41 protein-coding genes and 1 tRNA gene (1 of these 42 only partly in view) are annotated in these 57671 nt (G+C 62.0%); 14 read left to right on the top strand and 28 right to left on the bottom strand.

Annotated elements, in window-relative coordinates; all coding sequences use genetic code 11:
- The 4 genes from F8N66_RS05000 to F8N66_RS04980 form a co-directional block, all read right to left on the bottom strand.
- A protein-coding gene (locus F8N66_RS05000; protein ID WP_150769115.1) for an aldehyde dehydrogenase (NADP(+)) crosses the window boundary here: on the bottom strand, window positions 1-990 show its 5' portion. It extends 615 nt beyond the left edge of the window; the window shows 990 of its 1605 coding nt (coding positions 1-990); it begins with the start codon at window positions 988-990; its stop codon lies off the left edge, out of view.
- 36 nt (window positions 991-1026) lie between these two features.
- Window positions 1027-2574 carry a UxaA family hydrolase gene (locus tag F8N66_RS04995; RefSeq protein WP_150769114.1) on the bottom strand — a complete coding sequence of 516 codons (1548 nt, stop codon included), beginning with the start codon at window positions 2572-2574 and terminating at the stop codon, window positions 1027-1029.
- A gap of 164 nt (window positions 2575-2738) precedes the next feature.
- Window positions 2739-3701 carry a LysR family transcriptional regulator gene (locus F8N66_RS04990; RefSeq protein WP_150769113.1) on the bottom strand — a complete coding sequence of 321 codons (963 nt, stop codon included), beginning with the start codon at window positions 3699-3701 and terminating at the stop codon, window positions 2739-2741.
- A 1044-nt stretch (window positions 3702-4745) separates the two neighbouring features.
- A complete protein-coding gene (locus F8N66_RS04980) occupies window positions 4746-5699 on the bottom strand; it encodes a LysR family transcriptional regulator (RefSeq protein ID WP_150769112.1) in 954 nt (317 codons plus the stop codon).
- Between the two features lie 101 nt (window positions 5700-5800).
- On the opposite strand from F8N66_RS04980, the gene F8N66_RS04975 reads away from it, so the two are divergent.
- Window positions 5801-7114, top strand: a complete 1314-nt coding sequence (locus F8N66_RS04975; protein WP_150769111.1) for an L-fuconate dehydratase — start codon at window positions 5801-5803, stop codon at window positions 7112-7114.
- Window positions 7115-7296: 182 nt separating this feature from the next.
- Window positions 7297-7944 carry an MliC family protein gene (locus F8N66_RS04970; protein WP_150769110.1) on the top strand — a complete coding sequence of 216 codons (648 nt, stop codon included), beginning with the start codon at window positions 7297-7299 and terminating at the stop codon, window positions 7942-7944.
- 35 nt (window positions 7945-7979) lie between these two features.
- Here the strand turns inward: F8N66_RS04970 and F8N66_RS04965 are convergent, their stop codons facing one another.
- The 4 genes from F8N66_RS04965 to F8N66_RS04950 all read right to left on the bottom strand — a co-directional run bounded on the left by F8N66_RS04965 (window position 7980) and on the right by F8N66_RS04950 (window position 11963).
- On the bottom strand, window positions 7980-9068 hold the full coding sequence (locus F8N66_RS04965) for an AI-2E family transporter (protein ID WP_150769109.1): 1089 nt from the start codon (window positions 9066-9068) through the stop codon (window positions 7980-7982).
- A gap of 186 nt (window positions 9069-9254) precedes the next feature.
- Window positions 9255-10643, bottom strand: coding sequence for an ArnT family glycosyltransferase (locus tag F8N66_RS04960; protein WP_150769108.1), 1389 nt, complete (start codon window positions 10641-10643; stop codon window positions 9255-9257).
- A complete protein-coding gene (locus F8N66_RS04955; protein WP_150769107.1) occupies window positions 10640-11602 on the bottom strand; it encodes a glycosyltransferase family 2 protein in 963 nt (320 codons plus the stop codon). Before F8N66_RS04955 ends, F8N66_RS04960 begins: the two co-directional genes overlap by 4 nt.
- The gene (locus tag F8N66_RS04950; protein WP_150769106.1) at window positions 11580-11963 is read right to left on the bottom strand and encodes a GtrA family protein; all 384 of its coding nucleotides are present in this window, start codon (window positions 11961-11963) and stop codon (window positions 11580-11582) included. The genes F8N66_RS04955 and F8N66_RS04950 overlap by 23 nt, the downstream gene beginning before the upstream one ends.
- A 120-nt stretch (window positions 11964-12083) precedes the next feature.
- On the opposite strand from F8N66_RS04950, the gene F8N66_RS04945 reads away from it, so the two are divergent.
- The gene (locus F8N66_RS04945; RefSeq protein ID WP_191622899.1) at window positions 12084-12749 is read left to right on the top strand and encodes a response regulator transcription factor; all 666 of its coding nucleotides are present in this window, start codon (window positions 12084-12086) and stop codon (window positions 12747-12749) included.
- Entirely contained in the window at window positions 12715-13929 is a 1215-nt protein-coding gene (locus F8N66_RS04940; protein ID WP_150769104.1) for a sensor histidine kinase, read from the top strand. Before F8N66_RS04945 ends, F8N66_RS04940 begins: the two co-directional genes overlap by 35 nt.
- 31 nt (window positions 13930-13960) lie before the next feature.
- Here F8N66_RS04940 and F8N66_RS04935 read toward each other — a convergent pair.
- From F8N66_RS04935 to fdnG, 7 genes are all read right to left on the bottom strand, one after another.
- Window positions 13961-14056 (bottom strand) — tRNA-Sec (locus F8N66_RS04935).
- Window positions 14057-14063: 7 nt separating this feature from the next.
- A complete protein-coding gene (gene selB / locus F8N66_RS04930; protein WP_150769103.1) occupies window positions 14064-15971 on the bottom strand; it encodes a selenocysteine-specific translation elongation factor in 1908 nt (635 codons plus the stop codon).
- The gene (gene selA / locus F8N66_RS04925; protein ID WP_150769102.1) at window positions 15968-17389 is read right to left on the bottom strand and encodes an L-seryl-tRNA(Sec) selenium transferase; all 1422 of its coding nucleotides are present in this window, start codon (window positions 17387-17389) and stop codon (window positions 15968-15970) included. Before selA ends, selB begins: the two co-directional genes overlap by 4 nt.
- A gap of 195 nt (window positions 17390-17584) precedes the next feature.
- On the bottom strand, window positions 17585-18511 hold the full coding sequence (fdhE, locus tag F8N66_RS04920) for a formate dehydrogenase accessory protein FdhE (RefSeq protein ID WP_150769101.1): 927 nt from the start codon (window positions 18509-18511) through the stop codon (window positions 17585-17587).
- 1 nt (window position 18512) lies between these two features.
- Window positions 18513-19169, bottom strand: a complete 657-nt coding sequence (locus tag F8N66_RS04915) for a formate dehydrogenase subunit gamma (RefSeq protein WP_150769100.1) — start codon at window positions 19167-19169, stop codon at window positions 18513-18515.
- Complete coding sequence (fdxH, locus tag F8N66_RS04910) at window positions 19166-20101, bottom strand: formate dehydrogenase subunit beta (protein WP_150769099.1); 936 nt, start codon at window positions 20099-20101, stop codon at window positions 19166-19168. The genes F8N66_RS04915 and fdxH overlap by 4 nt, the downstream gene beginning before the upstream one ends.
- Window positions 20102-23167, bottom strand: coding sequence for a formate dehydrogenase-N subunit alpha (gene fdnG / locus F8N66_RS04905; RefSeq protein ID WP_150769098.1), 3066 nt, complete (start codon window positions 23165-23167; stop codon window positions 20102-20104).
- Window positions 23168-23513: 346 nt separating this feature from the next.
- Here fdnG and F8N66_RS04900 point away from each other — a divergent pair, with 346 nt between their 5' ends.
- Together F8N66_RS04900 and F8N66_RS04895 are read left to right on the top strand one after the other, a co-directional pair.
- Window positions 23514-24668 (top strand): MalY/PatB family protein, encoded by a 1155-nt coding sequence (locus tag F8N66_RS04900; RefSeq protein WP_150769097.1) that lies wholly within the window; start codon window positions 23514-23516, stop codon window positions 24666-24668.
- Between the two features lie 229 nt (window positions 24669-24897).
- Window positions 24898-26247: a cation:proton antiporter gene (locus F8N66_RS04895; RefSeq protein ID WP_150769096.1), complete on the top strand. Its 1350-nt coding sequence runs from the start codon at window positions 24898-24900 to the stop codon at window positions 26245-26247.
- On the opposite strand, the gene F8N66_RS04890 is transcribed toward F8N66_RS04895, so the two are convergent.
- Genes F8N66_RS04890 through F8N66_RS04880 form a run of 3 tightly spaced genes read right to left on the bottom strand, consistent with a single transcriptional unit; the run spans window position 26225 to window position 32160 of the window.
- Window positions 26225-28147: a PAS domain-containing sensor histidine kinase gene (locus tag F8N66_RS04890; protein ID WP_150769095.1), complete on the bottom strand. Its 1923-nt coding sequence runs from the start codon at window positions 28145-28147 to the stop codon at window positions 26225-26227. The two genes, F8N66_RS04895 and F8N66_RS04890, sit on opposite strands and share 23 nt — an antisense overlap.
- 12 nt (window positions 28148-28159) lie before the next feature.
- The gene (locus F8N66_RS04885; RefSeq protein ID WP_150769094.1) at window positions 28160-30511 is read right to left on the bottom strand and encodes an ATP-dependent DNA helicase; all 2352 of its coding nucleotides are present in this window, start codon (window positions 30509-30511) and stop codon (window positions 28160-28162) included.
- A complete protein-coding gene (locus F8N66_RS04880; RefSeq protein WP_412070711.1) occupies window positions 30508-32160 on the bottom strand; it encodes a VRR-NUC domain-containing protein in 1653 nt (550 codons plus the stop codon). The genes F8N66_RS04885 and F8N66_RS04880 overlap by 4 nt, the downstream gene beginning before the upstream one ends.
- A gap of 210 nt (window positions 32161-32370) precedes the next feature.
- On the opposite strand from F8N66_RS04880, the gene F8N66_RS04875 reads away from it, so the two are divergent.
- Window positions 32371-32595: a YgdI/YgdR family lipoprotein gene (locus F8N66_RS04875; protein ID WP_150769093.1), complete on the top strand. Its 225-nt coding sequence runs from the start codon at window positions 32371-32373 to the stop codon at window positions 32593-32595.
- 183 nt (window positions 32596-32778) lie between these two features.
- Here the strand turns inward: F8N66_RS04875 and F8N66_RS04870 are convergent, their stop codons facing one another.
- Window positions 32779-34185: an NAD(P)/FAD-dependent oxidoreductase gene (locus tag F8N66_RS04870; protein WP_150769092.1), complete on the bottom strand. Its 1407-nt coding sequence runs from the start codon at window positions 34183-34185 to the stop codon at window positions 32779-32781.
- A 50-nt stretch (window positions 34186-34235) separates the two neighbouring features.
- On the bottom strand, window positions 34236-35051 hold the full coding sequence (locus F8N66_RS04865; protein ID WP_150769091.1) for a helix-turn-helix domain-containing protein: 816 nt from the start codon (window positions 35049-35051) through the stop codon (window positions 34236-34238).
- Window positions 35052-35301: 250 nt separating this feature from the next.
- Here F8N66_RS04865 and F8N66_RS04860 point away from each other — a divergent pair, with 250 nt between their 5' ends.
- Window positions 35302-35574 (top strand): DUF1652 domain-containing protein, encoded by a 273-nt coding sequence (locus F8N66_RS04860; RefSeq protein ID WP_033054957.1) that lies wholly within the window; start codon window positions 35302-35304, stop codon window positions 35572-35574.
- Window positions 35575-35743: 169 nt separating this feature from the next.
- Here F8N66_RS04860 and F8N66_RS04855 read toward each other — a convergent pair whose 3' ends face one another.
- Entirely contained in the window at window positions 35744-38212 is a 2469-nt protein-coding gene (locus F8N66_RS04855) for a UvrD-helicase domain-containing protein (protein ID WP_150769090.1), read from the bottom strand.
- Between the two features lie 277 nt (window positions 38213-38489).
- Here F8N66_RS04855 and F8N66_RS04850 point away from each other — a divergent pair, with 277 nt between their 5' ends.
- The gene (locus F8N66_RS04850) at window positions 38490-39185 is read left to right on the top strand and encodes a pirin family protein (protein ID WP_150769089.1); all 696 of its coding nucleotides are present in this window, start codon (window positions 38490-38492) and stop codon (window positions 39183-39185) included.
- 92 nt (window positions 39186-39277) lie between these two features.
- Here F8N66_RS04850 and pgm read toward each other — a convergent pair whose 3' ends face one another.
- The 4 genes from pgm to F8N66_RS04830 form a co-directional block, all read right to left on the bottom strand.
- Entirely contained in the window at window positions 39278-40924 is a 1647-nt protein-coding gene (gene pgm, locus F8N66_RS04845) for a phosphoglucomutase (alpha-D-glucose-1,6-bisphosphate-dependent) (protein ID WP_150769088.1), read from the bottom strand.
- Window positions 40925-41034: 110 nt separating this feature from the next.
- Window positions 41035-42435 (bottom strand): PLP-dependent aminotransferase family protein, encoded by a 1401-nt coding sequence (locus F8N66_RS04840; protein WP_150769087.1) that lies wholly within the window; start codon window positions 42433-42435, stop codon window positions 41035-41037.
- Between the two features lie 67 nt (window positions 42436-42502).
- A complete protein-coding gene (locus F8N66_RS04835; RefSeq protein ID WP_150769086.1) occupies window positions 42503-43984 on the bottom strand; it encodes a hypothetical protein in 1482 nt (493 codons plus the stop codon).
- 555 nt (window positions 43985-44539) lie between these two features.
- Entirely contained in the window at window positions 44540-45562 is a 1023-nt protein-coding gene (locus F8N66_RS04830; RefSeq protein WP_150769085.1) for a zinc-dependent alcohol dehydrogenase family protein, read from the bottom strand.
- A gap of 269 nt (window positions 45563-45831) precedes the next feature.
- Between F8N66_RS04830 and F8N66_RS04825 the strand changes: the two genes are divergently transcribed.
- The 4 genes from F8N66_RS04825 to F8N66_RS04810 all read left to right on the top strand — a co-directional run bounded on the left by F8N66_RS04825 (window position 45832) and on the right by F8N66_RS04810 (window position 52937).
- Entirely contained in the window at window positions 45832-46749 is a 918-nt protein-coding gene (locus tag F8N66_RS04825) for a LysR family transcriptional regulator (RefSeq protein ID WP_150769084.1), read from the top strand.
- Window positions 46750-47058: 309 nt separating this feature from the next.
- The gene (gene mexE / locus F8N66_RS04820) at window positions 47059-48312 is read left to right on the top strand and encodes a multidrug efflux RND transporter periplasmic adaptor subunit MexE (RefSeq protein ID WP_150769083.1); all 1254 of its coding nucleotides are present in this window, start codon (window positions 47059-47061) and stop codon (window positions 48310-48312) included.
- A 15-nt stretch (window positions 48313-48327) separates the two neighbouring features.
- The gene (locus tag F8N66_RS04815; RefSeq protein WP_150769082.1) at window positions 48328-51516 is read left to right on the top strand and encodes an efflux RND transporter permease subunit; all 3189 of its coding nucleotides are present in this window, start codon (window positions 48328-48330) and stop codon (window positions 51514-51516) included.
- Entirely contained in the window at window positions 51516-52937 is a 1422-nt protein-coding gene (locus F8N66_RS04810) for an efflux transporter outer membrane subunit (protein WP_150769081.1), read from the top strand. The genes F8N66_RS04815 and F8N66_RS04810 overlap by 1 nt, the downstream gene beginning before the upstream one ends.
- 185 nt (window positions 52938-53122) lie before the next feature.
- Here the strand turns inward: F8N66_RS04810 and F8N66_RS04805 are convergent, their stop codons facing one another.
- Genes F8N66_RS04805 through F8N66_RS04795 form a run of 3 tightly spaced genes read right to left on the bottom strand, consistent with a single transcriptional unit; the run spans window position 53123 to window position 56409 of the window.
- Window positions 53123-54079, bottom strand: coding sequence for an HlyD family secretion protein (locus tag F8N66_RS04805; protein ID WP_150769080.1), 957 nt, complete (start codon window positions 54077-54079; stop codon window positions 53123-53125).
- A 4-nt stretch (window positions 54080-54083) separates the two neighbouring features.
- Window positions 54084-54284 (bottom strand): DUF1656 domain-containing protein, encoded by a 201-nt coding sequence (locus F8N66_RS04800; RefSeq protein ID WP_150769079.1) that lies wholly within the window; start codon window positions 54282-54284, stop codon window positions 54084-54086.
- Window positions 54274-56409 carry an FUSC family protein gene (locus tag F8N66_RS04795; RefSeq protein WP_150769078.1) on the bottom strand — a complete coding sequence of 712 codons (2136 nt, stop codon included), beginning with the start codon at window positions 56407-56409 and terminating at the stop codon, window positions 54274-54276. Before F8N66_RS04795 ends, F8N66_RS04800 begins: the two co-directional genes overlap by 11 nt.
- A 140-nt stretch (window positions 56410-56549) precedes the next feature.
- Here F8N66_RS04795 and F8N66_RS04790 point away from each other — a divergent pair, with 140 nt between their 5' ends.
- Complete coding sequence (locus F8N66_RS04790; RefSeq protein WP_150769077.1) at window positions 56550-57605, top strand: tetratricopeptide repeat protein; 1056 nt, start codon at window positions 56550-56552, stop codon at window positions 57603-57605.
- Window positions 57606-57671: the final 66 nt, after the last annotated feature.

The following is a 57671-nucleotide window of genomic DNA, read 5'->3' as shown; positions in this document are numbered from 1 at the left end:
CGGCGCCTGCTCGGCCATGTGGCCGGTCAGGCGCTCGATGAAGCTGCTGAACGCCGGCGAACGAATCCCCAGCACCAGACCGGGGTTGGTGCAGAACTGGCCACAACCCTGGACCACCGAGGCGGTCAATTCCTTGGCCAGCTGGGCGCCGCGGTTGGCCAGGGCCTGTGGCAGGACCAGCACCGGGTTGATGCTCGACATCTCGGCGAACACCGGAATCGGTTGTGGCCGGGCGGCCGCCATGTCGCACAACGCGCGGCCGCCCTTGAGCGAACCGGTAAAGCCCACCGCCTGGATGCCCGGGTGCTTGACCAGCGCCTCGCCAACCCCGGCACCGAAAATCATGTTGAACACGCCGGCCGGCATGCCGGTGCGCCCGGCGGCGCGGACCAGCGCTTCGGCGACCCGCTCGGCCGTGGCCATGTGGCCGCTGTGGGCCTTGAACACCACCGGGCAGCCGGCAGCCAGTGCGGCGGCGGTATCACCACCGGCGGTGGAGAATGCCAGCGGGAAGTTGCTGGCGCCGAACACTGCCACCGGGCCGACACCGATGCGGTATTGGCGCAGGTCGGGGCGCGGCAGCGGCATACGGTCCGGCAGCGCCTGGTCGATGCGCGCACCATAGAAGTCGCCACGACGCAGCACTTGGGCGAACAGGCGCATCTGGCCGCTGGTGCGGCCGCGTTCACCCTGGATACGGGCACTCGGCAGCGCCGTCTCGCGGCAGGTCAAGGCGATGAAATCCTCGCCCAGGGCGTCAAGCTCGTCGGCGATGGCTTCCAGGAATTCGGCCCGGCGTACCGCCGCCAGGTTGCGAAACAGCGGGAACGCCGCGCTGGCCGCTGCCACCGCCGCATCGACTTCCGCCAGGGTGGCCTGATGAAAAGCGCCTGGCAGGCGTTCGCCGGTATGGGCGTCGACGCTGTAGACCAGGGTGTCGCCCAGCGCGCTGCGCTGGCCCGCGACAAAGTTGTGTCCGGAAACTTGCATGTTTTTTTCGCCTTATGAATGTTGCGGGGCTGTCAGTCAGGTCACGGCACCGATCTGCCAGGGCACGAACTCGTTCTGCCCATAGCCGTGTTGTTCGCTCTTGCTGCGTTCGCCCGAAGCGATGCGCAGCATCTGTTCGAAGATGTAGGCGCCGCGCTCTTCAATGCTGGTGGAACCGTCGGCGATGCCGCCGCAGTTCACGTCCATGTCCTCTTCCTGGTGCTCGAACACCCGGTTGTTGGTGGCCAGCTTGATCGAAGGGGCCGGCGCGCAACCGTAGGCCGAGCCCCGGCCGGTGGTGAAGGCGATGAGGTTGGCGCCGCCTGCCACCTGGCCGGTGGCCGAGACCGGGTCGTAGCCCGGGGTATCCATGAACACCAGGCCCTTGGCCCGCACCGCCTCGGCGTACTGGTAGACCTCCACCAGGTTGCTGGAGCCGGCCTTGGCCACCGCACCCAAAGACTTTTCGAGGATGGTGGTCAGGCCACCGGCCTTGTTGCCGGCCGAGGGGTTGTTGTTCAGTTCGGCGTTCATGCGCTGGCAGTAGTCTTCCCACCAGTGGATGCGCGCAATGAGTTTCTCCCCCACCTCGCGGCTCACCGCGCGGCGTGTCAGCAAGTGCTCGGCGCCGTAGATCTCCGGGGTTTCCGAAAGGATCGCGGTGCCACCGGCCGCCACCAGCCGATCGACGGCATTGCCCAGCGCCGGGTTGGCGGTGATGCCCGAGTAGCCGTCCGAACCGCCGCATTGCAAGCCGACGACCAGGTGGCGCGCACTGACCGGCTCGCGCCGTACCTGATTGGCCTGGGGCAGCAAGGCCTTGACCTGCTCGATGCCGCTGGCGATGGTTTTCGAGGTGCCGCCCACCCCCTGAATGGTGAAGGCGCGCAGTTGATCGCTGGCCTTGAGCCCCTGGGTTTCGAGCAGGCTCTCGATCTGGTTGGTTTCACAGCCCAGGCCGATGATCAGCACCGCGGCGAAATTAGGGTGTACGGCGTAGCCACCCAGCGTGCGGCGCAACAACCCCAGGGCCTCGCCACTGGGGTCCACGGCGCAACCGGCGCCGTGGGTCAGCGCCACCACGCCGTCGATGTTCGGGAAGTCGGCCAGCGCCTGGGGGTGGATGTCGCGGCGAAAGTGGTCGGCCACGGCCCGGGCCACGGTTGCCGAACAGTTGACCGAGGTGAGAATGCCGACGTAGTTGCGGGTCGCGACGCGGCCATCGCTGCGCACGATGCCCTGGAACACGGCTTCGGCGCTTGGCGTGGCGTGGGCATCGACACCGAAGGCGTAGTCACGGGCGAAGTCGCCCATCTCCACGTTGTGCACATGCACGTGCTCGCCCGCTTCGATGGGCTGTGAGGCAAAACCGATGATCTGTCCGTAGCGGCGCAGGGGCTGGCCTTGCTCCACATGCCGGGTGGCGACTTTGTGCCCGGAGGGGATCGGCTGGCGCACGGTGATCGCTTCGGCTTCCAGGCTCAGCCCCTCAGGCAGGGCCTGCCGTGCAATCACTACGTTGTCCAGGGGATTGAGGCGGATCACGGCAGGGTCGCCGGTCCGTGTTCTGGCAATCAGTTGCATGGGACCTCTCAGGGCAGAACGGCTGTCTTCTTGTTATGGCGTCGTCCGTTTCGTGACGGGCGAATCTGCGATAACTGTAAGGAGCCAGCCTCCACATTCCCAATGAGATGATCCGATCAATCGATAACCTGGCGTTATCAAATTGCCTGATCGAGCGGGTTTAATTAATCACTCGCCGCGCCTTCCTCCCGGCGCTGGCGCGCGAATGCCAGCAGGATGTCGACGAACTCCCGGGCCGAACCGGTCAGCGGCTCGTCCTTGCGGCTGATGATGCCGTACTCCAGCGGCGCCAGGTGCAGGGGCGTCTGCAGCTCCTTGAGCTGGCCGCTGTTGAGCTGCGCGGCCACCATCGAGCGGGGCAACATGGCGATGGCCGATCCCGATTGCAGCAATTGCAGGAACATCTGCATGGAAATGGTATCGACGCTGTCGGCGGGCGACGGGATGCCGGCCGCCTTGAAGGCCAGCTCCAGGCGATCGCGAATCGGGGTCCCGACCGGGTACAGCACCCACGGCCACTGGCCCAGGGCTTCGAGCGGCGTACAGTCCAGTTCGTTGAGCGGATGACTGCTGTTGACCACCAGGCTGAAAGGCTCGGGCTCCAGTGGCTCGAAGTCGAACAGCTGGCTGTAACGCTCTTCGGTAAAGCGGCCGATCATCAGGTCCAGCTTGTTTTGTTCGAGCATCGCCAGCAGGTGGTCGCTGGACTGCTCCACCACTTCGATCGACAACAACGGACTGCGCGCCTTGATCGCGACAATGGCCTCGGGCAGCACCACCGAGGTGGCGGCAAAAATCCCCCCCACCTTGAGAAAGCCATGCCCGCCTTTACGCAGCCGGTTGACCTGGTCGACGAACTTGTGCGAGTCGGCCAGCGCCCCCTGGGCATAACGCACCACATACTCGCCCAGCTCCGTGGGCGGCATGCTGCGTGGCAGGCGTTCGAACAGGGCAAAGCCAAATTGCTCCTCCAGGTCGCGCAGCATCTTGCTCAAGGCGGGCTGGCTGAGGTTCATCCGAATGGCGGTGGCGTGCATATTGCGCGTGCGCGCCAGGGTGTCGATCAGCACCAGGTGCTTGAAGCGTACCCAGTTGCAAAAGCTGGAGTGGGTAATGTCCGACGGCATCGGGGGGTAGTGCCTCGTCTTTGTGGTGGGGTTCGTGATCCAAGGGGACAGTGTACATATCCGTTGCTTCGGTAACGGCGGCTTATGGTTCCGCTCTTACAGCGGGTTACTTGGCGCTTCTCCAAGTAACTCGCCGTAAGGGCGAAACCGCCAACCGCCGTTACCGCAGTAATGGATATGTACTCAGTCAACAAAGACAGATCGCCTGTCGAACCGATGTGGGGCTGGATCTGGCTGCGCATAGTGAGCGGGCTTATAACCATTGATTGCTGGTTGTCGGGGCAGATCCGTTGCTGCGGTTACGGCGACTATTGGTTCCGCTCTTACAGCGGGTCACTTGGAAAAGCGCCAAGTAACCAAGCGCTCTTGCCCCACCACTCGGTGCCTCGCTCTGGCTCGGCATGCCCTCTCTCCGGCATTGCTCCGTGGGTCGCCGCGATGGGCCATCCCTGGCCCAGCGCGGCTAAACCGGCGTCCTGCCGGTTTACCCACTGCGCAATGCCTGCGTTCGGCCAGCGTGGTTTAACGGGGCGCCCCAGATCAAAATCAAAATCGAGGCGGCCTGACAGCCGACCTGACGTTGGCTGGTGTACGCAATCCCCTGTAGGAGCGAGCCTGCTCGCGATGGCCGTCAACGATAACGCTGGCTGTCTGGATTAACGCGGTGTCTGGGCGTTTTTCGCGAGCAGGCTCGCTCCCACAAGGCGGGGGGCGTACGGAGCAAAAAGCAGGTCGGCTATCAGGCCGCCTCGCTTTGGCTCTTGCGGTGTACGCCCCCTCGTGAGGCCGAGTGGAGGTTCTGCGCAGTGGGTAAACCGGCAGGACGCCGGTTTAGCCGCGCTGGGCCAGGGATGGCCCATCGCGGCGACCCACGGAGCAGGACCGGAGCAAGGGCATGCCGAGCATTAGCGAGGCACCGAACGACAGGGGCAAGAGCGCTTGGTTACTTGGCGCTTTTCCAAGTAACTCGCCGTAAGGGCGAAACCCTAAGCCGCCGTTACCGCAGCAACGGATATGCCCCCCCATGACAGCCCACCCAAACATTCAAAACGACTGCTCACGCAAATACCGCAACAACGTTTCCAGCGCCACCGACCTCGGCCGGGAACGCAAGGTCAGCAAGCCAAGGTTGACCATGGAAACCGGCAGTTCCACCGGCAGGACAGCGACCATGCCATAGCCCGCATAATGCTCGGCCACGTCATTGGGCACCACCGCGATCATGTCCGAGGCTTCGAGCATCGCCGTGGTCGCCAGGATCGAGGCGGTTTCGACAATGTCCAGCGCCTGCACCATGCCGCCGGCCTGCAGGGCACTCTCCACCCGGCGGCGCATGGGGCTGCCGATGGGGTGCAGGATCCAGGTCAGCGTGACCAGGTCGGCCAGTTGCAAGGGCGCGGCGCCCGCCAACGGGTGTCCGGCCCGGCCAATCACGCGCATCTGCTCGCCGTTGTCGAACAGTTCGATGTCCAGGTCCTGGCTGTCGCCCTGGTCCGGCAGGCGTCCCAACACCACATCCAGATCGCCGCGCTGCAAGGCCGGCAGCAAGGTGTCGCTGGTACCGACTTCGATGGAAATCCGCACCTTGGGATGATCGCGCTTGTACGCCAGCACCGCCGTGGTCAGCAACCGGGGCACCGGCCCCATCACGCTGCCGACCCGCACCAGACCCATCGCGCCGCGTGCCAGTTCGGCAATCTGCGCCTGGGCATGCTCAAACTCATGCAACGCGCCCTGGGCGTAGCGGATCATGACCTCGCCATACAGGGTCGGCTGCATGCCCCGGGGCAAGCGTTCGAACAGGCGCACGCCGAGGCGCTCTTCCAGTTGCTGCAGCAGCAGGCTGGCCGCCGGTTGCGTGGTGTGCATCGCCGTGGCGGCCCGCCGCAGGTTGCCGAACTCGCCCAGGGCATTGAGCAAGGTGATCTGCCGGCTGGAGATTTTCAGGGCGCCGAGATGACGTGGCGTGGGCGGAACGGCTTCGGGCGTGCCAGACATATCGAATCCGATATCACTGATTAGGAATTCGCGATTATGCCTGTATCGGTCGACGACCTAAAGTCGAGTCTCCCTGTGGTCACCGAGAACAAGCATTCGCCATGAGTATTCGAATTACACACCTGAGCGTTCGCGACATCCGTTTCCCCACCTCCCTGTCACTGGACGGCTCCGATGCGATGAACAGCGCACCGGATTATTCCGCGTCTTACGTCGTGCTGCACACCGACGCCGTCGACCTGCAAGGCCACGGCCTGACGTTCACCATCGGCCGCGGCAACGAGATTTGCGTGGCGGCGGTGCAATCCCTGGCCCCCATGGTGGTCGGCCTGAGCCTGGAGGACATCGTCGCCGACATGGGCGCCTTCTGGCACAAGATCACCGTGGGCGACAGTCAATTGCGCTGGCTGGGGCCGGAAAAAGGCGTGATCCACCTGGCCACCGCAGCCATCGTCAACGCCGTCTGGGACCTGTGGGCCAAGCACGAAGGCAAGCCGGTGTGGAAACTGCTGGCCGACATGACGCCGGAACAATTGGTGCGTTGCCTGGACTTCAGCTACGTCACCGATGTGCTCACCCCCGAGGAAGCCATCGCCCTGCTGCGTCGCCAGGTGCCCGGCAAGGCCCGGCGCGAGGCGCAGATGCTCGAAGAAGGCTATCCCGGCTACACCACCGCGCCGGGCTGGCTCGGCTACAGCGAAGAAAAAATGCGCCAGCTGGCCCGCGAGGCGGTCGCGGATGGCTGGACCCACATCAAGCAGAAAATCGGCGCCAACCTCGAAGACGACATCCGTCGGGCGACCATCTTGCGCGAGGAAATCGGTTGGGACCGCACCCTGATGATGGACGCCAACCAGGTCTGGGGCGTCGATGAATCGGTCGCCAACATGCGCCGCCTGGCGGCGTTCGAACCCTTGTGGATCGAGGAACCGACCAGCCCCGACGACATCCTCGGCCATGCCAGCATTCGCCAGCGCATCGCGCCGATTGGTGTCGCCACCGGTGAGCACTGCCACAACCGGGTGATGTTCAAGCAGATGTTCCAGGCCGGTGCACTGGACTTCTGCCAGCTCGACGCGGCACGCCTGGGCGGCCTCAACGAGGTTCTGATCGTATTGCTGATGGCGGCGAAGTTCGACGTACCGGTCTGCCCCCATGGCGGTGGCGTCGGGTTGTGCGAGTACGTGCAGAACATTGCCCTGTTCGACTACATCGCCGTCTCGGCTTCGCTGCACAACCGGGTGCTGGAATACGTCGACCATTTGCACGAGCACTTCCTGGACCCGGTGGTGATCCGTCGCGGCCGCTACATGCCACCGCAGCGCCCTGGCTACAGCATCGAAATGCACGCCGAAACCCTGGAACGCTATCGATACCCTGATGGCCCGGTGTGGCTCGACCTGCCTCGCTCCTGATCGCCACCCCGGCGTGGCTGCATCGACCGCCATTGTTCAGCGCTCAACCCAGCCGTCAGGCGGTGTGGCAAGTTTCGAGCGCTGACTTACACTGCCTACACCCAACGCGAATGAATGTCCGTTCAACGGATCGATAGTTCCACGTCGATCCGGTATCACGTAATGACCTGGGTGAAGCCAACATGAAAACGGTCACCGCCCTTTTCACCTGCGTGCTCGGTGCCAGCCTGTGGCTGGCGGCGTGCACCTGCGCCCAAGCGGCATCCTTCACCACCAGTTTCGACTGCGCCAAGGCCACCGCCTCCATCGAAAAACTGATCTGCCGCGATTCGCAACTGGCGCAGATGGATCTCGAACTCATGCGCCTTTATCGCCTGGCGCTCACGGATGAACACTCGGTCCCGCGTCCCGACAAAATCGTGATCGACCAGAAATTCTGGCTGCTCGACCGTGATCAGTGTGCCTCTCAGGCCGATCCCAGGGCCTGCACGATCAGCCGTTATGCCGAACGCGCGCACCAGTTGCGCCAGGGTTCGGCCATTGTCAGGACCAAGGATCCGGACCGGCTCACCGAAGGGCCCCAGGCGTTTCGATGCGCAGGGCTGAACGCGCTGCTGGCGGCGACCTACTACACCACGCAGCCGGGCGTCCTGTACCTGAAATGGGCGAACACCTCGATGACCCTGAACCAGGTGCCGAGCGAGACCGGAAACGAATACGTGGGCAAGGATTTCCAGGGAACCTACAGCTTCCGGCAAAACGGCAACGCCGTGTTTTTCCAGAAGCCGGGCGCCCGGGAAATGAGCTGTACGGCTGAACCTGTGCGCTGACGACAATCCGTGCCGGACATTCGGCAATTGATCGGTCAGGGCGCACCCTCCTCCGGCGGTCGATCCTGCACCCACTGCCAGAACAGTTGATAGCCGAGGGCAAGCACCACGGGGCCTATGAACAGGCCAATGATGCCGCTCGTGACCATGCCGCCCAGGGCGCCGATGAGCACGACGGGCATCGGCACGTCGACCCCTCGCCCCAGCAGCAAGGGCTTGAGCACGTTGTCCACCAGGCCGGCCACGAACACGTAGACCGCAAACACGATGGTCGTCGTACTCGCGCCCTCGGTGGCGAAGACATAGGCGATCACCGGCAAGGTGATCAGCGTCACCGGCAGTTGCATGATGCCCAGCAACAGCACCGCCAGCGCGAGCAGGCCGGCGCCGGGTATGCCCTTGAAGACGAACCCCAGGCCCACCAGCAGCATCTGGATAAAGGCGATGCCGACCACCCCGAGGGCGACCGCGCGGATGGTTGCGGTGCAGAGTTCGGCGATTTTCGGCCCCTTGGCCGGGCCGCTGACCCGCGAAGCGATCTGCACCGCGGCGCGACTGCCGGCTTCACCGTGGGCCATGAAGATCCCGGCGATGATCAACGCGAAGATAAAGGTCAGGAATCCCATGCCGACGCCGGCCAGCTTGCCCAGCAGCGTCAGGCTGACGCCTTTGATCTGCGGGATGTACTTGGCGGTCAGGCCGGGAAGATCGGTGGCGGCCTGCAGCCAGATCGCCGATATGGGCTTGCCGATCAACGGCCACCCGGCCACGGCGTCGGACGGTGGGGGAATATGAAAGCCTTCGTTCCTGACGACCGTCATGGCCGTTTCCACCGAGTCGGCAATCGAGGTCCCCAACAGGTAGATCGGCACCATGAGAATCACGATGGACACCAGCACGATCAAGGTGGCGATACGCCCTTCCCTTTGCCCAAGCGGGCCCATGAGCTTTTTCTGCAACGGATACAGGGTAATGGCGAGGATCACGGACCACAGCATCAGGTCGCGGAAGGGACTGAATATTTCGAAGCAGAACAACACCAGCACCACAATCAGGCCGGCGCGGATCAGGACATCGAGCAGCCCGCGAGACCAGGTCTTCTCTGTGAGTGGAATGGGCACCATGGGGGGGCTCCTGGCAGTTCATTGCAAAGATGGGAGTCGGTTTGCCCAGCATAGACGCTGATTTCGATCAAGACGGGGCGAGAGGGTGTACAGAGCCGTTGCCTGGCCAGCAGCTCACCCGCAGGCGCGAGCTCGCGCCTACGGATGCCCTGTCGAAAAGGCGCAATGGACAGGCATTATCCGGGGCTAACTGCGACCACACTTGAGCAACAAACTCGCATTGGCCTGACCCACTGCCTGACAGTCCAGCGCCTCCAGCAGCCCCTCGGAAATGCTGCTCAAACGCAGTGAAAGGTAAAACCTGCCATCGCCAGGCAAGGCTTCAATGTTTTCGACTCGCCGGGCCCTGCCGGCACTGTAAAATTCTGCCGAATACGATCTTCTGGCCAGGTAAACCAACTCTCCGGGTGCATCTGCATCGTGCGCTTTCCACAGGGCCACGATGTCGCGCTGGTTTTGCGCCCTTTCACCGAGCGAGCCGTGCAGTACCAGGGTCCCGCCCATGACTGGAAGGCAAGCGGCCAGCACGTAGACGACTGTTCGACGCTTGTACATGGAAAGGCTCTCGGCCAGCAAAATGGCCCAGGCCGGTAATGCAGGCAACACGTAGGTCCAGAGAATATTGCCGGCCAGCGTGAAGAACAGCGGCGTTGCCAGTGCCCAGCCCCAGAGGAAAATGTAGAAATCGGCATTCCAGCTGTAGCGTTTGCGCGCCTTGTGCAGCGTCCACAGGCAGAGTGTCCATGGAAACAGGCTACCGATCAGGTAAATCCAGATCGTCCCTAATGTTTGCGCATGCGCACTGCCATAGAGATCACCCTGCCATTTCGAAATGACGTATCGACTCCAATGCTCCCCGACAAAGAAGTAGTTCAGGAAGCCAGGGGTCTTGTTTTCGGCCAGGTAGTACCAAGGCACGCACACCACAGCCACTAACATCAACCCGGACAACCAGGGTAAACGAAGGAACCGCTTCCAGTTCCGGGTCGAGGCAGCCCACACCGTAACCAGCATGCCCACGAGCACAATGGATAATGGACCTTTGGCCAGCATGCCAAGGCCCAGGCCGATAAACCCGATTCTGGCCCACGTCACGTCGCCATGGGAAACGCCTCTCCACAAACCATAGGACGCAAGCACGATGGCGAAACTCAGCGCGGGATCCGTCAACACCACCCCACTCGACACAAATCCAAGCGCGCAGCTGGAATAGATGATCGAAGCGATCAGGCCGGTCTTCAGGTCACGTTCTTCACGGCAGAATTTTATGATCACGGCACAAATGGCGACATGGATAAGCCATGCAGGGAAACGGCTGGAAAACTCACTAATGCCCAACACTTTCATGCTGAGCGCCTGCGTCCAGAACGACAGCGGCGGTTTACCCCAGAATGGCACACCATGATCGAACATCGGGGTGATCCAGTCATTCAGGACCACCATCTTGCGCGCGACCTCGGCATATCGCGCCTCCGACGTATCCATCAATGGATAAAAGGCCAATCCCGCAAGCCTCGCCAGGCATATCGCAATCAAAATCAACCAGAGCAGGCGGTTCTGATCAGTCTGAGTCATGCCGGCCGCTCCAGCGATCCATTTTCCGGGGCCCTGGAAGTCGGCTTTCTCAGAAAATAGTGCGGCCTGCCCTTGGCTTCCACTTTCAAGATGCCCACGTACTCTCCCAGCAAGGCGATCCCGCACGTCATGAACGCCAGAACCACCAGTATGAAATTCTCATAACCTAACTCGCCCACGATCAGGGCAACGACGAAGGCGATAATGGAGACCAGCATGACCAGGGCGGCGCAATAGCTGAACCAGCGCAGCGGACTGTGTGAAAAAGAGAGTGACGAATCAATGGCAAGGCCCAGGAGATTTGGCATGTTCCACTTTGTCTTGCCGGCCTCCCTGCCCTCGCGATCGTATTCCAGGCAAATGCTCTTGAAGCCGATCCAGCCGGCCAGCCCCTTCAGTACGCGCGACCTTTCCGTGAGCTCGTTGAGTGCTGCCAGCGGCGCGCTGCCCAGCAACCTGAAATCGCTGACCTGCGAAGGGAACGAGAAATCCTTCACAAGCACACTCATGATCCGATAGTACGCAGTAGCCGTTGTTCGCTTGAGCCAGGAGTCGCTGTGGCGCATCCGGCGCTGCATGTTGACCACGTCGTAACCTGCGACCCAATGCACGATCATTGACGGTATGAGTTCCGGAGGATCCTGCAGGTCGGCATCTATGAACACGATGGCACGGGCCTCTGCGTGTTCCATCCCGGCCCACATGGCGGCCTCCTTTCCAAAGTTCCTGCTCAGATGCAAACAACGCACATCCACTTCTCGCGCAAACTCATCCAGCAGGTCAGCGGTGCTGTCCGTGCTTCCATCATTGACATACAGCAGCCCGATTCGCATGTTCAATCCACGTACGACGTCAGTGATGCGCTTGTGAAACATGGGCAGTACATCTTCCTCATCGAAACAAGGAATAATAACTGTCAAGTCATAACAAGGCGGACTACCCGAGTTTTGTTTCTGCATGTTTGAATACCAAGTTATTAGAAATTGTGAAATTAAAGATCATCACCAAACCAGAAGAAACCACCTGGGCTGGTAATGCGCTCACGCCCAGTTTTAAGATCGCGGCCATAAACAGCGTGTTGAAAAAAACACTCAACGCACACAACGCAACGTAATTGCCGGGTTGGGCTGTTCTATGTCGAAAAACCCAAAGTTTGAGAATCCAATAGTTCGCGACAGCACCCGCTATCGCGCCGACGGCGCTGCTGGATAGCCAGCCGATACGGGGTGCCAAAAAGACCAGCAGCGCAAAGTGCACAGCGGTCGCCGTGACACCCGACACCACATAGCGGGGAAGTAATCGGTTGAGTAATGTGTTCATCGGCCAGACTGTACAAAAACAGGTGTGAACCGATTGTCACCTTAATGTTGCGTTCATCTCAGTTCACTCAAGATGCCCGCCGAACATCCTCCGAGAGCCTTTCCTGTGCATGAAATATTATTGGTTGAAGACGACATCGCATTGGCGGGCACGTTATATGACTATCTTTCAGAGTTTGAACTCGACATTGATCATGCCTGCGATGGACGAACCTGCCTCGAACTGCTGAAGTCCAATCATTACGACGTCATCATTCTGGATGTCACGATGCCGCGCCTGAATGGAATCGACACCTGCAGGCTGATCAGGCACCAAGGCAACACCGTCCCCATCCTGTTCCTGACCGCCCGCGACACCCTGGCAGATAAACGCGAAGGCTTCGGGGCTGGTGCTGACGACTACCTGGTAAAGCCCTTTGAACCTGAAGAACTCAGGCACAGGATCAACGCTCTATTACGGCGTAATCGCCCACATGCACCTTCGACTTCCCTGTCGTGTGGAGATCTTGAGTTGAATGAAGCAACGTGCATGGCCACTCGTGGAGAACTTCGCATCCAGCTGCCGGATATCCAGTTCCGAATAATGAAGATGCTTGTCGAGGCCGCCCCCGGCCCCCTCGGCAGACGACAGATTGAACTCGCCATCTGGCCTGACTCAGAAATACCCGAGAGCGATCCACTGCGCACTCATATCTATCGCCTTCGACGGTTGCTGGCCAAATTACAACTGGGTAACTCACTGGTTACCCTTCATGGAAAAGGGTACAGACTTGCTATCCCCCACTAACTCCTTTTTTATTCGGATCCTCTACATACTGATCCCCTTTTCGACTCTCGTTGCAATCATTTACAGCGTGTTGATCTGGGCATCGGTTTCGATGACAGAGGACTACATCGTCAAATATTACCTGAAGCGTGAATTCGAGGAGTTTGAACGCGAGTACGCGCAAGATGGAAGTTCAACACTGATGCCCAATACCAGTTACCTGCACACTTTCTGGAGCGACCACCCTGAACTGCCCGGGTTTGTCTCGTCACTGGCCGAAGGACTGCACGAGATCGGTGATACGCATGTACTCATCAAGAACATCCCGGGTGCACACAACAAAATTTACATGATACTTGACGAGTCCAGGATGAGTTCCCTGGACAGCTTTGCGCCCCTCACGATAAGTCTGCTCTGGACATTGGCCGGGCTGATAATAATTGCGGGCGCAGTGGTTTCGATTTTCATGGCGCGAATCATCTCCGGGCCGGTTGTCCAGCTCGCCAGGGATCTGTCCCGACATCCCCTCAGAACCCGACAGCTCAAAAGTAATCATCGCAAGGATGAAGTAGGCGTACTAAGCCGGGTCATCAGTGGAGCACTGGAACGCCTGGAAAACGCACTCGATAGAGAGTCAGCCTTCACCCGGCATGTGAGCCATGAATTAAGAACGCCACTGAGCATCATCAGAAACTCCCTGGCCGTCATTAAGCTTCCTCACTGCGATGAGACGAAAAAAGCCCGAAACATCGAGCGCCTCCAGCAAGCCTCAAAGGACATGGAAGCGTTGATTGAGCTATTCCTTCGTCTAAGCCGCGAAAAGGTCGCTCCCAAACGAGTCGACGTCGGTTTATCTGATCTGCTGAAGGGCGCACTGCTGCGACACAAACCCAGGATCGACACGCTTCACGTTCGACTGCACGTTGCACAAGGCCTGATGATCAGTGCCGATCCAATACTGTTGAACAGCTTGATTCACAACCTGATCAACAACGCCATTCAACACGGCGGGCAGCGCCTGCTGATTGCCGCCAATCCGGACAGCCTGGTTATTTCCAATACGCTGACGCAAGCCCAATCGGTCGAAGGCTATGGCTTTGGCCTGGAAATCGTTTCGAGAATATGCCGATATGCCGGCTGGCATTTACACATACGGTCTACCTCAACAACCTTCTGCGCCAGAATCAGCCAACTTGGCTAGCGCACCGTCCCTGGGCACTGTCGGATAAAACTGGCGGAAGGTAGCCGGAGTCGAACCTGCCCGGGAACGGATGCCGTCCCCCACCGGATTTGAAGCCCGGCCGCGCCACCGGGCGCGATTACCTTCCTGAAAAATCAGCGATCCGTGCGCCGCGCCAGCGCATTGTCCGGCCGGATCTGACGCTTGTCGCCCAACCGCCGTGTCAGCCCGAGCCGGTCGAAGTATTCGAGAATCTGCACGCTGCGCTTGCGCCCCAACCCCAGCGCATCGCGAAACGCCGCCACCTGAATCACCGGGTGATCGTCGGCCAATTGCAACAGCATAGTCGCCAGGCAACGAATCATCGTGTCGGTGTAGAACAGATCCCTGACCACCTGGTGCAGCAACCCCAACCGGGCCATTTTGCGCAGCAGCGCGCGCACCCTGGCTTCGTCATGCCCCAATTGCCGCACCCACGGCGGATCGAACCCGGCCGCCTCGAACAACGGTTGCAACTGCTGCCACAGTGCTTCGTCCGCTTCATTGAGGCGTACGTGATGATCGGGCAAATGCAACCAGGGCCCGCTGGCGGTGACGGCACCGCAGGCCAGCAATTCGTCGAGCAGGCTGATGAAACGCGGGCGGTCCAGGGCCGTGCCGGCGAAACGGCGCAGACGATCACGGTCCGGGCCCATCTGATCCGGCTCCTGCTCATGAAAGCGCGCCAGGTGATGCAGTAATTCGGCCTTCAAGGCTTGCCAGCGGCCAGCGTCGAACAACACCGGCCCAAGCCGCGTTTCGATCAATAGCACGTCCTCCGGCAACACCCAGGTTGCCCGTGGATGATTGAACTGGCGCTCCAACTGTTGCGGATCGAGCCCGCTGTCGCTGTGGGCCAGCAACACCGGCAGCAGGGTTTCCAAACGCGTGGCGCTGGCCAATGCCTTCAACTGTGACAATCGTTCGGGACTGCGGCGGTGCCGGGCCGGCGCGAACGGGTCGAGCACCCGCCCACCGCCAAGGGTGCGTTGAGCGCTCTGGTCGCGCAGGATCAACGGATCGCCGTTCACAACCTGCACCGGAGCATTGAGCAGCAGTTGCGCAAACATCCGCTCACCCGGCCCCAGGCTCGCGCCCTCCAGCAAGGCCACTCGGCCAGTGACGTCCTGAGTGCCGACATGCACGTGCACCGGCTGAAAATGCTCGAAGGCGCGGGGCTCGCTCGCCAGCACTTGCAGATCGATGTCCACGCGCTGGGTCGCTGCATACAGCCACTCGGCCACCAGCCACTGACCGCGATGAATCTGCTCCAGCGCCAGGCGTTCGCCACTGAGGTTCAAGGCGACCCGCTGCCCGGCCACGGCGGTTTCGGCGGCTTGATTCTGCGCATGCAGGCCGCGCACGCGCACCCGTTTGTCGAGGGGGCCGAGCACCAATGTATCGCCCACTGCCACCTCTCCCGACAGGGCCGTGCCGGTGACCACGATGCCCGCGCCCGCCACGCTGAAGGCCCGGTCGATCCACAGGCGAAAGCCCCCGTCGAGGCGGCGTTGCCGCACGTCACGCTGGGCATCCAGCAAGGCTTGCCGCAGGGTTTCGATGCCCTCCCCGGTCACGCTCGACAACGCCACCAACGGCGCATCGGCGTATGGGCCTGGCGCCAACAACTGAGTGATCTGCGCCCGTACGGCTTGCACCCGGGCCGGCTCGACGCGGTCGCATTTGCTGATGGCCACCAGTGCCCGGGCAATCCCCAGCAACTCGACGATGGCCAGGTGTTCCCGGGTCTGGGGCATCACACCGTCATCGGCAGCGACGACCAGCAGCACCAGATCGATGCCCTGGGCGCCGGCGAGCATGTTATGGGTGAAGCGCTCATGACCGGGCACGTCGATGAAACCGGTCAGGGGCGCGCCGGGTTCCAGTGCCGCGTAGAGGTAGCCCAGGTCGATCGTCATGCCCCGCTCGCGCTCTTCCCGGCGTCGGTCACCGGCCTGCCCGGTCAAGGCCTGGAGCAACGCCGTCTTGCCGTGATCGATGTGCCCCGCGGTGCCGACAATCAACCCGGCACCTGCAATTGATCGAGCTGCGCCAGCCACGCCGCCTCGTCGTCCAGTTGCCGCAAATCGAGCCACAAGGCGTCGTCGTCGATACGCCCGAGCACCGGAATCGGCAAGCCGCGCAGCGCGGCCTCCAGCCCATGCAGGCAACGCCCGCGCAGACGCTTTGAGCTGAGTGGGCGCAGGCACAGCGCGGCACTCGGCAAGCGCGCCACCGGTTGGCTACCGCTGCCGATCATGCCCAGCGCGGGCACTGCACTGACGGACCAGCTGTCACCCAAGACCCGCGCCAGTGACGGTTGCAAACGTTGAGCCTGGCCGAGGATGTCGGCCCGGGTACGCGTGAGCAGGCGCAGACTCGGTAGCCGTTCGGCCAGTCGATCCGGGTTGCGGTACAGGCCCAGGACCGCTTCGAGGGCGGCCAGGGTCAGCTTGTCGACCCGCAGCGCGCGCTTGAGCGGGTTTTTCTTGATCCGCGCAATCAAGTCCTCGCGCCCGACAATCAACCCCGCCTGCGGGCCACCGAGCAGTTTATCGCCGCTGAAGGTGACGATGTCGGCGCCATCGAGCAAGGCCTGGCGTACCGTGGGTTCGGCGGGCAGGCCCCAGCGCGTGAGGTCCAGCAGGCTGCCGCTGCCCAGGTCTTCGAGCAGCGGCAAACCGTGTCGGTGCGCCAATTGCGCCAGTTCCGCGGTCGGCACGCGGGCGGTGAAACCCTGGATGTCATAGTTGCTCGCGTGCACGCGCATCACCAGGCCGCTGCGCGGGCCGATGGCGGCCTCGTAGTCGCGGGCATGGGTGCGGTTGGTGGTGCCGACTTCGTGCAGCTTCACCCCGGCACGAGCCATGATGTCGGGAATGCGAAACGCGCCGCCGATTTCGATCAGCTCGCCCCGGGAAATGATCCCCTCCTTGCGCGCCCCCAGGCTGTTGAGGGTCAGCAGCACCGCGGCGGCGTTGTTATTGACCACAGTGACCGCTTCGGCACCGGTCAGCTCGCGGATCAGGCCTTCGATCAGATCGTCGCGGTCGCCGCGCTTGCCGCTGTGAAGGTCGAACTCCAGGTTAAGCGGATAACGCGCGGCCATTTGCACCGCAAAGATGGCTTCCTGCGGCAGCAACGCCCGCCCGAGATTGGTGTGCAGAACGGTCCCGGTGAGGTTGAACACCCGGCGTACGTGACTGCGGTGCTGATTGGCCAGGCGCTCCGCTACCCGCCCCGCCAGTACCTCGGCGCTGACCTCCACCGCTTCGACCTGGCTCAGCCGCACGCTGTCGCGCAGCTCATCGAGCAACTGTCGCAAGGCCGCCAGCAAGGCATCGCGCCCATAACGCTCGGTCAAGGGTTGGCACGCCGGGTGGCGCAGCAAGCTGTCGATGGAAGGCAGGCGCGGCGTTGGGCTGGCGGGACTTGCGGGCATCAGGCGCTCCGGAATACCAAGGAATTGGCAGTGACTGTCCCGGCGTTTCCCTGTAGGAGCGAGCATGCTCGCGATGGTCGTGAACGATAACGCAACCAGTCAGAAAGAACGCGGCGCTCGGACCACCATCGCGAGCATGCTCGCTCCTACAGGGGATCGGGCAAGGACCGTTGCGCCAGAGTGTAGACCCTGTGCTCACTCGTCTCCCGGTGCCAGCAACAGATTGGGGGCCAGCCGTTGATAGCCGTCCTGGGCCAGGCGCATGTCCAGCATCAGGCTGCCCAGGTCGGCCGAGAGTGCTTCGGCGTGGGCATCGTTCTCCAGGTAGAGCAGCTTCAGATAACTGTTGCAGCCCGGACAGACCTCGGCCCGCAACGGCGCCTGGCTGGCGGCGTGGCGATCATCCGCAAGGCTCAGGTATTCAAGGCCCTTGCTCTGCTCGCAGTACACGCATTTGACCCGCACCACGTGCCATTCGCAGGCGCATAAAGAACAGACCAGATAACGCAAACCATTGTGCTTGCCGCGATTGCGAATCACCCCGGCCATCGCCGGCGAACCGCAAGCCGGGCATTGGCTGAGGCCGGGGCCTTGGGCCAGATTCAGATTCGCCGTGCTCAGCAACCAATGGCTCCAGGCCGTTTGCAAGGCTGCGCCGAGGAACGGCACCAGGGCCGGCGGCACCAGCGAATACTGGCCACTGACCAGCGCCACCGCCCAGGCGCGGCGTTGTCCGGGGTCGGCTGCATGCAAGGTGTCCAGCGCCTGCGTCACGGCCGGTTGCTCGGGGGCGGCATAGCGTCTCAACAAGGTATCGAGAAACGCCTGCCAGTCGTCTTCACGGCTCAGGCTGTCGGCCGCGAATGGCGGCAGCCCGTGCTGAAGGCACAACTCGATGCGTTGGCGGTCGAGCGGCTCGCTGGACGGCGGATCGTCCAGCACCTGCTGTTGCGTGCGGCACAACCCGGCCAACAGGCGCAGGTAATCGGCCAGCGCATGCCCTTCGGCCAGCCGGTCGAGGCGCCCGGCACGCAAGCTGAACAGGTTGTGCGGCGGCAGGTGCAGGAACGGCGGCGAACCGGCCGCCGCTTCGATTTGACCGGGTTCGAGGATGGTCGCCAAATCAATGTCCTTTTTTGCGCATCGGCGGATCGGGGCGTTCGTCGCGCGTCACTTCCCGATACCACAGCTCATGGTGCTTGCGCGCCCACGCCCGGCTGACCCAGCCGTGCATCATGGCGCTGACCGAGCCCTTGATCCAGATGCCGGCGTAGATGTGCACGATGATGCTCAGGATCAGCACGAAACCGGCCAGCGCATGCAGCAACATGGCCCAGCGCAGGCTGGTGATACCGAAGTATTCGCTGAAGTAAGCACGCCAGATCACCAGGCCGCTGAACAGCAGCACCAGCATGCACAGCAGTAAAGTCCAGAACAGCAGCTTCTGCCCGGCGTTGTACTTGCCCACCGGCGGCACGCTGTCTTCATCGTTGACCAGCACCCGATCGATCCGGCGCAGCCAGGTCCGGTCATTGGCGATGAAGTAATTGGCGCGCCAGAATCGAAACACCAGGCCGAGGAACAGCACAAACATCAGCACGCCCATGAACGGATGCAGGATTCGGGTCCATGGCCCGCCGCCGAACAGGTTGCTCAACCAGAACAGCGCCGGATGAAACAGCGCCAGCCCGGACAGCCCGGCCATGAAGAACAGCATCGCCACCAGCCAGTGATTGGTGCGCTGGTTGGCGGTATAGCGCAGGATCGTCTTGTTGCTCATGGCCGGTCCTCCCCGCGTGGATCAAAGGTATGCACGGAAGGATCGACGGTGTGCACCGAGGTGTCCGGCGGGTCCGGGTGCTCATCTTCCTCGACCCGGTTCGGCCCGACGCGCACGTAGTGGAAGAACCCGGCCAGCACCGCCGCGCCCATGGCCAGCAACGCCAGCGGCTTGCTCACGCCTTTCCACAGGCTGACCAAGGGGCTGATGGCCGGATCGCTCGGCAACCCGGCATACAGTGTCGGCGTGTCGGCATGATGCAGCACGTACATCACATGGGTGCCACCGACGCCGGCCGGGTCATACAGACCGGCGTTATCGAAGCCACGGCTTTTCAGGTCGACGATGCGCTCGGCGGCGTGTTCCTTCATGTCTTCCTTGGAGCCGAAGACGATGGCGCCGGTCGGGCAGGTCTTCACGCAGGCCGGTTCCAGCCCCACCGCCACCCGGTCCGAACACAGCGTGCATTTGTAGGCCTTGTGATCCTTCTGCGAGATGCGCGGGATGTTGAACGGGCAACCGGTGATGCAGTAGCCGCAGCCGATGCAATGGTCCTGGTTGAAATCGACGATGCCGTTGGCGTGCTTGATGATCGCCCCGGGGCTGGGGCAGGCGGCCAGGCAACCGGGTTCGGCGCAGTGCATGCAGCCATCCTTGCGGATCAGCCATTCCAGGTTACCGGCATCGGTTTCGTGCTCGGTGAAGCGCATCAGGGTCCAGGTTTCAGCTGTCAGGTCCTGCGGGTTGTCGTAGGTTCCGTGGTTATGCCCCACTTCATCGCGCAGTTCGTTCCATTCCGAGCAGGCGACCTGGCAGGCCTTGCAGCCGATGCATTTGGTGGTGTCGATCAGCTTCGCCACTTCCTCCAGGTTGCGCACCGACGAGGGCACGGTGGTGGTGGCCGAGCGGGCAACGATGTCTTGGCTGGCCATTCAGATTTTCTCCACGTTGACCAGGAATGACTTGGATTCCGGGGTCTGGGTGTTGCCATCGCCGAGGAACGGCACCAGGGTGTTGGTCAGGTAGCCGTGGCGCGTGAGGCCGGTGAAGCCCCAGTGCAGCGGAATGCCGATCTGGTGCACCACCTGATTGTTCACCTGCAACGGCCGGATCCGCTTGGTCACCACCGCCACTGCCTCGATATGCCCGCGCTTACAACTCACCCGTACGCGGTCACCGGCGACGATGCCTTTCTCCTTGGCCAGCACCTCGCCGATTTCGACGAATTGCTCGGGCTGGGCGATCGCATTGAGCTTGCAGTGCTTGCTCCAGAAGTGGAAATGCTCGGTCAGCCGGTAGCTGGTGGCGGCGTACGGGTAATCCTTGGCGACGCCGAGGGAATCCCAGACCGAATCGAAGATCCGCGCCGCCGGGTTGCTGGTGGCCTTCTTGTTTTGCGGGTGCAGCGGGTTGATGCCGATCGGCGTCTCGAACGGCTCGTAATGCTCGGGGAATGGGCCCTCGTTCATCTTGTCGACGGCAAAGAAACGGGCAACGCCTTCAGGGTTCATGATGAACGGATTCATCCCGGCGTCCGGTGCCGAGTCAGCCTTGAAGTCCGGCACATCGGTGCCGCCCCAGGCCTTGCCGTTCCACCACACCAGGCGTTTTTTCTCGTCCCACGGCTTGCCTTGCGGGTCGGCCGAAGCGCGGTTGTAGAGAATCCGCCGGTTGGCCGGCCAGGCCCAGGCCCAGCCCTGGTGCTGATGCATGCCGTACGGATCGTTGTTGTCGCGCCGGGCCATCTGGTTGCCGGTCTCGGTCCAGCTGCCACAGAAGATCCAGCAACCGGACGCCGTGCTGCCGTCGTCCTTGAGCTGGCTGAACGCGGCCAGTTGCGCATTGGCCTTGATCGCAGCGCCCGTGGCGTCGGTGAAATCGGTGGTGGCGCTGCCGTTGATTTCCTTCGCCAGTTCCTCCGGCGAAGGCTCGTCGGCGATCTTGTACGGCCACGACAGCTTGAGGATCGGCTCGGCGTAAGCGCCGCCGTTGGCCTGGTAGCGCTGGCGCAGGCGCAGGAACAACTCGCTCATGATCCGCACGTCGGTGCGCGCCTCACCCGGGCCGTCGGCGCCTTTCCAGTGCCATTGCAACCAGCGGCTGCTGTTGACCAGCGAACCATCCTCTTCGGCGAAACAGGTGGTCGGCAGGCGAATCACTTCGGTCTGGATGTCGGCGCTCTTCACATCGTTGTACGGCCCGACATGGCGCCAGAACTCCGAGGTCTCGGTGGACAGCGGGTCCATCACCACCAGCCACTTCAGCTTGGCCAGCGCCGCCATCACCCGGTTCTTGTCGGGCAGCGCGGCGATGGGGTTGAAGCCCTGGCACATGTAGCCGTTGACCTTGCCCTGGCCCATCAGGTCGAAGACCTTGAGGATGTCGTAGTTGGGGATGTCGAGTTTGGGCAGGTAGTCGTAGGCCCAGTTGTTTTCGGCCGTGGCATTGGCGCCGTACCAGGCTTTCATCAGGCTGACGTGGAACTTGCTGTAGTTCTGCCAATAGGACAGCTGCCCCGGGCGCAGCGGGGTTTGCGTACGTTTGACGATATAGGCGTGGTAATCCTGCTCGGCATCGCCGGGCAGCGTCAGGTAGCCCGGCAGCGAGTTGGACAACAGGCCCAGGTCGGTCAGGCCCTGGATATTGGAGTGCCCGCGCAAGGCATTCACGCCGCCGCCCGGCATGCCGACGTTGCCCAACAGCAATTGCACCATCGCCGCGCTGCGGATGATCTGCGAGCCGATCGAATGCTGGGTCCAGCCCAGGGCATAGAGAATCGTCATGGTCTTGCCGGGTGTCGAGCAGGTGGCGATTTCCTCCCAGATCTTGTGCATCGCATCAACCGGCATGCCGCAAATCTGGCTCGCCAGTTCGATGTTGTAGCGGCTGAAATGCTGCTTCATCAATTGATAGACGCAGCGTGGGTCTTGCAGGGTCGGATCGACTTTGACGAAGCCGTCCTCACCCAGCTCATAGCCCCAGCCGGACTTGTCAGTGTAGGTGCGCTTGGCCGCGTCGTAACCGCTGAAAATGCCATCCTCGAAGCCATAGCCGGCTTTGACGATGAACGACACGTCGGTGTAGTTGCGCACGTATTCGTGCTGGATCTTGTCCTCGGTCAGCAGGTAATTGATCAGCCCGCCCATGAAGGCAATGTCGGTGCCGGTGCGAATCGGCGCGTAATAGTCGGCCACCGAGGCGGTCCGGGTAAAACGCGGATCGACCACGATCAGCCGCGCCTTGTTGTGCGCCTTGGCTTCGGTCACCCATTTGAAACCGCAGGGGTGCGCTTCTGCTGCGTTGCCGCCCATCACCAGAACCAGGTTCGCGTTGGCGATATCGGTCCAGGTATTGGTCATGGCACCACGGCCGTACGTCGGGGCAAGACTTGCCACCGTCGGGCCGTGTCAGACACGCGCCTGGTTATCAAACCCCAGCATGCCGAGACTGCGAATGACCTTGTGGGTGATGTAGCCCGCTTCGTTGGACGCCGCCGAGGCCGCGAGGAAACCGGTGGTCAGCCAGCGGTTTACCGTCTGGCCCTGGGCGTTTTTCTCAATGAAGTTGGCGTCGCGGTCGGCCTTCATCAGGTCGGCGATGCGGTCCAGCGCTTCATCCCAGCCGATGCGCGTCCACTCGTCGCTGCCGGGCTTGCGCACCTGCGGGTATTGCAGGCGGCCGGGGCTGTGAATGAAGTCCAGCAGGCCGGCGCCCTTGGGGCACAGGGTGCCGCGATTGACCGGGTGGTCGGCGTCACCTTCGATGTGAATGATGCTTTGCGCGACATTCTTCGCCGTATCGCCCTGGCTGTACATGATCAACCCGCAGCCGACCGAGCAATACGGGCAGGTGTTGCGGGTTTCATGGGTGTGGGCGAGCTTGAAATGACGCACCTGTTCGGCAAAGGCTGCCGTCGGGGCCATGCCCAACGCGCCCAGGCTAGAGCCTGCAAGGCCGATACCGGCGACCTTGAAGAACTGACGACGGCTGAGGTCCATCGTGCACTCCTGATCAGGTGGAGATCCGCTGCTTTGGCGGATTTTTCTGGACAATCACGGTCGCGGCAGACGGGCTGCCGACAGTTGAACTTTAGCTAACGCTGTCGAATTCGAGATGAAAACCGACCGTCGGGCAATTGACAGTCAGACACAGAACATGTGGGAGCGGGCTTGCTCGCGAAGGCGGAGCGTCAGCCGACGTTGATGTCGACTGACACGCCCTCTTCGCGAGCAAGCCCGCTCCCACAGGGTTTATGTTGTATAGGCCATTGAGCAAGCTCGCTCCTGCAGGGGGTTGGCGCTTATCATGGCGGGCATGATCAACCCCGCCTTCACGAGACCCCGCATGACTTTCGATTTCGATCAGGTGTTCGACCGCCACAACACCGGCAGCACCAAATGGAGCCGCTACCCGGCCGACGTGTTGCCGATGTGGGTCGCCGACATGGATTTCGCCGCGCCACCGATGATCATCCAGGCCCTGCAAAAGCGTCTGGAGCACCCGATGGTCGGCTACAGCGTAGCCCCGGACAATCTGCGCGAGGCCATCGTCGCCGACCTGTGGAACAAGTACGCCTGGCGGGTCGAACCGCAGGAGCTGATCTTCCTGCCGGGGGTGGAGTCGGGCTTCAACATGGCGCTCAAGGCGCTGGTCCAGCCGCAGCAGACGGTCGTGGTGCAAGTCCCCAACTACCCGCCGTTGCGCCACGCGCCGGGCCATTGGGGCCTGAACAAGGTCGAACTGAATTTCGACGCACAGGCCGACGGCACCTACAGCACACCGCTGGACACCCTGAGCCAGTCGCTGCAAGGCGGTGGCGCCCTGCTGCTGAGCAACCCGCACAATCCGCTGGGCAAGGCGTTCGCGCGGGAAGAGCTGCAAGCCATCGCCGACATTTGCCTGGAGCACGACGCCTGGATCATCTCCGACGAGATCCATGCCGAGCTGTGCTTCGATGGTCGCCGGCACATTCCGATGGCCACCCTGAGCCCGCAAGTCGCCCAGCGCACCATCACCCTGATGTCGGCCAGCAAGGCCTACAACATCGCCGGCCTGAAAACCTCGTTCATGATCATCCAGGACCGCCACCTGCGCGAGCGGGTCAACCACGCCCGTTGCGGCATGGTCGACAGCGTCAACCCGCTGGGCCTGGAAGCCACCCGTGTCGCCTACAGCGAAGCCGGGCCCTGGCTGGCCGAGCTGAACACTTATCTGCAAGGCAACCGCGACTACCTGGTCGACGCCGTGCGCACCCGCTTGCCGGGCATCACCATGAACGTGCCGCAAAGCACCTACCTGGCCTGGCTCGACTGCACGGCACTGGCGCTGGACAACCCGCAGCAGTTCTTCCTCGATGAGGCCAGGGTCGGCTTGAGCCCGGGCCTGGACTTCGGTGATGACTGCAAGCAATTCGTGCGTTTGAACTTCGGTTGCCCGCGTTCGCTGCTGGAAGAAGGGATTGCCCGGATGGAGCGCAGCTTGCGTCACCTCAAGGGCTGATCCACCCACCAAAACAACACCCTCCCCTGTAGGAGCTGCCGCAGGCTGCGATCTTTTGACCTTGAACGTCAAAATCAAATGATCGCCGCGTGCGGCAGCTCCTGCAAAGGCCCCGACCGGTTCTCCATTGAAAAATGGAACCGTGGGCAGCGCCAGCACTCCACACCTAAAGGCCCGGCCAACCGTCCCTTTGTTACGTGGAGATCGTCATGCCCGCACCTTCGCAGCCATGAGTTTCGTTGCCTGGGTTGCCGTGCTGGGCGCCGTACTGCTCACGCTCGCGCTCACCTCCTCCTATCTGCGATGGATGCCCGTCACCACCTCGGCCGTGTGCCTGGCGCTGGGCGTGGCCATCGGTCCGGCGGGCCTGGGCTGGCTCCGGCTGGATATACAGGAGGCGGCGTTCTGGATGGAGCACCTGACGGAAGTCGCGGTGCTTTTTTCGTTGTTCGTCTGCGGCTTGAAGCTGCGCCTGCCGCTCAGGGATCGCAAATGGCGCGTGGCGTTCGGGTTGGCGGGGCCGGTGATGCTCCTGTCCATTACCGGCGTTTGCCTGTTGTTGCATTTCATCTTCGAGCTGGCGTGGGGACCGTCATTGTTGATCGGCGCGATTCTGGCACCCACCGACCCGGTGCTCGCGTCCCTGGTGCAGGTCAACGATGCCAAGGATGACGACCCGGTCCGCTTCGGGCTGTCCGGCGAGGCCGGCCTGAATGACGGCGTCGCCTTTCCCTTTGTCATCCTCGGTTTGCTGTTTCTGCAACAGGGCGACAGTACGTCCAGCGCCTGGCTGGATGACTGGGCACTCAAGCGCCTGCTGTGGGCCGTACCCGCCGGCTTGCTGATCGGCTATTGCATGGGACGCGGCATCGGGCGCTTGACCCTGTCGATGCGCATCCGCAATGCCGACAGCACCCTCTCCCCCAACGATTACCTGACCTTCGCCCTGATTGCGCTGGCCTATGTCGCCGCCGAATCGGTTCACGGCTACGGCTTTCTCTCGGTATTCGCCGCCGGACTGGGCCTTCGTCGGGCCGAAGTCAAATCAACGGGGCATGCCCAGCCACCGGCCGAGCACCTGGTGCAAGCGGTGGTCGGTCACCAGCATGTCGAACCCGCCGATGCGGTGCACGGCGACGTGGAAAACCTCGAAGACACCCAGGTGGCCGCTGGCATCATGATTGGCGACATGCTGTCCTTTGGCAGTCTGGTCGAGCGGGCCATGGAGGTGTTCCTGGTGACTCTGCTCGGGGTGGTATTGATCGGACACTGGGACTGGCGCGCCCTGGCCATTGCCCTGGTGCTGTTCTGCGTGATTCGCCCCGTGAGCGTCGCACTGGTGCCATGGGGCAGTTTGCTCAATGTCCGGCAAAGGCTGTTGATCGGCTGGTTCGGGATTCGCGGCATCGGCAGCTTTTACTACCTGTTCTACGCCTTGAACCATGACCTTCCCACCGCGGTGGCCAGCCTGTGCACCGACCTCACGCTGTCGGTGGTGGCGCTGAGCATCCTGCTGCACGGCATCAGCACGCAGCCGATGCTGGCGCGCTATGAACTCACTTCATCGCCGAAGCGATGATTTCCACCAGATTGATTTGCGTAAAGGGCTTGGGCAGGCGCGGCAGTGCGGCGGCGAAACCCTCCAGGCGCTCCGCGTACCCCGTGGCCAGCACGATCGGCAACGTGGGCTTGAGGATGCGGATGGCCTGCGCCAGTTGCGCGCCATTCATTTGCGGCATGGCCATATCGGTGATGACCAGGTCGAAGTGCTGCGCGCTCTCACAGAGCAGCAACGCTTGTGCACCGGACTCGGCAACCGTCACCCGGTGACCCAGGTCTTCCAGCAACAGGCAGGTGCTGGTCAGTACCAGGCTGTCGTCATCGACCACCAACACATTCAGCCCTGGAACCTGCGGTGCCTCGGGCTCGGTTGCCAGCGGTTCGGCCACCGAGCCTGACTTGGCCACAGGCAACCAGAGTTCGGCGGTGGTGCCTTTGTCTTTCTCGCTCTTGAGGATGAAACGCCCGCCCATCTGTTCGATGAAACCATGCACCATCGACAGCCCCAGGCCCGTTCCTTTGCCGACCCCCTTGGTGGTGAAAAACGGATCCATCGCCGACGCGAGCGTCGTGTCATCCATGCCTTCCCCGGTGTCAGTGATCGCCAGGCACACATACCGCCCGGGCGCCAGGGTCGAATGGGGCTGGTCGAGAATGACCTCGGCGCGGGTACCGATCACGATTTTTCCGCCATTGGGCATCGCATCACGGGCATTGGTCGCCAGGTTGAGCACCGCCAGCTCAAGCTGGTTGACATCGGCCAGGACCGGCTCGAGTTCGGGTGAAAAGCGCGTTTCGATTTTCACCGCCGGGCCAAGCGAACTGCGCAACAGCCCGGTGATGCCCTCCACCAGCGTCGGGATGTCGACCGCTTCGGCCTTGAGTTCCTGGCGCCGGGCAAAGGCCAGCATGCGCTGGGTCAGGGATACGCCACGCAAGGCGCCTTGGGTGGCATTGTCCAGCAAGCGGCCCAGTCGCGGATCGTCCCCAATGCGCTTGCGGACGATCTCCAGGTTGCCGAGGATGACCGTCAGCAAGTTGTTGAAGTCGTGGGCAATGCCGCCGCTGAGTTGACCGATGGCCTGCATCTTCTGCGCCTGGAACAGCGCTTCGCGGGTTTGTTCGAGGGTCTGCTGCGCCTGGGCCGCCTCGGTGATATCGCGGGTGATCTTGGCGAACCCGAGCAACGTGCCCGTGTCGCCCCAGATCGGGTCCACCACCACATGGGCGAGGAATCGCGTGCCATCCTTGCGCAGGCGCCAGCCCTTGTTTTCAAAGCGCCCTTCGCGCGTTGCGATGTCCAGTGTCCGTTGTGGCTCGCCGGCCTCACGGTCTTGCGGGGTATAGAACATCGAGAAGTGCTGGCCTATCACCTCGTCGGGACGATAGCCCTTGATGCGCTGGGCCCCCGGGTTCCAGTTGGACACCCGTCCGTCCGGCGTGAGCATGTAGATGGCGTAGTCGGTGACGCTTTGCACCAGCAGGCGGAATTGCTGCTCGCTTTGCTTGAGGGTTTCCTCGGCCATCTTGCGGTCGGTCAGGTCGCGGGTGATCTTGGCAAAGCCCAGCAACTTGCCGTTGGGATCGCGAATCGGATCGATCACCACATGGCACCAGAAATGCGTGCCGTCCTTGCGTACGCGCCAGCCCTCGCCTTCGAAACGCCCTTCGCGAATCGCCGTGTCGAGCGCCCTTTGAGGCAAGCCGGCCTGACGATCCGATTCCGTGTAGAAGCGCGAGAAGTGGTGACCGAGGATTTCGGCTTCTTCATACCCCTTGAACCGCCTGGCGCCGGCGTTCCAGCTGGTAATGATGCCGTCGGGGTCGATCATGTAGATCGCATAGTCGACCACCGCATCAATCAGCAAGCGAAAGCGCGATTCCTCGCTCTCGTCCACTTTGCTCCGATCCTCACTCATTGAATTCTCGCGTCAGCACTGTTTTTCAGGAGTATGCGACAAACTGCCGAATTGGAAAGGCGAATCTTCGGCGCTCGCCCCGTCCATCTCCGGCCCCGGCGCCAGCGGGTCGCGGATCGACCACCAGCGCGGCAGCAGTTGCCTGACCTTGCTCTCGCCAAAACGGTCATCGATCAGCATCACCACTCCTCGGTCCTGCTGGGTGCGAATCACCCGCCCGGCGGCCTGCACCACTTTCTGCACGCCGGGAAACAGGTAGGTGTAGTCATGGCCGGCGCCGAAAATCGCCGCCATGCGCCGTTTCATCTGCTCGTTGACCGGGTTGAATTGCGCCAGCCCGAGCGTGGCGATGAACGCGCCGATCAACCGCGCACCGGGCAAGTCGATGCCTTCGCCGAACGCCCCGCCCAATACCGCAAAGCCGATGCCCTCGCCGCCCTCGGTAAACTGATCGAGAAACTGCTGTCGCTGCGCTTCACCCATGCCACGCGATTGCGACCACAGGTTGATGTGGGGATGACATTCGGCCAGCAACTGCGCCACCTGCTGCGAATAGTCGAAACTGCTGAAAAACGCCAGGTAGTTGCCGGGGCGTTCGCTGAATTGTCGGGCGATGAGCTCGACGATGGGCGCAAGAGACGCCTGGCGATGGGCGAAGCGGGTCGAGATGCGGTTGACGATATGGACCTGCAGCTGATCGGCGTGAAAAGGCGATTCGACGTCGATGCACACGGTGTTCGCCGGCGTACCCAGCAAATCCGCGTAATAGTGGCGCGGGCTGAGGGTCGCCGAGAACAGCACGGTGCTGCGTGCCGCCGTCAGGCGCGGGCCGATGAAACCGGCGGGCACCACGTTACGCAGGCACAGTTGCGAGAGCGGTCGTTTGCGATCGAGGTCGCGCTTGGCGATATCAAACAGGAAGTGCTCATCGAACAGCTCGGCCACCCGGCAGAACTGCAGCATGTCGAAGTAAAAACCCTGGAGTGCGCTGTCCAGGCCTTGAGGGTGATCGTTGAGGTAGTCGCCGATGCTGGCGCTACAGGATGACAACGCTTGCAGCAGTTTTTCCGGCGCCTTGGCGTAGGCCTGATAGACAGCCAATTGCTGGCCATGCAAGGCATTCCATTCACGGTTGACCCGTTGCAGGGGCTTTTTCAACGCCTCGGGCGCGATTTTGCGGACCGCGTTGAGTGCCCCCTGATCGAGCGTGGCGCTGTACATCTGGCGGCCGCGCTCCACCAGGTTGTGAGCCTCGTCCACCAGCACCGCGACCTTCCAGTTGTTCGCTTGAGCCAGCCCGAACAACAAGGCGCTGAAGTCGAAGTAGTAGTTATAGTCGGCCACCACCACGTCCGCCCAACGGGCCATTTCCTGGCTCAGGTAATACGGACAGACCCCGTGCGCCAAAGCGACCTCGCGCAAGGCACGCTGGTGCAGCAGGTTCAGCCCGCTGGCGGCCTGGCGCGCAGCCGGCAAGCGGTCATAGAAGCCCTGGGCCAACGGGCAGGATTCACCGTGACACGCCTTGTCCGGGTGCTCGCAGGCCTTGTCCCGGGCAATCATCTCCAGAACCCGCAAGGGCGGCGCCTCGGCGCGCTCAAGGATGACCCGCGCCGCGTCCAGGGCCAGTTGGCGTCCCGGGGTCTTGGCCGTGAGGAAAAACACCTTGTCCAGCTGCTGCGGCGCCAGGGCCTTGAGCATCGGAAACAAGGTGCCGACGGTCTTGCCAATCCCCGTCGGGGCCTGGGCCATCAGGCAACGACCGGTACTGACCGCCTTGAACACCGATTCGGCGAGATGACGCTGCCCCGGCCGAAAATCGGCATGGGGAAACGCCAGCTGCCCGGCCGCCCGGTTGCGCGCTTCGCGATGGGCCATCTCCTGCTCGGCCCAGAGCAGGAAGCGCGCGCAATGCGCCTCGAAAAACAACTGCAATTGCGTGGCGCCGAACGTCTCGACCAGGCAGGTTTCCTTTTCGCTGACGATGTCGAAATACACCAGTGCCAGATTGATCTGCGCCAGGTCCAGTTTGCGGCACATCAGCCAGCCATAGATTTTGGCCTGGGCCCAATGTAGCTGGCGGTGATTGGCCGGCTGCCTGCTCAGGTCGCCCCGGTAGGTCTTGACTTCTTCCAGGCAGTTTTGCGCAGGATCGTAGCCGTCCGCCCGGCCTTTGACTTTCAGGCTCAGGTACTGGCCTTCGAGGGCGACTTCGCTTTGATAATCCTCGCTGCGCCTGGACGCCACGGTGCGATGCCCGACGATGCCCTCCAGCGCGGTTGGCGACGGTGTGAAGCGCAGGTCGAGGTCGCCGGCCTTGGCGGTGAATTCGCACAGCGCCCGCACCGCGATGCTGTAGCTCAAGCGTCCTGCTCCGCCCACTGCACGTAGCACACGGCGACCGGCATGCGGTGCTCGTGGCAGAACTCCAGCCAGCGCAACTGGTTATCCTGCAGGCGATCCCCCGGGCCCTTGACCTCGATCATGCGGTAGGTCTTTTGCTGCGGCCAGAACTGGATCAGGTCCGGCATCCCGGCGCGGTTGGCCTTGATGTCCAGCAACAAGCGGCTGAACCAGTGCTTGAGGTGCTCGGCCGGCAGGCAGTCCAGCGCCTGCTCCAGCAATTCTTCACTGAGCGCTCCCCAGAAAACGAAGGGTGACTGCACGCCCCACTTTTCGACATAGCGTTCGCGCACGGTCTGCCGATAACGGCCATCGTCGAGTTCCGCCAGGCAAGCCTGGAACAGCTCGGCCCGACGCTCGTGGAAGTCTTCGTTGAGCAGGTCCACCGGACCGCGCTGGAACGGGTGGAAGAAAGCCCCCGGCAGCGGCGCGAAAATCGCCGGCCAGCACAGCAGGCCGAACAGTGAGTTGATCAGGCTGTTCTCGACGTAATGCACAGGCGCCGACGCTTGCGCCAGGTGTGCCTGAACGCAGTACTCCACCGACATCACCGGGTCGGTCCGGGGCAGTTGCAGGTCCAGGCGCAGCATTTCCCTCGGGGATGGGCGTTTTACCGCCGGCCCGCCCAGCTTGCGGCGCAACCTGGGCAGCATGCGCAGCAATTGCTGGTGTTCGGCGGCGCTGTGTGGCGAGCGCTCGGCCTCGGTGGCCAGCGCCAGGGCCAGCTCGAATTGCGCGCAACGCTCCAGCACCCGGATCAAGCGTGCACGAGCACCGGGGTAGGCACATTGGCGGTACAACCCCAGCGCCGTACTGAAATCCGCCACGCGTTCGCAGTGCTGGGCCATCTGGAACAGCAACTTGTCGCGGCGCCTTTGCAACCAGGGATTGTCCAGCGTCAACCCATGGATATGCTCGACAATCTCCGCTAGCGCTTCACCGGCCTCGAAGCGCTGCTGGCATTGATGAAGGAACATGCAGGCATCCACGTCCTCGCGGCTGCGCAAACCTCGGGAATCGGCGCAGAACTCGACCTTCTCGTAGGTAAAGATGCCAAGGTCGGCGAGCACGAATTCGGACCAGTCCTGGTAAAGATTGCCGAAAAACATCAAGCGCAAGCGGTCGCACAAGCCCATGATGGTCAGGCTGAACAAACGGTCGTTCAGCGAAGGACACCAGTCACTGAAACTGCGCATGTCGGGAAACCGCTCGCTCAGTGCCGGCAGCCAATCGGCTTTTTTGCCTTTGGGCTGTTCGATCAGGTGGCCAAAACATTCGACCACTTCGGCCTTGAGCAGTGCATCGAACAGCGTCTCGATCGCCAACGGCAGCCGCTCATCGATCCAGCCCCGTGCCACGAGCGGTTCGACGGCGCTGGCGATGTCACCGATTTCGCCGTAGTGCAGTTTACTGGCCCTGAAATGAATGCCCTTGCGCATGACCATCCGGACCAGCAACCCCCGGGATTCACGGGGCAAGCCATTGAACTCGGCGATGAACCGCTGCTCCTCGACGCTCAGCACATCGCCATAGCGTTGCTCAAGCCAATCAATGACTTGCATGAAGTTATTAAGGTAATAGAACGGATCGTCGAGCGGGTTTTCAGTCACGGGATCAATGGGCCATGGCGAGCGAATACTGGTTATGCGTACAGATACCAGCAACGCCCTGCCCGATGCAATCGGAAAAGGATGGGCGGAGGCGCCGCCAGGTATTTTTTCCGGCGCGTAGAACTTTCTGCCATTGCATGGCACCAACCGCGATAGAGGTGCTGTCGGGCTCGACAGTCTCAGCGAATTTTTAAAGCGTTAGAGGTGGTTATGAACATCAAGACCCTGGGTTTTCCGTTGGCTGCGGCGGCTTTCATGATGCTGACGGGCTGCTCGACACCAACGGTGGTGACCCTGCAGAACGGCACCCAGTACCTCACCAAGGACATGCCGAAAACCAAGTCCAAGGATGGCTTCTTCGAATTCGAGGACATCTCCGGGGCGAAAGTCAAAGTACGGGCCGATGAAGTGACCACGATTCGCAAGGAAGATTGAAGACCGCGTTATCGTTCTTCGCGAGCAAGCCCGCTCCCACGTTTGACCGAGTCGAGCACCTGATTTCGTGTGTGGGAGCGGGCTTGCTCGCGAAGAGGCACTTACAAACACCGCAGGTTTCAGTTACCGATCGACGTTCAACGCCATCGCCTCCAGTGCCCTTGGCTACATGACACGAACCGGCTACTGCATGAAACCTTCCATGAACCCCGCCACCCCGCTTGCCAGTTTGCGCCGCCAAGGGGCGGAAGCCGGGTTGGCCAGGGTCTGGTCTTCGTGGGCGAAGCTGCGAATGATCGCGTTATAGCCGAGCCAGCGGCAGGGTTCGGGCTCCCAGGCCTTGAGCGCATCAAGACCGCGCCGGGGGATGACCCAGGGTTGGCGAACCAACCCGGTGTCACGCTCCAGGATCAAATCGGCCAGGGTTCGCCCGCCCAGGTTGCTGGCGCCCACGCCCTCCCCGCCATAACCACCGGACAAGGCAATGCCGCTGGCCCGGTCACAGAGCATGTGCGGTTTGAAACGCCGGGACATGCCCAGGTTGCCGCCCCAGCCGTGGGTGATCTGCACGTGTTTGAGCGGCGGGAACAGCTCGCCGAACAGATAGCGCCGCAGTTCGGTTTCGCTGCGGGTCAGGTCGAAGTCGTGGCGCAGCCGGCCGGCAAATTGATACCCGCCCCGGGCGCCGAAAATCAGCCGGTTGTCGGCCGTGCGCTGGCCGTAGGTCACCTGGCGGCTGCTCTCACCGAAGGCCTGGCCGTGGCTGAGGCCGATGTCGTCCCAGGTGGCGGCGGACAGCGGTTCGGTGGCGACAATCAGGCTTTGCACCGGCAATTGATAGCGCCCAAGGGGAGGCAACGTGGCGGCATAGCCTTCTACCGCCGGCACGATCCAGTGGCTGCGAACCGAGGATTTTGCGGTGCGCAGGCTGCCGGACTGCCACTGGGTGACCGGGCTGTTTTCGTAGATCCTGACGCCCATGCGCTCGACCGTGCGCGCCAGCGCGCGCACCAGTTTGGCCGGATGCAGGGTGGCCACATGGGGGGTGTAGATCCCGCCATAGGGCCTGGCAATGCGGATCTGTTGTACCAATTGCTCCGGGCTGAGCCAGCGGTAATCGCTTTCATTGAGGCCCTGGCGGTACAGCTTATCCAGGTACTGACGCAGGCTGGCTTCCTGCTCCGGATAGCGGGCGGCGCAGTACAGCGCCCCGCCTTTGCGATAATCGCAGTCGATGCCTTCACGTTCGAGTACGTCCGCGACTTCATCGGGGATGTTGTGCAGCAAGTCCCAGGAAGCGCGGCGCTGTTCGGGCGACGCATCGGCGAGTAGCCGGTCCTCCCCCAACAGATTGCCCATCAACCAGCCGCCGTTACGCCCCGAGGCGCCAAAACCGGCGGTTTGCGCCTCGATGATGGCAATGTTCAGCTCGGGCGCCTGACGCTTGAGGTAATACGCGGTCCACAGCCCCGTGTACCCGGCGCCGATGATTGCCACGTCGATGTCCAGATCCTGTTCCAGCGTCGCCCGCGCCTGTAACGGCTCGTCGAGTTGGTCCATCCATAAACTGATAGTGCGCCACGCCGCCATGCAAGACTCCGCCACTCAAACTTCGATGGCGTTGATCCTAGTGCGTGGCATCAGGGTCTGTCTTGCGCGCGTGCACGCAAGGACATTTGTTTGACGTAGCCCTTGGGTGACTGGCCCGTATGCTGGCGGAAGCAGCTATAGAACGCCGACAGCGAATTGAAACCGGCGGCGAAGGCCAGTTCGTCGACGCGCAACGGTGGCATGGCGTGATCCAGCGCGGCGAGCACGTGCTGCAAGCGGGCCTGATTGACGTAGCGATAGAAGCTCTGCCCGAGCACCTGATTGAGCAGATAGGACATCTGGTTGCGGCTGTACCCGCACGCCTTCGCCACCCGTTGCAGGTCCAGCCCGGGGTCGAGGTAGGGTTGCTGGCGCTGGAAATACTGTTGCAGGTCATCGGCCATGAAACTCAGCTGGCGTGGCGACAAGCCGAGGCGACTGACCGCCGGGCGTGACTGGCCGGTTTTTTTGCTGACGGGTTGCTCATGTACCAGCGAGGCGTACTCATTGACCCGCCAGATCAGCCCGTCCCTGACGGTGATCGCCTCGCTGGCCCGGAACGACACCAGCCCTGCGCCGCCGCGCAGGGTGATGCGGTACTGAATGAACGCGGTATTGCCGTCCAGGCGGATTCGGTCCGAGTGTTCCAGTGCCTCATCGGGATCGCGGGGCATGCTGCTGCGCACGTAGTCGCGCAACTCATCCAGGCCCATCACCCGGTTCTGGAAAAAGTCGCTGTACTGGATGTCCGGGTGATAGAGCGCCATGACCCCGTCCAGATCCCGATGCTTCCAGCGCAGGTGATAACGCATGACCGTCTCGGCCGTGGCCTGGGTTTGCTGCGGGCCATCATCCTCGGCGTGCATAGGGCTCTCGACGAAAAAAACCGAGCTTGCCCAAGTTTCCCCTCGCCTTCAATGGCGGCCTGTATGGCACTGCAAGCTCAAACAGTGACCTGAATCAAAAAAATAGAAGCAATCGCCAAACGGCCTGAAAAAAACACATTATTTTCACATCCGGATGCTACTTTTAAAGTCTGTCACTGGTTGAACCAATGAAGGTTCTTCCCTCCTAACAGGGCTAACGGAAGCGCTCGATGAAGAAGGCGGGCAACACATGAATAAAGGGTTCAGCAAGGTAACTTTTCCAAATGCCTGCCAGCTGATGCGCTGGCATTTTCATCCCATGGGATTCGAGGCGAGCATGGATGCGCCGGGCAGCATGATTGCCCGTCTGTTTGACCGGGCCAGTGGCGAGACCATGATCGCCATTGCCGGCATTCCTTGCGCGACGGTCATGAACGCCGCCGATGTCGAGCGAATAATCGAAGCCGTGGAGGATGAGCTGGAAGCGTTCATTCCCCCGGTGGCCCTCAGGAGTTATGCCTGACGGTCGCAGGATAGTCAGTTAAAAGCCCACTTTCGTGGGCTTTTTCATGACTTTCACAAAAACCTGTAGGAGCGAGCCTGCTCGCGATGGACGTCAACGAAAACGCACCCTGTCTGGATGAACGCGTTGTCTGGACGTTTTTCGCGAGCAGGCTCGCTCCTACAGTGACTTATGTCTTGGCCTGCCGATGATCGGCAAAGAACGCCTTGCCCTTGCCGATCCGGTCCGACGCCTTGGGCATGTTGGCGGCCTGGGTGTCCTGCCCGTCGACATACCAGTAGCAATGACTCACGGCCCGGGTGATGCCGACATAGGCCAGGCGCAGGATTTCGTCCTTCTGCGCATTGTCGTACGGCTCGCTGTCACCGGCCTTGCCCAGGCCCGCCATGCGGTAGACCTGATTCTTGTAGGGCGAACTGGTCAGGTGCTGGCAATCGCCCAACAGGAATACCGCGTCGGCCTGCAGGCCCTTGGCACTGTGGTACGTCAGTTGTTTCAAGCGTCGCGCTTCGTGCGGCAAGCTAGAATCAACATTAACTACAGACTGAATATGCTCTTCTATCAATGACTTATCGCTGCTTTTTCGATAAAGCATCAAGATTGAATCACCCTTGCGATAGTGCTCGATCAACCGTTTCGCCATGCCTGGGTCGTCGCGATCCAGCACGTTCACCGGCAGCAAATCCTTCGGCTCGCCGCTGGCCTTGGCCTTCTTCCCGGCAATCGCCGGTGCTGCGCGAACGATATGCTCAGCGGCGTCAATGATGTACTGGTGGCTGCGGTAGTTGTCACTGAGCATGACTTTGGTGGTGCTCGGCGAGGAAAACTCCTTGTTGAACGCCATGAAGTAACTCGGTGAGCTGCCACGCCAGCCATAAATCGATTGCCAATCGTCACCCACACAGAGCAGCGAGGAGCGCTGGGCACCGCGCCCCACGTGCATCGCCGGGCCACGACTGCGGATCTCCGTCAAACTGGCGCGAATCCACGAGACAATCTGCGGCGAGACGTCCTGGAATTCATCGATCATCAAGTGCGACAGCGGCCTGAGCAGCTCATCACTGAGCAGTTTGAGGTTCTCCGGGGAATGCTCGCTAAACAGGGCGAACATCCGGTTGTAGGTCATGATCGGCGGCTTCTGGTCCAGCAGATGATCTTCCAGGGCACGCCAGTACAGGCTCAGGGCCTCGAAGAAAAAGCGGTCCGGGTCGTCCTTGGCGAAGCTCATCTGACTCACCGCGTTCGGCACATCCAGGCCCAGGTTCTCTATAAACCCGGCAGCCGCGACAAAGCAGTCCAGCAACGGCGCGGCCGCAAGTTCGCCCTTGACCTTGTAATCGAAGCCCGGCCCGGCGCTGGCGTCGCCGGCCAGCGAGGCCAGAACACGCTTCGATGAATCGTAACTATCAAGCCAAATCAATGGCTTACGACAGAAAGCTTGAAACAGGGTGCGTTTCACCGCCCATTCGGCACGTACCGTCAGCCGGGCATTTGGCCGGGTGACCTGAGGGTTTTCCCGGGGATCGAACCCCAGCACGACCCAGGCATCCAGGGACGGAATGTAACCGTGGCAATGGAAGGCTGCGCCGTTGATATCGAAGGTCTGGCGATTGGGCTCGATACCCTTGATCGGCCAGGCTCCCGCCTGAAGCCACAAATCTTCAATCGTGTCGCAGAGTTCTTCGTCGCGCTTTGCCGCCAGCTCGGTCACGGCCATGCGTTTTTGCACGTCCGGGTGATCGCGCTCCAGCTCCTTGAGCTGCAAGGCATGGCGCGACAACGGCTGGATCAACGCGCGGAAACGCTCATCACGGGTATGCAAGGCGTGATAGCACGCGTTGAGTTGCTGGCGCTGGGCGTCGTTGATGCGCAGGTCGAACGGGTTGCTGTCGACCTCTTCGTCGCCATTGGGTGCGCGCAGGCTGAGGTTTTCGAAGGCTTGCAGGCGTTCGAAGCCCGGCAGGCTGCGAACCATCGGCAGAATGCGTGAATGGAAAGTGCGCACCAGATCGCGCGCCTCCTTGAAACTCAGCACCCGCCCCCAGAGTGCGAAGATCTCAATCAGTTTATTGATGAAGTCCTTGCGCGATTCGCGGGTGAAGGTCACCACGGTCATCGAGTTCAATTCGAACCCCAGATACTGCGTCAGCAGCACGATGCGCAGCACCAGCGTAGTCGATTTGCCCGCACCGGCGCCGGCGATCACCGAGGTCGAGGGCGTATCGCTGAAGATCATCTTCCATTGGGCGGCGCTGGGTTGCGCATGGGCCGGCAGCAAGCGGGCGACATCGGCCTTCATGCGCTTTTTCAGTTCGGCATTGAGCGGCAGGCGCCAGTCGTCGAACAGATGATCGTCGATGGTCGGTGGCCGGTGCTCGGTGGAACGCGAGTCACGAATCAGCAACACCTGTCGGCCTTCTTCCAGCCCTTCGAGCTTGCCTTCCTTATAGCCGTATTCCACACCGGCACTGTGCCCGCTGCGAAAACCGTCGGCCTGGCCGTGCAGCCAGGAGGCGCGGTGTTGTGCGCGCAGGCGCGTCAGGCCGTGGCCAAAGAATCGGGCGGCCAGGCGCTTGAGCAGTGGCATCTCGGCCAGCGGACGAAGTTCAGGCGGAAGATCGGGGGTGTGTTGCGACACGCGGACGGACTCCAGGGTGAGAGGCTGTTGGCGGCTATGGTGTCTGCATTTGCCGTTGAGTTCTAGTGAAATGCTTATGACTCATCGGCTTATGGGATTAACTGAAAGCTGGGTGAGACTATTTCGCCCCTCATTAATATCAATCAATTCGATGGTAATGAGGCATTTTTTACGCTTTTTATCGATCGTTAGCTAAAGGATGATGCCCGTCATCAACCACCGGTCTCTTCGTGGCTCAGGCGCCTTGCCCCATGACGAACCTTTTCAGGAGACGATCATGCTTGAACTCAGACCTTTCAACTCGCTCGGTGGCGCACACCACGGCTGGCTGGATGCCCATCACCATTTTTCGTTCGCCGAATACCATGACCCCAAGCGCATGAACTGGGGCAACCTGCGGGTCTGGAACGACGACGTGATCGCCCCCGGCACCGGTTTCCCGCAGCACCCGCACCGAGACATGGAAATCATCACCTATGTTCGCGAAGGCGCCATCACTCACCAGGACAACCTGGGGAACAAGGGCCGCACCGAAGCGGGTGACGTTCAGGTCATGAGCGCTGGCACCGGCATCGCCCACAGCGAATACAACCTGGAGGCGACGCCGACCAAGATCTTCCAGATCTGGATCATCCCCAATGAATCCGGCCTGGCGCCGTCCTGGGGTGCCAAACCCTTCCCCAAAGGCCAGCGCGAAGGTTTCGTGACCCTGGCCAGCGGCAAGGCCGGCGACGATCAAAGCCTGCGCATCCGTGCCGATGCGCGGTTGGTGGCGGCAAGCCTCAAGGCAGGCGAAAGCGCTGAGTATCTGCTGGACAGTGGCCGCCGGGCTTACCTGGTGCCGGCCACCGGTGTCATTGAAGTCAATGGCTTGCGTGCTCAAGCTCGAGACGGGGTTGCGGTGGCCGATGAGCAGGTGCTGCGGGTGACGGCGATCGAGGACAGTGAGATTGTGCTGGTGGATCTGGCCTGATCCTCTAAACGCAGGACAAAAAAGGGGGCGACCGTGAATGGTCGCCCCTTTTTTTGATCCGAAACTCACGCCACGCGTAAGTCCGACATCCGTTACTTCGCGGAAATGGCGCCATCCACCAAGGTCTGGGCCTCAGCCACCAACTGCTTGAGGTGCGCATCGCTGACAAAGCTTTCGGCGTAGATCTTGTAGATGTCCTCGGTCCCCGACGGACGCGCCGCGAACCAGCCGTTCTCGGTCATGACTTTCAGGCCGCCGATGGCCTGGTCGTTGCCCGGTGCGTGGCTGAGGATGCTCTGGATCGCTTCGCCCGCCAGTTCAGTCGAAGTGACCTGATCCGGTGACAACTTGCCGAGCAGGGCTTTCTGCTGCGGATTGGCCTTGGCGTCGACCCGCACGGAGAACGGTTCGCCCAGCTCATCGGTCAGGGCACGATAGGCCTGGCTTGGGTCGCGACCGGTCCGGGCGGTCATTTCGGCCGCCAGCAGGGCCGGGATCAAACCGTCCTTGTCGGTGCTCCAGACGCCGCCGTCCTTGCGCAGGAACGAAGCACCGGCACTTTCTTCACCACCAAAGCCCAGGGAGCCATCGAACAGGCCATCGGCAAACCACTTGAAGCCCACCGGGACTTCGTACAGGCGACGGCCCAGACGCCTGGCCACGCGATCGATCAGGCCGCTGCTGACCACGGTCTTGCCCACGGCGGCATCGGCGCGCCAGTGCGGACGGTTCTGGAACAGGTAATCGATGGACACCGCGAGGTAATTGTTCGGTGCCAACAGGCCACCGGACGGAGTGACGATGCCGTGGCGGTCGTGGTCCGGGTCGCAGGCGAAGGCCACGTCGAAGCGCTCCTTCAGGCCGATCAGGCCCTGCATGGCGTGAGTGGACGACGGGTCCATGCGGATCTGGCCATCCCAGTCGACAGTCATGAAACGGAAGGTTGGATCGACCTGCTTGTTCACCACGTCCAGATCCAGGCGGTAATGCTCGGCAATCGCCGACCAGTAGCGCACCCCGGCGCCGCCCAGCGGATCGACACCCAGGCGCAGCTTGGCGTCACGGATGGCGTCGAAGTCGATCACGTTGATCAGGTCGGCGACGTAGGTGTTCACATAATCGTGACGATGGGTGGTGCTGGCCTTCAGGGCCTGTTCGTAGCTGATGCGCTTGACGCCGGCGAGCTTGTTACCGAGCAGCTCGTTGGCCTTGGCTTCGATCCACTTGGTGATGTGGGTGTCGGCCGGGCCGCCGTTGGTGGGGTTGTATTTGTAGCCACCGCTTTGCGGCGGGTTGTGCGAAGGCGTGATGACGATCCCGTCCGCCAGGCCCGAGGTGCGCCCGCGGTTGTAGCAGAGGATCGCGTGGGAAATGGCCGGGGTTGGCGTGTATTCGTCGCCTTCGGCAATCATCACCGTCACGCCGTTGGCGGCCAGCACTTCCAGGGCGCTGGCACCCGCCGGGGTCGACAGTGCATGGGTGTCGATGCCAACGAACAGCGGACCATCGATGCCCTGGGCCTCGCGGTACAGGCAGATCGCCTGGCTGATTGCCAGGACATGCCACTCGTTGAAACTCAGGTCGAAGGAGCTGCCTCGGTGCCCGGACGTGCCGAACGCCACGCGCTGGGTCGGGACGGCGGCATCAGGCTGGCCGGTGTAGTACGCCGTGACCAGTCGCGGGATGTCGACCAACAATTCTGCCGGTGCCGGTTTACCCGCAAAATGACTGAGTGTCATGCAAAACCTCTGGAATAGAGTGGTTCAGGAATTGGAACGCAGTTTACTGGCAGTTTGACCACGGCGCGACGTTATCGATCCGCACGGCTATAAATCCCGCACAGTCGCGCTCAATCGAACGCCTCGCGGCGCAACGCATCCCCTAGCAAGCCCAGCGCGGTGGTCAGGTCATAATCGCTGGCGAAGCTGTGGCTCAGCCGCAGATGTTGTGCATGCAGGCCCTGGAGACTGAACAACTCTCCCGGCGCGATCACCACCTGTTGCCCGAGCAGGCGCTGGAACAGCTGGCGCGCATCGACTTTGCGCAACGAACGCACCCAGACGGTGGCGCCACCTTCAGGCTCGACAAACTGCAGGGCATCGTCCAGTCGCTCGCACAGCAGCTGGATCATCTGGGTCTTGCTGTCCTTGAGCCTGCGCCGTAGGGATTGCAAGTGCTGATCGATGCGTCCATTGCTGTATAGACGGGCAATGGCTTTCTGGCGAATCGAAGACAGGCGGAAAGCCCGCAGCAGGAAATGCCGCTGCCATTCACCGCTCAGATGACGCGACAGCACATAACCATAGGGGGCTTCCGGCCCGATGATTTTCTCGAACGTGGAAAAAATCATCAGCCGATCCGGCGCCAACAGATCGCGAAACCGCAGGCCCGGCGCCTCGAAGCCAAGCTCACCGTAACAGTCGTTTTCCAGGACCCAGCAGTCATAGCGGTCGAGCAATTGCGCGACCGCTTGCCGATCTTCATCCGGCGCCTGGCTGCCACGGGGCATGTTCACACCGGAGGAAACCATCACCAGGCGCACCGGTTCGGTTTCCAGCAGCTCCTTGAGATGCTCGTGGTGCAGCCTTCCGCCAGCCCGCAGGGGCCATTCGATCACCCGCACGCCAGCCGCCTGAAACAGGCGCAGGATCACCCAGTCGCAAGGCGATTCAACCACCACCGCGGCGTCCTTGAGACCTAACACCGCAATCAGGATTTCCAGCACGCCACGAAGATCCGCGCCGATGTAGACATCATCGGCGTGCCAGCAGCGCACGGGCGACGTGGTGTAGCGCGCGGCCAATGCCATGCGCAGTTCCAGTTCGCCGCAAGGTTGCGAATTGGGTTGCGGCTGGCGCGGGTACTGGCGAAGCAGCTCTCTTTCCTGTAGCAACAACGGGCTGTCGATGGGCTGCAACAAGGCCGGTTCATCGCCACTCAGGACCAGCATGCCAGGGCGGCGAGCGTTGACGTACACGCTTTCGAGCAAGTCGCTGCCACTGTAGGGCGTGGTGATGGTCTGTGCCGGCAGCGCGTAATAACCCGACTTGGCCACCGAGTACACACGACCTTCTTTCTCCAGCAGCGAGTACGCATATTGAATGGTCGAGATCGACACGTTCAGCCGCTCGGCCAGATGACGCAACGAAGGCAGGCGAACCCGCGCATCCGTGGCGGTTTCCCCGATGACGCTGGTCAGATATCGGTACACCGCCTGGTAGGCGAAATCAGTGTCACGGGCGTTTTTCATGGCAAGCAACCCTGGACCGGGTCCCGCCTGTCGCGTGGCGTCAAGGTCGTTGTCAGGTCACGCACTGTCAACGACCTGCTGACTGTTCACCGGCCATGGACGTGTCATCGTCGGCTTCGATTTCTTCGTCCTGATCGCCGGTTGCCGGCTCAACGGCCCTGCCCGCAATCGCCGCCACCGGCGCCAGGCGATAGAGTTCGCCAAGGAGATGGACCGGCAACCCGCTGACTTCAACCATCCATTGCACGATCTGATCCGCAACCGAATGCCCTTGCAGCGCCCGGTGCAACTCCGGAATGGCCACCAGCATGCCGGGATGGCACTGGCGCAGAAAATGTTCGAGGTTCGCGCCGCCGTCATTAAAGGGCGCAAACAACAGGCAGACCATTTGCGCCTCGCTCAGGCCAAGGCTGCGTTGCGTCTCGGCTGCCGCCCGTGCCCGCAATTCCGCGAGGGTCATCGGGTTGCCGAACGCTTCCACCGCCTGTTCGCACAAGCGCTCCGGCAATCGCTTGCGGCGCATCATCACCAGGGCCCGCTGCAAGTATTCGGCAACGCCCGCCTCGTAGGTCCGCCCCTGGATGAAGCAGGCTTGCAGTCCGCGCACGTGTGCCGACACCGGAAGGCTGACGTACTCGTTGTCACTGAGCTGTGCCGACAATTCGTCCGCCTGGAATTTGAGAAACTCGGTAAGCAACGGCCAGCGTTCTTCCCTGTTGCTCACCATCATGTCGTGGATGTCGACAAGCGTCGCGCGGCGACAGGTTTCAAACTGCTCGGCCGGACGCCATGGCCCCTGCTCCTCCTCGGTGTAGAAGCGTCGATAACCCTGGCCGCCGAGTTCATCGAGCAACGGGAAAAACCCTGCGCTGCCTGGCTCATGGTGGTTCGAGGCCTGAAGACCGGCCTTGGCTGCTGCACGTCTCAAGCCCTCGATGAATTGCTTTTGCCGGCGCGCAGAGTCGCTGCAGATATAAGCATCGACGCCATGGTTCCAGCGAGAGATTTGCCCGTAGAACTCACCGCTGGCCAGGTAACCGTCATCCCACAGTTCCAGCGGTCCGTCCCAGGCCCGGCGATGCCCCAGCATCAGCAGATTGATCCGACTGGCTTCACATCCTGCCGGTGAAATGGGTGCCGAGTGGTCGAACGACAGCACTTCCCTGTTATCGGCCATCAGGACTTCGACCCGTGGATCGTCATAGACGAACAGCGCGTTGTAGCTGCGATGGATGTTTTCCAGTGCCGTCGGGTTGCTGCCATTGAGGCGCAACGTCGCCACCCGCAACTGAAATGTCGCCGGTGATCGACTGGCGATCGTCAGTTGCGCGGCGCGCAGCAGCGCCAGGGTGTAGCAGCTGTCGCGGGAACCGGACTGGATCGCCAGCACCTTGTAGCCACCTATTCGCTCCATGCCCCCGGCGGCAACGCCCAGGCGTTGAATCAACAATTGCAACGCCGTGCGTTCGGCACGGGAAAAGAATCCCAGCAATCGCTGCAATACTTGTTGATAGACATTGTTCATCGCTTGGACATGAATGTTAGTCATCGTTATTTACCTGATGCTCATAAGTTCGGTATTGCACAAACAACTGCACGCACAGCGCAGGGCTTGGCCTGGATATGTTGTGAGGTTGGGATTCTATTGCTGAATGTTAACACTTAAGTGTCAGGTCAACCTTTGAGTTGCAGCGCAGCGACGCAGACCCTGCAAACACTTGACCGACTGGAAAGCCCCGATATTGACGGCTCGCGACGACCGAAACCGACGTCCTAGGAAACGTCCGACAGCGTCCCACGGATGTTTAATACAAGAAATAAAGAAGGAAGTTTCGGACAATAGTTCTGCAACTGCGTAAGAGTGCGCCGTCCGAATGCACAATTGTGCAGCGCCGTGATAAGTATCGGCCTGATACCCGCCCATGACTCATTCCTTGAGATGAAAGTAATCATTCAATTATCAGGGCTTAGTTGCACAATAGAAGATACAGATCGCGCGCAAAAACCAGTTCAGTTGCTGAACCGTCCATGGGGAAAAGCGCAGAAAGCAAAAGAGTCCGTGGGGGCACGGACTCTTCGGGGGGTGCAGCACTTGAGGGGTGAATCAGGCCGGTTCGACCTGCAGCGCTACCCTTTCGTAGCAAGGGCATTCGCCCATGTAGCGGTGCGCTTCGACAAACTCGTCAAACGGGAAGACCCGAGTCTTGAGCGGCAGCAGGACGCGGTCGGCGGTCAGCTGGTTGATATCACGCAAGGCGCGCTGCAGGGCGACCTGGTCCTGGATGATGCCCAGTTCCGGCTTGCCGGTGAAGTTGCCGATGCAGTGCACGAAGAACTGGATGTTCTTCTGGAACGCCGCGCAGGCCGGGAAAGGCGTCTGGTTGCCGCCCTGCAGGCCGTACAGGACCAGGCTGCCACGCGGTGCCAGCACATCGCCGAGCAGCGACATCTGCGGGCCGCCCAGGCCATCGAACACCACATCCACACCGCGGTTGTCGGTGATTTTGTTGATCCGCATCAGCAGATCTTCTTCTTCGGTGACGATGACTTTCTCGGCACCCAGGGACAGCAGGTACTCACGATCATCCGGCGACTTGGTGGCCGCAATGACCCGGACACCCAGGGCCTTGCCCAGTTGCACAAACGATGGGCCGGCGCAGTGACTGGCATCGGTGACCAGGGCAAATTGCCCGGGTTTGACCCGCGCCAGATCGACGTAGGCGAAATAGGCAATCAACAGCGGCGTGTAATGAACGGCCGCTTCAATCGGGTTAAGGACGTCCGGATAGCGGGTCAATGCCGAGCGAGGCAGAACAATCTGCTCGCCGTACACCGGATAGTCGTTCGGGCTTTCGGCCGGGAAGCTGGCAACCTTGTCACCCACCGCCAGGTCGTCGACACCCTCACCGACAGCGGTGACGATACCGGCCATTTCATGGCCCAGGCCTGAAGGCAGACGTGCCTGGGATGACGCCAGGTTCTGACGCCAGAGAATGTCGTACCAGCTGATGCCAATGGCTTCGACGCGCACCTGCACTTCGCCGGGTGCAGGCAAAGCCGCCGCATGCTCTTCGCATTTGAGCACCTCGGCTGAACCAAACTTGTGAAAACGGATCGTGCGGGACATCGCAAACCTCGCCAAATGAACCTCTAATGCCATGAACTCTAGCTGGGCTTTCGACCCAACACTATCAGTGGCTATTAATAGTCGACATGCCTGTCATTGATTCCGCATCAGCGGCAACATCGTCAAATGTCGTAAGAAACCGAAGCAGCCTTTGTAGGAAAACTGAATTACTCGGTGCAGAGTACCAGCCTTTCCCCGTAATATTCTTGCTGGCCATTGTTCTCATATGGCTGCTCACGTCAAGTTTGCTGACTCTGCCAGGACTCCAGATGAATCGTAATGACCTGCGACGTGTCGACCTGAACCTGTTAATCGTATTCGAAACCCTGATGCACGAACGCAGCGTGACCCGCGCGGCGGAGAAGCTGTTCCTGGGCCAGCCGGCCATCAGTGCGGCGCTCTCGCGCCTGCGCGGGTTGTTCGATGACCCCTTGTTCGTGCGCACCGGCCGCAGCATGGAGCCGTCCGCGCGCGCCGTGGAAATCTTCGCCCTGCTCTCACCGGCACTGGATTCGATTTCCACCGCCGTCAGCCGCGCGGCGGAATTCGACCCGGCCACCAGCACCGCGGTGTTTCGCATCGGGCTGTCGGACGACGTCGAATTCGCCCTGCTGCCGATGCTGCTCAAGCGCCTGCGCGCCGAATCCCCGGGGATCGTGCTGGTCGTGCGCCGGGTCAACTACATCCTGATGCCGGGATTGCTGGCCTCGGGGGAAATTTCCATTGGCGTCAGCTACACCGCCGATTTGCCGGCGAACGCCAAGCGCAAAGTGCTGCGCCGCAGCTCGCCGAAACTGCTGCGTGCCGACACCATGCCGGGGCCGCTGAGCCTGGATGACTTCTGCGCGCGGCCCCATGCGCTGGTGTCGTTCGCCGGTGACCTCAGTGGCTTTATAGATGAAGAACTGGAAAAACTGGGGCGCAAACGCCACGTGGTGCTCGCCGTGCCGCAGTTCAACGGCCTGAGCACCCTCCTCGCCGGCACCGACATCGTAGCCACCGTACCGGACTACACCGCCGACGCGCTGACGGCGGCAGGCGGTGTGCGGGCTGAAGACCCGCCATTGCCGGTGCGCAGTTTCGAGCTGCACATGGCGTGGCGCGGGTCCCAGGACAATGATCCGGGGGAGCGATGGTTGCGGTCGCGGATTCAGATGTTTTTTGGCGATCCGGATAGCCTGGCTTGATCCGGGTGAAGTATCGACGCTGATGGCCTCTTCGCGAGCAGGCTCGCTCCCACATTGGTTTTTGAGGTCCTGGGGAGCGAGCCCGCTCGCGATGGCAACAACACGGTCCCAGGCCCGACCTTTAACACCATGGAAAAACAGTATTTCCATCAACCCTGTTGATCTCCCTCTCGCGAAAGGCGCAGGCTAGAGAGCTACCCGCGCTCTCCTATCATTCCGAATGATAGTTACCTTCGCCCCATTCGATTCGTGCGATACCCACCCGCCGAGCATCATTCGCCCATCTCAATACATTGGCGGATGCATTCCATGGAACAGTCACTCAAACATTTGCGCTTCCCCTTGGCCCTGTTGGCCGTCGTGGTGATCAGCGCTTGCGGCAAAGCCCCGGAAACCGCCGGCGCGCCGCCCGCCGCCAAGGTCAGCGTGGCCAAGGTGCTGGAGCAACCGGTCAACGAGTGGGACGAATTCACCGGGCGTCTTGAAGCGCCGGAAACCGTGGAGATTCGCCCACGGGTCTCCGGGCAGATTGATGAAGTGGCCTTCACCGAAGGTGCGCTGGTCAAGAAAGGCGACCTGCTGTTCCAGATCGACCCGCGTCCGTTCCAGGCTGAGGTCCGCCGCCTCGAAGCGCTGGTCGCCCAGGCCCGTGCCAATGCGACCCGCAGCGAAAACGAAGCCCAGCGCGGTGAGCGCCTGCGCACCAGCAACGCGATTTCCGCCGAACTCGCCGATTCGCGCACCAGTGCATCCCAAGAGGCTCGCGCCGCCGTTGGTGCCCTTCAGGCACAGCTTGATCTGGCGAAACTGAACCTGAGCTTCACCCGTGTCACCGCACCGATCAGCGGCCGCGTCAGCCGTGCGGAAATCACCGCCGGCAACCTGGTCACCGCCGACACCACCGCGCTGACCAGCCTGGTGTCCACCGACAAGGTCTACGCCTACTTCGACGCCGATGAGCGCGTGTTCCTGAAGTACACCCAACTCGCCCGCCAGGGCAAACGCGGCGCCACCACGCCGGTGTACATGGGCCTGTCCAACGAAGACGGCAACCCGCACCTGGGCCAGATGAACTTCGTCGACAACCAGGTCAACCCGAAAACCGGCACCATCCGCGGTCGCGCCGTGTTCGACAACAGCGACGGCAGCTACACCCCAGGCCTCTATGCACGCCTGAAGCTGGTGGGCAGCGGCACGTACAACGCCATGCTGATCAACGATGAAGCGGTCGGTACCGACCTTGGCAAGAAGTTCGTGCTGGTGATGGATGCCGACAACAAGACCGCTTACCGCGCGGTCGAACTGGGGCCGAAGATCGAAGGCCTGCGCATCGTGCGCAACGGCTTGAACAAGGACGACACCATCATCGTCAAGGGCCTGCAACGGGTACGCCCAGGTTCCCCAGTGACCCCTGAAGTGATCCCGATGGCCACCGAGCAGACCCTCGCGGCCCTGGCACAACAACGACAAGCGCTGGAAGCCAGCAACCTGCCCCAAGTCGCACCTGCCAAGGTCGCGCCGGGCACGGCTGTGAAACTGGCTGCAGCGACCCCACGCGGTTAAGGGATAACGACTCCGATGAATTTTTCCCAATTCTTCATTTCACGGCCGATCTTCGCAGCGGTGCTTTCGCTGCTGATCCTGATCGCCGGTGCCATCTCGCTGTTCCAGTTGCCAATCAGCGAATACCCGGAAGTGGTGCCACCGACCGTGGTGGTCCGTGCCAACTTCCCTGGCGCCAACCCCAAAGTCATCGGTGAAACCGTGGCCGCTCCGCTGGAGCAGGCGATCACCGGCGTCGAGAACATGCTGTACATGTCCTCGCAGTCGACCGCCGACGGCAAGATCACCCTGACCATCACCTTCGCCCTGGGCACCGACCTGGACAACGCGCAGGTGCAGGTGCAGAACCGCGTGACCCGGACCGAGCCGAAACTTCCCGAGGAAGTGACGCGCATCGGTATCACCGTGGACAAGGCCTCGCCCGACCTGACGATGGTTGTGCACTTGACCTCGCCGGACAAACGCTACGACATGCTGTACCTGTCCAACTACGCGATCCTCAACATCAAGGATGAGCTCGCTCGCCTGGGCGGTGTCGGCGATGTGCAGCTGTTCGGCATGGGCGATTACTCGCTGCGGGTGTGGCTCGATCCGAACAAGACGGCTTCGCGTAACCTGACCGCCACTGACGTGGTCACCGCGATCCGCGAGCAGAACCGCCAGGTCGCGGCCGGTCAACTGGGCGCGCCCCCTGCACCGACGGCCCAGAGCTTCCAGCTGTCGGTCAACACTCAGGGCCGCCTGGTCTCCGAGGAAGAGTTCGAGAACATCATTATTCGCGCAGGCGACAACGGTGAAATCACTCGCCTGAAGGACATTGCCCGGGTCGAACTGGGGTCCAGCCAATACGCCCTGCGCTCGTTGCTGAACAACCAGCCGGCCGTGGCGATCCCGATCTTCCAGCGCCCGGGTTCCAACGCCATCGAAATCTCGAACGAAGTTCGCGGCAAGATGGAAGAGCTGAAGAAGAACTTCCCGCAAGGCATGGACTACAGCATCGTCTATGACCCGACGATCTTCGTGCGCGGCTCCATCGAGGCAGTGGTTCACACCCTGTTCGAAGCGCTGATCCTCGTGGTGCTGGTGGTGATCCTGTTCCTGCAAACCTGGCGCGCCTCGATCATTCCGCTGGTGGCCGTGCCTGTTTCGCTGATCGGTACGTTCGCCGTGATGCACCTGTTCGGCTTCTCGTTGAACGCCCTGTCACTGTTCGGCCTGGTACTGGCCATCGGGATCGTGGTCGACGATGCGATCGTGGTGGTGGAAAACGTCGAACGGAACATCGGGCTGGGGCTGACTCCGGTCGAAGCGACCAAGCGCGCCATGCGAGAGGTAACTGGCCCCATCATCGCCACGGCGCTGGTGCTGTGTGCGGTGTTTATCCCGGCGGCGTTCATCTCTGGCTTGACCGGTCAGTTCTACAAGCAGTTCGCCCTGACCATCGCCATTTCCACCGTGATCTCGGCCTTCAACTCGCTGACCCTGTCGCCAGCGCTGGCCGCCGTGTTGCTCAAGAGCCATGACGCGCCGAAAGACCGTTTCTCCCGGGTGCTGGACAAAATCTTCGGTGGCTGGCTGTTCCGTCCGTTCAACCGCTTCTTCGACAAGGCCAGCCATGGCTATGTCGGCACCGTGACCCGCGTGATCCGCAGCAGCGGGATCGCCCTGCTGCTGTACGCCGGCTTGATGGTCCTGACCTTCTTCGGTTTTTCCAGCACCCCGACCGGCTTCGTACCCGGCCAGGACAAGCAGTACCTGGTGGCGTTCGCGCAATTACCGGATGCGGCGAGCCTGGACCGCACCGAAGACGTGATCAAGCGCATGTCCGACCTGGCCCTGAAACAGCCTGGCGTGGAAAGCGCGGTGGCCTTCCCTGGCCTGTCGATCAACGGTTTCACCAACAGCCCGAACGCCGGCATCGTGTTCGTGACCCTGAAGCCTTTCGACGAGCGTAAAGACCCGAGCATGTCCGCCGGGGCGATTGCCGGTGCCTTGAACGGCCAGTACGCCGGGATCCAGGAAGCCTACATGGCGATCTTCCCGCCGCCGCCGGTACAAGGCCTGGGCACCATCGGTGGTTTCCGCCTGCAAATCGAAGACCGGGGCAACCTGGGCTACGACGAGCTGTACAAGGAAACCATGAACATCATTGCCAAGAGCCACAACGTTCCGGAACTGGCCAACCTGTTCACCAGCTACACCGTGAACGTGCCGCAGGTCGATGCCGCCATCGACCGGGAAAAAGCCAAGACCCACGGCGTGGCCGTCAGCGACATCTTCGACACCCTGCAGATTTACCTGGGTTCGCTGTATGCCAACGACTTCAACCGCTTCGGTCGCACCTATCAGGTCAACGTCCAGGCCGAACAGCAGTTCCGCCTCGAATCCGACCAGATCGGCCAGCTCAAAGTGCGTAACAACAAGGGCGAGATGATCCCGCTGGCGACCTTCATCAAGGTCAGCGACACCTCGGGCCCGGACCGCGTCTCGCATTACAACGGTTTCGTCACCGCCGAAATCAACGGTGCCGCCGCCCCCGGCTACAGCTCCGGCCAGGCCGAAAAAGCCATCGAGAAACTGCTCAAGGAAGAACTGCCGAACGGCATGACCTACGAATGGACCGACCTGACCTACCAGCAGATTCTGTCCGGCAACACCGCGCTGTTCGTGTTCCCGCTCTGCGTATTGCTGGCGTTCCTGGTGCTCGCGGCGCAGTACGAAAGCTGGAGCCTGCCTTTGGCGGTGATCCTGATCGTACCGATGACCCTGCTGTCGGCCATTACCGGGGTGATTGTCTCCGGTGGCGACAACAACATCTTTACCCAGATCGGCCTGATCGTACTGGTGGGGCTTGCCTGTAAGAACGCGATCCTGATCGTCGAGTTCGCCAAGGACAAACAGGAAGAAGGCATGAACCCGCTGGCCGCGGTGCTCGAAGCCTGCCGCCTGCGTCTGCGGCCGATCCTGATGACCTCCTTCGCGTTCATCATGGGTGTGGTGCCCCTGGTGTTCTCCAGCGGCGCCGGTGCCGAAATGCGTCACGCCATGGGTGTGGCGGTGTTCTCCGGGATGCTCGGGGTGACCTTCTTCGGTCTGTTGCTGACGCCGGTGTTCTACGTACTGATTCGCAACTTTGTCGAGCGTGGCGAGCAGCGCAAAGCCGCCAAAGCGCTGAAATTGCAAAAGCCGCTGGAGTCGCATTGATGAGTTTGAAAGCCTTTCTGCCGAGCCTGCTGGTACTGGCGCTGAGCGCCTGTGCCGTCGGCCCGGACTACAAGACCCCAGCCACTGAGGCGGCTAACATCACCACGGCCACCGATGGCGCGGCCGGCCAGAAGAACTTCGACCGTTCGCGCTTCGAAGGGATCTGGTGGCAGCAATTCGAAGACCCGACCCTCAATCAGTTGGTGACCGAATCGCTCAAGGGTAACCGTGACTTGCGCGTCGCTTTCGCCCGCTGGAAAGCGGCGCGGGCGATCCGCGATGACGTCAGCAATGACGCCATGCCGACCATCACCAGCCGTGCCAGCAGTGACCTGGGCAAGGGCCAGATTCCTGGCCAGACCACAAATCGGGTCAACAGCGAGCGTTATGACCTGGGCCTGGACATGGCGTGGGAGCTCGACCTGTTTGGCCGCATCCAGCGCAACCTGGAGTCGGCCGATGCCGAGCAACAGGCGCTTGAGGCGGATCTGTATCAACTGCAAGTGACGATGATTGCCGAGTTGGTGGACGCCTACGGTCAGCTGCGCGGTGCGCAGCTGCGGGAAAAAATCGCCCTGGCCAACCTGAACAACCAGCAGGAGTCGCGCAAGATCACCATCAGCCTGCGCGACGCCGGTGTCGGCGATCAGCTTGATGTCGAGCGCGCCGATGCGCGCCTGGCCTCGGTCGAAGCCAGCGTGCCGCAATTGCAGGCGGAACAGGTGCGGCAGAAAAACCGCATCGCCACCCTGCTCGGCGAGCGCCCGGACAAGCTGACCGTGGACCTCGGCCCGAAAGACTTGCCGGCGATCGCCAAGGCCCTGCCGATCGGTGACCCGGGCGAGTTGCTGCAACGCCGTCCGGACATTCTCAGCGCCGAACGCAAACTGGCCTCGGCCACGGCGCGCATCGGCGTGGCCAAGGCGGACCTGTTCCCCCGCGTCAGCCTCAGCGGCTTCCTCGGCTGGACCGCCGGGCGGGGTTCGCAGATCGGTTCCTCGGCGGCCAACGCCTGGGCGCTGGGCCCGAGCATCACCTGGGCGGCATTCGACCTGGGCAGTGTGCGTGCCCGTTTGCGCGGCGCCGACGCCGATGCCGAAGGCGCCCTGGCGACCTACGAGCAACAAGTGTTGCTGGCCCTGGAAGAATCGGAAAACGCCTTCAGCGACTACGGCAAACGCCAGCAGCGGTTGATCTCGTTGATCCGCCAGAGTGAATCGAGCCGTTCCGCAGCCGATCTCGCCGAGATCCGTTACCGCGAAGGCACGGCGGACTTCCTCGTGCTGCTCGACGCCCAGCGCGAACGCCTGGCGGCCGAAGACACCCAGGCCCAGGCCGAAATCGACCTGTATCGCGGCATCGTCGCGATCTACAAGGCCCTCGGTGGCGGCTGGCAACCGGAGACCGTCGCCAGCCAATAACCGTTTTGACAGAGCTCCTTTGGTTGGCCGCAACCAACCAATTCTTTGCCCCGCGCCCCTTCGGTCGCGGGGCTTTTTTTTGCCATGCCACCAGACAACACCCCCTGTAGGAGCTGCCGAAGGCTGCGATCTTTCGATCTTGTTTTTTAAGATCAAAATCAAAAGATCGCAGCCTTCGGCAGCTCCTACGGGGAATTCGGGGTTTGATGGACGGTTACGGTAGCGGTTGTGCCGGCCCGCAGCTTGTCCTTGCCGGCATAGTCGGCATCGATCCGTATCCGCACCGGCACCCGCTGCGCCAGTTTGACCCAGGTATAGCTGGGGTTGATGTTGGCCAGCAAACGCCCGCCCGGCAGGTTTTCACGGTCGGCGATGGCAAAGGCGATGCTTTGCACGGTGCCGCCAAAACGCTCGCCACTCATCAATTCGATGTCGACCCGATCGCCCTCGTCGATGCGCGGCAGCTTGGTTTCCTCGAAGTAACCACTGACATAAAACGAGTCGCTGTCCACCAGCGCCACCAGCGGACCGCCCGCCGTCGCGTAGTCACCCTGGCGGGTCAGCAGATTGGTGACATAGCCGCTGACCGGCGATTCGACCCGGGTGCGCTCCAGGTCATGCTCGGCCTCGGCCAGCGCGGCGATGGCCAGTTGCACGTTGGCCTGGGCAAACCCCAGGTTGGCCTGATTGCGCAACAGATCAGCCTGGGCCACCGACACCTCGGTACTGGATTTTTCCCACTCTTCGCCGGAAATCGCCGAGCGCTCCTTGAGCGTGCGGCGCCGGCGCTCTTCACTTTGACGCTGGCGCAGCAGCGCCTGGCTGGCGACGATGGCCGCTTCCGATTGCCCCAGCGAGGCTTTGGCCACTTCCACCGAACGCCTGGCGTGGTCCACCGCCAGGGCGTAGCGCGAGGGATCGATTTCCAGCAGCAACTGGCCCTTCTCCACATGCTGGTTGTCCTGCACGCCAAGGCTCACGATGCGCCCCGCGACGTCGGCGGACAGGGTCACCACATCGGCACGCACCCGAGCATCCCGGGTCCAGGGCGCGCGGGTGTAGTGTTCCCAGGCAAACCAGCCGAGGACAAAGGCCAGCACCACCACCGCCACGGTGCAGAGTTGGGCAAGGATCTTCTTCAAGGCATCAGGCTCCCATCACCAGAATCAGGGTCGCGCACACGCAAACGTACAACGCCCCTTCGAACAAGGCTTCATGCCAGACGAACTGCAACACGCCCAGGCGCCGCAGGACCCAGTCCAGCACCAGGAAAACCGGCAGGCCCAGCAGCAGCGCCTGGGCAATCGGCGGCAGGTAGACCCCGCCTATTTCAAGATCAATGGGCAAGCGTCGGTTCTCCTTGCAAGGGGTCAGGTTCGAAGTGGCCACGGTGACGTTCCAGGAACGACACCACGATCAACAACGCCACGCGCATGCGAAACACCGACCACAAGTGTTCATGGACGCTGGAGTGCAACGTGTCCAGTTCATCGCCCAGGGCGTGCAGGTTGGCGAGCACACTGTCCACGCCGACGTCGGGCCGTCCGGCCACCAGCCGCCCGGTTTCGCGAACGGTGTTCGACAGCCGGGTTTGCGTCGAGGGGCTCAGCAATGCGTTGTTTTGCGCCTGTTGCCGCAGCTGATTGAGGGCGATGCCCAGGGCCAGGCAGCCCAGGCTGACCTGGAACAGTTCGCGGGATTTCTCGTCCTGGATGGCAGGCAGCAGCCCCAGCATCATGGTCAGGCGGTCGACCATGCGGCTCTCGAAGGCGAACTGGTTTTCATCGGTGGCCGGGATTTTCAGCAAGGCGTAGACCTGCTCGCAGTTTTCCTGATGCAGGCGGCGTATGCGCAACCCGGGCCGGAAGGGGAAAATCAAGGCGTACACACTCAACGCCAGGGTGGCGGCACAGACGTAGGCGCCGGCAAACTCGAACCACTGGATCGCGCTGTTCTGCCCTATCCCGGTATTGGTCGGGCCCAGCAATAAAAACGTCGACAGCCCCAGGCCAATCCCCGTGCCCGTGGTCGGCGGGCTGGACAGCCCCACCGCGACGGCATAGAGCAACGGCGCCAGCAACAGGGCCAGCAGCTCGAAACTGCTGATCATCGGCACCAGCGCGAACTGCAGCACCGCCGACACCACCAGCGCCAGGCCAAGCCCCCGGGCATAGCTTTGCGCCGCCAACAGTGGCCGGGGGAACGTCGCCATCAGCGAGCAGAGAATACCCGCCACAATCATCCCGCCCCGGGCGCCGTCCCAACCGGTTTCGATCCAGATCAGGCCCGCCACCATCAATGCGCAATAGGCGCGGATGGCATTCATGGCCGCCAGGGTGAAATCCAGGTGCAACGGATTGGCCTTGCCGCGATACAGGCTGCTGGCCTTGCGCCCGCTCTGGATGGCATCGCTCAGCTCCAGAATCGTTTCCAGCTGCTGGAGCATGCGCGCCTGTTCCCAGCGCAAAGACCATGACAGCGAGCGCAAGGTGGGCTTCAAGGGTTCGGTGAGCTGTTCGGCACGGTAAGCCAGTGCGTCGAAACGCTGTTGCAGCGCCGCAAACTGATGCCGCTGCTCGCTGGACAGCGCGCGCCCCTGCCGGGCCAGTTCGTCGAGGAACACCAGCTCCTCGGTGAGCAAATGCTGGATTTCCTCGGGGATCTTGCCCTGCCAGCGTTCGAGCAACAGTTCGCGCTGATGGCGCAATGCAGTGAGCCGCGCCGTGAGCAGCAGCAGCTGGTTGCCGAGCAACTGCACCAGATCGTCGGCTTCGCGCAAACGCGGCGCGTCGTAGTACAAATGCCGGCGCACCCCCTCCAGCGCGCTGATCTGCCCCAGCAGCTGCATTTGCCGCCGATGGAAGTCGGCCTCGCTTTCCTCGGTGCGAATCACCGCGCTGGCGTGGGTGGCCAGCAGCTTGATCACCTGATCGATCCGGGCGAAGTAATCCTTGGCCACCGCTTCCGGGCGCGCGGTCAGCAGGCTGACGACACACACGCAGGCCACCGCCAGCAGCGTCTCGGTCACGCGGGTCACGGCCAGCAGGAAGGTGCCGTCCTGATCGGGCACCGCCAGCAATCCGACCACCACCGCCGTGTAGCCGCTGAGCACGAACGCCTGGGAACTGGTGTAGCGCAGCAGCGTGCCGCCCGCGGTACACAGCGCCAGCCAAAGAGACAGGGTAATCAGGAACGGCACCGGCGCCTGGGGGAAGATCGCCATGATCACCACCGCCACCACCGCCCCCAGGGTGGTGCCGATGACCTGGCCAAAACTGCGGGCCAGCGTCATGCCGGCCAGGGGCTGGCTGACGATGACCACGGCCATGATCGACCATTTGGGCTGGTCGAGGTCGAACACGAAGGCCAGGTACAGGGTCAGCAGACCGGCGGCGATGGTTCTCAAGGCGAACAGCAACACCCCGGGGCCGGGGTGGATGATCGCCTTGAAATACTGCAGCAGCGCTTGCATGGAAACGCTCGTGGACTGTTATCCAGCAAGCGTAGTCACTGCCGGGGTCGCTCGACAGGTTTCGAAGTCAAGGTTTGACTCACGGCCCTGCCTGACCGAAGCTGCTCACTTTGCAAAAGATTGCCAGCCCCGGATTCTGCATGCCCAAGTCCCGCCGTTATGTGCTCATCAGCTTCTGCGCCTTGCTGGTCGTCGGCCTTGCGTGGTTTTTCCTGCGCAGCACCGCACCGGTGGTGCCGGAGGCGATCAAGCGTGGTTACAGCGAAGCGCTGGCCCAGGCCCGCAACGGCCAACCGGGCGCTGCACGGGTGCTTTACCAGCAATTGGCCCGCCCGGACATTTCGCCCAAGCGGCGCGTCTGGCTGCATGCCGAACTGCCCAATTACCCCAGCTCCGTGGCCCTTAAACTGGCGGACGCGGACTTGCAGCACGAGGCGCCAGAGGTGCGCATTGCCGCGATCAAAAGCGTCAGCGGCCTGGTGCCCAGCGGCCAGCGCAGCCTGTTGCTGGGGCCGATGCTCGACGACGGCGATCAAAACGTGCGGCTGGCCGCCGTCAATGCGCTGCTGGGCTTGTCGCCAGATGACCTGGGTTTGTATTTCGGGCCGCTGGAGCAGGCCATCGACGCCTGGCAGCAAGTGCTGAAAAACGCCCCGGAAAGCGCCGACAATCACTATCAGCTGGCCCGCCTGCATTTGCACAATGCCGAATTGAAAGAGGCACAACAGGAACTCGACCACACCTTGCGCCTGGCCCCCGACAACCTGCCGGCGCTGGTGATGCAGATCGAGGTACTCGACAGACAGGGCCAGAGTGAAGCGGCCCGTCAGCTATTGGCCAAACAGCTGAAGGCGCAACCCGATTCCGCCTATCTGCAACATGCCCTGGGGCTCTGGTTGCTGCACCACGGACAAAGCGAGTTTGCCCTGCTCGGCCTGTCCAAGGCCGTGGAGCTTGAGCCGGATAACAAGGATTACCGCTATGACCTGGCCACCACGCTGCATGGCGAGCAGGAGCTGGAGGCGGCGCAGAAACAGTTGCAGGAAATCGTCCAGCGTCATCCCAATGACCGCAGGGCCCGGGTGCTGTTGATCAATTACTGGAAGGAAAGTGGCCAGTTGCAGAATGTGCAGATTCTGCTGGCGCAGCTTGAACAGCTCAATCCGGACGATCCTGCGCTCCAGCAGGGCCTTTGAAATTAAAGATCGCAGCCTTCGGCAGCTCCTACAGGAGTACGCATTCCCCTGTAGGAGCTGCCGAAG

The organism is Pseudomonas fluorescens, from assembly GCF_902498195.1.
GTDB classification, from domain to species: Bacteria; Pseudomonadota; Gammaproteobacteria; order Pseudomonadales; family Pseudomonadaceae; genus Aquipseudomonas; species Aquipseudomonas fluorescens_BU.
This window is presented reverse-complemented; position numbering and strand designations above follow the sequence as displayed.

Coding starts and splice junctions, on each gene's coding strand:
- F8N66_RS04995 (WP_150769114.1), bottom strand. CDS start 2,574: ATGCAACTGATTGCCAGAACACGGACCGGCGACCCTGCCGTGATCCGC.
- F8N66_RS04835 (WP_150769086.1), bottom strand. CDS start 43,984: ATGACTAACATTCATGTCCAAGCGATGAACAATGTCTATCAACAAGTA.
- F8N66_RS04850 (WP_150769089.1), top strand. CDS start 38,490: ATGCTTGAACTCAGACCTTTCAACTCGCTCGGTGGCGCACACCACGGC.
- mexE (WP_150769083.1), top strand. CDS start 47,059: ATGGAACAGTCACTCAAACATTTGCGCTTCCCCTTGGCCCTGTTGGCC.
- F8N66_RS04810 (WP_150769081.1), top strand. CDS start 51,516: ATGAGTTTGAAAGCCTTTCTGCCGAGCCTGCTGGTACTGGCGCTGAGC.
- F8N66_RS04980 (WP_150769112.1), bottom strand. CDS start 5,699: ATGTCTGGCACGCCCGAAGCCGTTCCGCCCACGCCACGTCATCTCGGC.
- F8N66_RS04795 (WP_150769078.1), bottom strand. CDS start 56,409: ATGCAAGCGCTGCTGCAGTATTTCAAGGCGATCATCCACCCCGGCCCC.
- F8N66_RS04825 (WP_150769084.1), top strand. CDS start 45,832: ATGAATCGTAATGACCTGCGACGTGTCGACCTGAACCTGTTAATCGTA.
- F8N66_RS04940 (WP_150769104.1), top strand. CDS start 12,715: ATGGAAAAGGGTACAGACTTGCTATCCCCCACTAACTCCTTTTTTATT.
- F8N66_RS04860 (WP_033054957.1), top strand. CDS start 35,302: ATGAATAAAGGGTTCAGCAAGGTAACTTTTCCAAATGCCTGCCAGCTG.
- F8N66_RS04965 (WP_150769109.1), bottom strand. CDS start 9,068: ATGGTGCCCATTCCACTCACAGAGAAGACCTGGTCTCGCGGGCTGCTC.
- F8N66_RS04830 (WP_150769085.1), bottom strand. CDS start 45,562: ATGTCCCGCACGATCCGTTTTCACAAGTTTGGTTCAGCCGAGGTGCTC.
- F8N66_RS04870 (WP_150769092.1), bottom strand. CDS start 34,185: ATGGCGGCGTGGCGCACTATCAGTTTATGGATGGACCAACTCGACGAG.
- F8N66_RS04950 (WP_150769106.1), bottom strand. CDS start 11,963: ATGAACACATTACTCAACCGATTACTTCCCCGCTATGTGGTGTCGGGT.
- F8N66_RS04895 (WP_150769096.1), top strand. CDS start 24,898: ATGAGTTTCGTTGCCTGGGTTGCCGTGCTGGGCGCCGTACTGCTCACG.
- pgm (WP_150769088.1), bottom strand. CDS start 40,924: ATGACACTCAGTCATTTTGCGGGTAAACCGGCACCGGCAGAATTGTTG.
- F8N66_RS04815 (WP_150769082.1), top strand. CDS start 48,328: ATGAATTTTTCCCAATTCTTCATTTCACGGCCGATCTTCGCAGCGGTG.
- F8N66_RS04955 (WP_150769107.1), bottom strand. CDS start 11,602: ATGCAGAAACAAAACTCGGGTAGTCCGCCTTGTTATGACTTGACAGTT.
- F8N66_RS04900 (WP_150769097.1), top strand. CDS start 23,514: ATGACTTTCGATTTCGATCAGGTGTTCGACCGCCACAACACCGGCAGC.
- F8N66_RS04875 (WP_150769093.1), top strand. CDS start 32,371: ATGAACATCAAGACCCTGGGTTTTCCGTTGGCTGCGGCGGCTTTCATG.
- F8N66_RS04970 (WP_150769110.1), top strand. CDS start 7,297: ATGAAAACGGTCACCGCCCTTTTCACCTGCGTGCTCGGTGCCAGCCTG.
- fdxH (WP_150769099.1), bottom strand. CDS start 20,101: ATGGCCAGCCAAGACATCGTTGCCCGCTCGGCCACCACCACCGTGCCC.
- F8N66_RS04960 (WP_150769108.1), bottom strand. CDS start 10,643: ATGACTCAGACTGATCAGAACCGCCTGCTCTGGTTGATTTTGATTGCG.
- F8N66_RS04840 (WP_150769087.1), bottom strand. CDS start 42,435: ATGAAAAACGCCCGTGACACTGATTTCGCCTACCAGGCGGTGTACCGA.
- F8N66_RS04990 (WP_150769113.1), bottom strand. CDS start 3,701: ATGCCGTCGGACATTACCCACTCCAGCTTTTGCAACTGGGTACGCTTC.
- F8N66_RS04915 (WP_150769100.1), bottom strand. CDS start 19,169: ATGAGCAACAAGACGATCCTGCGCTATACCGCCAACCAGCGCACCAAT.
- F8N66_RS04975 (WP_150769111.1), top strand. CDS start 5,801: ATGAGTATTCGAATTACACACCTGAGCGTTCGCGACATCCGTTTCCCC.
- F8N66_RS04790 (WP_150769077.1), top strand. CDS start 56,550: ATGCCCAAGTCCCGCCGTTATGTGCTCATCAGCTTCTGCGCCTTGCTG.
- F8N66_RS04865 (WP_150769091.1), bottom strand. CDS start 35,051: ATGCACGCCGAGGATGATGGCCCGCAGCAAACCCAGGCCACGGCCGAG.
- selA (WP_150769102.1), bottom strand. CDS start 17,389: ATGCCCGCAAGTCCCGCCAGCCCAACGCCGCGCCTGCCTTCCATCGAC.
- F8N66_RS04890 (WP_150769095.1), bottom strand. CDS start 28,147: ATGAGTGAGGATCGGAGCAAAGTGGACGAGAGCGAGGAATCGCGCTTT.